The sequence below is a fragment of the Flectobacillus longus genome (assembly GCF_030056705.1).
GTDB classification, from domain to species: domain Bacteria; phylum Bacteroidota; class Bacteroidia; order Cytophagales; family Spirosomataceae; genus Flectobacillus; species Flectobacillus longus.
In genome coordinates this window covers 1-57,671 of sequence record NZ_JASHIC010000027.1, presented here as the reverse complement: position 1 = coordinate 57,671, position 57,671 = coordinate 1, and the positions used below count along the sequence as shown (strand labels likewise).

At 37.0% G+C, this 57,671-nt stretch carries 44 protein-coding genes (1 of these 44 running past the window's edge); 22 read left to right on the top strand and 22 right to left on the bottom strand.

Going from position 1 to position 57,671, the window contains the following annotated elements:
- Positions 1–384: the 5' portion of a GNAT family N-acetyltransferase gene (locus QM491_RS19460; RefSeq protein WP_283329204.1), read on the bottom strand. It extends 99 nt beyond the left edge of the window; the window shows 384 of its 483 coding nt (coding positions 1–384); it begins with the start codon at positions 382–384; its stop codon lies beyond the left edge, outside the window.
- A 447-nt stretch (positions 385–831) separates the two neighbouring features.
- Positions 832–1,860: a sensor histidine kinase gene (locus QM491_RS19455; protein WP_283329203.1), complete on the bottom strand. Its 1,029-nt coding sequence runs from the start codon at positions 1,858–1,860 to the stop codon at positions 832–834.
- A gap of 126 nt (positions 1,861–1,986) precedes the next feature.
- Between QM491_RS19455 and purB the strand changes: the two genes are divergently transcribed.
- From purB to trpB, 7 genes are all read left to right on the top strand, one after another.
- On the top strand, positions 1,987–3,333 hold the full coding sequence (purB, locus tag QM491_RS19450; protein ID WP_283329202.1) for an adenylosuccinate lyase: 1,347 nt from the start codon (positions 1,987–1,989) through the stop codon (positions 3,331–3,333).
- Between the two features lie 383 nt (positions 3,334–3,716).
- Positions 3,717–5,123, top strand: coding sequence for an anthranilate synthase component I family protein (locus QM491_RS19445; protein WP_166552348.1), 1,407 nt, complete (start codon positions 3,717–3,719; stop codon positions 5,121–5,123).
- A gap of 36 nt (positions 5,124–5,159) precedes the next feature.
- Positions 5,160–5,726: an anthranilate synthase component II gene (locus QM491_RS19440; protein WP_095166181.1), complete on the top strand. Its 567-nt coding sequence runs from the start codon at positions 5,160–5,162 to the stop codon at positions 5,724–5,726.
- A 66-nt stretch (positions 5,727–5,792) separates the two neighbouring features.
- A complete protein-coding gene (trpD, locus tag QM491_RS19435; protein ID WP_283329201.1) occupies positions 5,793–6,779 on the top strand; it encodes an anthranilate phosphoribosyltransferase in 987 nt (328 codons plus the stop codon).
- A gap of 20 nt (positions 6,780–6,799) precedes the next feature.
- The gene (trpC, locus tag QM491_RS19430; RefSeq protein WP_283329200.1) at positions 6,800–7,591 is read left to right on the top strand and encodes an indole-3-glycerol phosphate synthase TrpC; all 792 of its coding nucleotides are present in this window, start codon (positions 6,800–6,802) and stop codon (positions 7,589–7,591) included.
- Positions 7,592–7,693: 102 nt separating this feature from the next.
- Positions 7,694–8,335, top strand: a complete 642-nt coding sequence (locus QM491_RS19425; protein WP_283329199.1) for a phosphoribosylanthranilate isomerase — start codon at positions 7,694–7,696, stop codon at positions 8,333–8,335.
- 50 nt (positions 8,336–8,385) lie between these two features.
- The gene (gene trpB / locus QM491_RS19420) at positions 8,386–9,573 is read left to right on the top strand and encodes a tryptophan synthase subunit beta (RefSeq protein WP_283329198.1); all 1,188 of its coding nucleotides are present in this window, start codon (positions 8,386–8,388) and stop codon (positions 9,571–9,573) included.
- A 329-nt stretch (positions 9,574–9,902) separates the two neighbouring features.
- Here the strand turns inward: trpB and QM491_RS19415 are convergent, their stop codons facing one another.
- Positions 9,903–11,183 carry a DUF349 domain-containing protein gene (locus QM491_RS19415; protein ID WP_283329197.1) on the bottom strand — a complete coding sequence of 427 codons (1,281 nt, stop codon included), beginning with the start codon at positions 11,181–11,183 and terminating at the stop codon, positions 9,903–9,905.
- Positions 11,184–11,781: 598 nt separating this feature from the next.
- On the opposite strand from QM491_RS19415, the gene ettA reads away from it, so the two are divergent.
- Positions 11,782–13,449: an energy-dependent translational throttle protein EttA gene (gene ettA / locus QM491_RS19410; RefSeq protein WP_166578714.1), complete on the top strand. Its 1,668-nt coding sequence runs from the start codon at positions 11,782–11,784 to the stop codon at positions 13,447–13,449.
- A gap of 217 nt (positions 13,450–13,666) precedes the next feature.
- Here the strand turns inward: ettA and QM491_RS19405 are convergent, their stop codons facing one another.
- Entirely contained in the window at positions 13,667–14,734 is a 1,068-nt protein-coding gene (locus QM491_RS19405) for a PorP/SprF family type IX secretion system membrane protein (protein ID WP_283329196.1), read from the bottom strand.
- A gap of 441 nt (positions 14,735–15,175) precedes the next feature.
- Between QM491_RS19405 and QM491_RS19400 the strand changes: the two genes are divergently transcribed.
- Positions 15,176–19,402 carry a T9SS type B sorting domain-containing protein gene (locus QM491_RS19400; protein ID WP_283329195.1) on the top strand — a complete coding sequence of 1,409 codons (4,227 nt, stop codon included), beginning with the start codon at positions 15,176–15,178 and terminating at the stop codon, positions 19,400–19,402.
- 158 nt (positions 19,403–19,560) lie between these two features.
- On the opposite strand, the gene trpA is transcribed toward QM491_RS19400, so the two are convergent.
- Both trpA and QM491_RS19390 read right to left on the bottom strand, forming a co-directional pair.
- A complete protein-coding gene (gene trpA, locus QM491_RS19395; RefSeq protein ID WP_283329194.1) occupies positions 19,561–20,337 on the bottom strand; it encodes a tryptophan synthase subunit alpha in 777 nt (258 codons plus the stop codon).
- Between the two features lie 69 nt (positions 20,338–20,406).
- Positions 20,407–21,768, bottom strand: coding sequence for a UDP-N-acetylmuramate--L-alanine ligase (locus tag QM491_RS19390; RefSeq protein WP_283329193.1), 1,362 nt, complete (start codon positions 21,766–21,768; stop codon positions 20,407–20,409).
- Positions 21,769–22,164: 396 nt separating this feature from the next.
- Here QM491_RS19390 and QM491_RS19385 point away from each other — a divergent pair, with 396 nt between their 5' ends.
- From QM491_RS19385 to QM491_RS19375, 3 genes are all read left to right on the top strand, one after another.
- Positions 22,165–23,646 carry a type III PLP-dependent enzyme domain-containing protein gene (locus tag QM491_RS19385; RefSeq protein ID WP_283329192.1) on the top strand — a complete coding sequence of 494 codons (1,482 nt, stop codon included), beginning with the start codon at positions 22,165–22,167 and terminating at the stop codon, positions 23,644–23,646.
- Between the two features lie 117 nt (positions 23,647–23,763).
- Complete coding sequence (locus tag QM491_RS19380) at positions 23,764–23,895, top strand: hypothetical protein (protein WP_255406884.1); 132 nt, start codon at positions 23,764–23,766, stop codon at positions 23,893–23,895.
- 280 nt (positions 23,896–24,175) lie between these two features.
- On the top strand, positions 24,176–24,562 hold the full coding sequence (locus QM491_RS19375) for a MerC domain-containing protein (protein WP_283329191.1): 387 nt from the start codon (positions 24,176–24,178) through the stop codon (positions 24,560–24,562).
- A gap of 307 nt (positions 24,563–24,869) precedes the next feature.
- Here the strand turns inward: QM491_RS19375 and QM491_RS19370 are convergent, their stop codons facing one another.
- From QM491_RS19370 to QM491_RS19355, 4 genes are all read right to left on the bottom strand, one after another.
- Complete coding sequence (locus QM491_RS19370; RefSeq protein WP_283329190.1) at positions 24,870–25,259, bottom strand: hypothetical protein; 390 nt, start codon at positions 25,257–25,259, stop codon at positions 24,870–24,872.
- 43 nt (positions 25,260–25,302) lie between these two features.
- Entirely contained in the window at positions 25,303–25,809 is a 507-nt protein-coding gene (locus QM491_RS19365) for a hypothetical protein (RefSeq protein ID WP_283329189.1), read from the bottom strand.
- 113 nt (positions 25,810–25,922) lie between these two features.
- Positions 25,923–26,582 carry a hypothetical protein gene (locus QM491_RS19360; RefSeq protein WP_283329188.1) on the bottom strand — a complete coding sequence of 220 codons (660 nt, stop codon included), beginning with the start codon at positions 26,580–26,582 and terminating at the stop codon, positions 25,923–25,925.
- Between the two features lie 49 nt (positions 26,583–26,631).
- A complete protein-coding gene (locus QM491_RS19355; RefSeq protein WP_310589595.1) occupies positions 26,632–27,177 on the bottom strand; it encodes an RNA polymerase sigma factor in 546 nt (181 codons plus the stop codon).
- A gap of 269 nt (positions 27,178–27,446) precedes the next feature.
- On the opposite strand from QM491_RS19355, the gene gatB reads away from it, so the two are divergent.
- The 4 genes from gatB (at position 27,447) to QM491_RS19335 (ending at position 34,222) form a co-directional block, all read left to right on the top strand.
- On the top strand, positions 27,447–28,904 hold the full coding sequence (gene gatB / locus QM491_RS19350; protein WP_283329187.1) for an Asp-tRNA(Asn)/Glu-tRNA(Gln) amidotransferase subunit GatB: 1,458 nt from the start codon (positions 27,447–27,449) through the stop codon (positions 28,902–28,904).
- 202 nt (positions 28,905–29,106) lie between these two features.
- Positions 29,107–30,261: a TlpA disulfide reductase family protein gene (locus tag QM491_RS19345; RefSeq protein WP_283329186.1), complete on the top strand. Its 1,155-nt coding sequence runs from the start codon at positions 29,107–29,109 to the stop codon at positions 30,259–30,261.
- A 162-nt stretch (positions 30,262–30,423) separates the two neighbouring features.
- On the top strand, positions 30,424–31,224 hold the full coding sequence (proC, locus tag QM491_RS19340) for a pyrroline-5-carboxylate reductase (RefSeq protein ID WP_095166149.1): 801 nt from the start codon (positions 30,424–30,426) through the stop codon (positions 31,222–31,224).
- A 586-nt stretch (positions 31,225–31,810) separates the two neighbouring features.
- On the top strand, positions 31,811–34,222 hold the full coding sequence (locus QM491_RS19335) for a ribonuclease R family protein (protein ID WP_283329185.1): 2,412 nt from the start codon (positions 31,811–31,813) through the stop codon (positions 34,220–34,222).
- A gap of 193 nt (positions 34,223–34,415) precedes the next feature.
- Here the strand turns inward: QM491_RS19335 and QM491_RS19330 are convergent, their stop codons facing one another.
- Positions 34,416–34,928 (bottom strand): D-glycero-alpha-D-manno-heptose-1,7-bisphosphate 7-phosphatase, encoded by a 513-nt coding sequence (locus QM491_RS19330; protein ID WP_095166145.1) that lies wholly within the window; start codon positions 34,926–34,928, stop codon positions 34,416–34,418.
- Positions 34,929–35,165: 237 nt separating this feature from the next.
- The gene (locus tag QM491_RS19325; protein ID WP_283329184.1) at positions 35,166–35,603 is read right to left on the bottom strand and encodes a cytochrome B; all 438 of its coding nucleotides are present in this window, start codon (positions 35,601–35,603) and stop codon (positions 35,166–35,168) included.
- A 258-nt stretch (positions 35,604–35,861) separates the two neighbouring features.
- Here QM491_RS19325 and QM491_RS19320 point away from each other — a divergent pair, with 258 nt between their 5' ends.
- From QM491_RS19320 to QM491_RS19300, 5 genes are all read left to right on the top strand, one after another.
- Positions 35,862–37,529 carry an amidase gene (locus tag QM491_RS19320; RefSeq protein ID WP_283329183.1) on the top strand — a complete coding sequence of 556 codons (1,668 nt, stop codon included), beginning with the start codon at positions 35,862–35,864 and terminating at the stop codon, positions 37,527–37,529.
- A 159-nt stretch (positions 37,530–37,688) separates the two neighbouring features.
- Positions 37,689–38,531 (top strand): Cif family virulence factor, encoded by an 843-nt coding sequence (locus tag QM491_RS19315; RefSeq protein WP_283329182.1) that lies wholly within the window; start codon positions 37,689–37,691, stop codon positions 38,529–38,531.
- A gap of 80 nt (positions 38,532–38,611) precedes the next feature.
- Entirely contained in the window at positions 38,612–39,736 is a 1,125-nt protein-coding gene (gene nagA / locus QM491_RS19310) for an N-acetylglucosamine-6-phosphate deacetylase (protein WP_283329181.1), read from the top strand.
- A gap of 79 nt (positions 39,737–39,815) precedes the next feature.
- Positions 39,816–40,961, top strand: coding sequence for a methionine aminotransferase (locus QM491_RS19305; protein WP_283329180.1), 1,146 nt, complete (start codon positions 39,816–39,818; stop codon positions 40,959–40,961).
- A 16-nt stretch (positions 40,962–40,977) separates the two neighbouring features.
- Positions 40,978–41,367: a hypothetical protein gene (locus tag QM491_RS19300; protein WP_283329179.1), complete on the top strand. Its 390-nt coding sequence runs from the start codon at positions 40,978–40,980 to the stop codon at positions 41,365–41,367.
- A gap of 245 nt (positions 41,368–41,612) precedes the next feature.
- Here the strand turns inward: QM491_RS19300 and QM491_RS19295 are convergent, their stop codons facing one another.
- From QM491_RS19295 to QM491_RS19255, 9 genes are all read right to left on the bottom strand, one after another.
- The gene (locus tag QM491_RS19295; RefSeq protein WP_283329178.1) at positions 41,613–42,116 is read right to left on the bottom strand and encodes an energy transducer TonB; all 504 of its coding nucleotides are present in this window, start codon (positions 42,114–42,116) and stop codon (positions 41,613–41,615) included.
- A 332-nt stretch (positions 42,117–42,448) separates the two neighbouring features.
- Complete coding sequence (locus QM491_RS19290) at positions 42,449–42,793, bottom strand: phage holin family protein (RefSeq protein WP_283329177.1); 345 nt, start codon at positions 42,791–42,793, stop codon at positions 42,449–42,451.
- 49 nt (positions 42,794–42,842) lie between these two features.
- A complete protein-coding gene (hisIE, locus tag QM491_RS19285) occupies positions 42,843–43,442 on the bottom strand; it encodes a bifunctional phosphoribosyl-AMP cyclohydrolase/phosphoribosyl-ATP diphosphatase HisIE (protein WP_283329176.1) in 600 nt (199 codons plus the stop codon).
- Between the two features lie 93 nt (positions 43,443–43,535).
- Entirely contained in the window at positions 43,536–44,291 is a 756-nt protein-coding gene (gene hisF / locus QM491_RS19280; RefSeq protein ID WP_283329175.1) for an imidazole glycerol phosphate synthase subunit HisF, read from the bottom strand.
- Positions 44,292–44,326: 35 nt separating this feature from the next.
- The gene (gene hisA, locus QM491_RS19275; RefSeq protein ID WP_283329174.1) at positions 44,327–45,049 is read right to left on the bottom strand and encodes a 1-(5-phosphoribosyl)-5-[(5-phosphoribosylamino)methylideneamino]imidazole-4-carboxamide isomerase; all 723 of its coding nucleotides are present in this window, start codon (positions 45,047–45,049) and stop codon (positions 44,327–44,329) included.
- Positions 45,050–45,117: 68 nt separating this feature from the next.
- Entirely contained in the window at positions 45,118–45,702 is a 585-nt protein-coding gene (hisH, locus tag QM491_RS19270) for an imidazole glycerol phosphate synthase subunit HisH (protein WP_283329173.1), read from the bottom strand.
- A gap of 298 nt (positions 45,703–46,000) precedes the next feature.
- The gene (locus QM491_RS19265) at positions 46,001–46,909 is read right to left on the bottom strand and encodes a DUF72 domain-containing protein (protein WP_283329172.1); all 909 of its coding nucleotides are present in this window, start codon (positions 46,907–46,909) and stop codon (positions 46,001–46,003) included.
- Between the two features lie 170 nt (positions 46,910–47,079).
- Entirely contained in the window at positions 47,080–49,656 is a 2,577-nt protein-coding gene (locus QM491_RS19260) for a zinc-dependent metalloprotease (protein WP_283329171.1), read from the bottom strand.
- 157 nt (positions 49,657–49,813) lie between these two features.
- Positions 49,814–51,913, bottom strand: a complete 2,100-nt coding sequence (locus tag QM491_RS19255; protein ID WP_283329170.1) for a ComEC/Rec2 family competence protein — start codon at positions 51,911–51,913, stop codon at positions 49,814–49,816.
- A 156-nt stretch (positions 51,914–52,069) separates the two neighbouring features.
- Here QM491_RS19255 and QM491_RS19250 point away from each other — a divergent pair, with 156 nt between their 5' ends.
- Positions 52,070–55,942, top strand: coding sequence for an SNF2-related protein (locus tag QM491_RS19250; RefSeq protein ID WP_283329169.1), 3,873 nt, complete (start codon positions 52,070–52,072; stop codon positions 55,940–55,942).
- Positions 55,943–55,977: 35 nt separating this feature from the next.
- On the opposite strand, the gene QM491_RS19245 is transcribed toward QM491_RS19250, so the two are convergent.
- Complete coding sequence (locus QM491_RS19245; protein WP_283329168.1) at positions 55,978–57,261, bottom strand: hypothetical protein; 1,284 nt, start codon at positions 57,259–57,261, stop codon at positions 55,978–55,980.
- Positions 57,262–57,671 lie beyond the last annotated feature (410 nt).

The window sequence follows — 57,671 nt, the reverse complement described above, 5'->3', positions numbered from 1 at the left end:
AAAACGGATAGCAGCTTGTAAACGCTCTATTGTGCCAAGATAAAGGTGTTGCATTTGTGCCTCTTGCGCTTTTGTAGTAAGCGTATCAAGCAGTTTTTGTGCAATGCCTAATTCTTTTCCTCTAAATTCCTTCTTCACAAACATTTTACGGATAGCACCAATTGGTCCGCCACAGTCAATGAGGGCAATGGAACCTACTACCTCATCGCCTTGAACAGCCACCCAAAAATTACCATTTCCGTGTTGATAAAAATTGGGAATTTCTAACAAATCGGGTTGGTCTTGGATAGTGATTGGCACCTGAAATTCCACTTGTTGAATAGTCAGAATCAAATTTACAATTTGCTCTGTGTCTTGCGATTGAAAAGTTCTAATTTGAATCATGAGATAAGTATAAATGCTGAATTATGAGTTGCGAATTGTGAGTATAAAATAAGATTGAATCATTTAGCTTTCGGTTATCAGCTATGGGCACTCGGTAAAATGTTTCTTTGGTTTCCTAGAAAAGAAAAGATATTAAACCTTTTATAGAGCATAATACATAAAGCACAGTAATACAATTTTACTTAGCACTTCAAAATAAGTAATCACTTACGTAACTATTTACGAAATTAAAAAAATGGATAAATAGTTCAACATTTTTACCTAATTTTTTTGATAAACTTGAATAAAAAAGCGCCGTAGAGGCGAAAGAACATCAACTATCGTGAAGTATTTCGCACCTACGGCGCTATAAAAGAAATATAAGACAATATTTAATAACTTGTATTTTAGGCAAGGGCAAAGGACAACTCATCACTCACAACTCAAAACTCATCACTCAAAGCTCTCTCATTCTTTCGATAACTTAAATGAAAAAGAGGTGCCTTTATCGGGTTTGGATGCTACCGTAATTTTGGTTTTATGTGCATTCAAAATATGCTTCACAATAGCCAACCCTAATCCAGAAGAACCATCTGAGCGACTGCGGGCTTTATCGACACGGTAAAAACGTTCGAAAATTCGGCTTAAGTGCTCTGGAGCAATACCTGGTCCATTATCTTTTACCGAAATACGCCAATCTTTCTTTTCATCTTCAAATAATACCAATACTTTTCCGTCTTCATTTCCGTATTTAATCGCATTTTCAACCAAATTGGTAATCACTTGACCAATACGCTGTGCGTCGGCTTTTACCCAAACTTGACTTTCAGGAGATTTTATTTGAAGGGTCACATTTTTGGTTTCTGCCTTACTTTCTAATTGTTCAAAAACTTCTTTCGTAATTTGTTTGACATCTACACGCTCACGATTCATGCGAATATCCCCTGTTTCCATTTGAGAAAGTGTGAGTAAATCTTTTACCAAAATATCGAGCCCATCCAAACTTTTGGCGGCTTTGGTCAAGAACTTCACTCGTACACGCTCGTCGTCCATAGCTCCATCTAATAGCGTATGAACAAAACCTTGTGCTGCAAAAATGGGCGTTTTAAGTTCGTGCGATACATTGGCCAAAAATTCACGACGATATTTTTCAAGTCTTTTTAACTCATTGACTTCTTGTTCCTTTTTAGAAACATAGACAAACAATTCATCATTCAGCTTTTTAAGCGGATTGGCATTCTTGTAGAGTTTTTTACGAGAGACACCAAAATCCTTCATTTTAAGACGATTAATCGAATCATACATCTTGTTGATTTCTTGAAATACCAAGTAATCGAGTGTAAAATAGATTAGCAATCCTGCGATGATAAATGAAGCGATAAAACAGATAAAGAGAATGTTGGCGTTGGCCTCGGGCAAAAAAGAGAGAAAAGAAGTCGTAAAAATGGCAATTACTATCGAAAGTAGCGTGGCCAACAACTTGGGATTTAATAACATAACTTCAACTTTAAGGAATAATTCATCAAAGTTTGGGCTTTTTTTCGAAACTCTTGGTGTTTGTTGTGTTAAATCTCAGGATATGCAAGCAAAAACTTTGTACCTTTGCACTTTGAAAGCATAATTATGGAACTGAATCAATTATCTGCCATTTCTCCAGTAGATGGACGCTACCGCAAGCAAGTAGAAAGTCTTGCTCCTTATTTCTCAGAATTCGGACTAATCAAGTACCGTGTCCTTATCGAAATCGAGTATTTTATTGCGCTCTGCGAAATTCCATTGCCACAACTCGAAGGTGTCAGCAAAGACCTTTTTGGAGCCTTGCGTGACATTTATCGTAATTTTTCTGAAGAAGATGCTCTTTGGATCAAAGAAACCGAAAAAGTAACTAACCACGATGTAAAGGCGGTTGAATACTTTATCAAACATAAACTAAGCAACTTTGGTATTGAACAATACCTTGAGTTTATCCACTTTGGTTTAACGTCACAAGATGTGAACAATACTGCTATTCCTCTTTCTTTGAAAGATGCGATGGACACTGTAGTTATACCAAAACTTCAAGAGGTTATCGAAAAAATCAAAGCCTTGGGTGAAGAGTGGAAAGATGTAGCTTTGTTGGCACATACTCACGGACAGCCAGCCTCTCCTACTCGCTTAGGCAAAGAGTTTTGGGTATTTGCCGAACGTCTTGAGCGCCAAATGGACTTATTGAAAACGATTCCTTACTCGGCTAAATTTGGTGGTGCAACAGGTAACTTCAATGCTCACAATGTAGCATATCCTGAAACTAGCTGGATTGATTTCGGTAACAACTTCGTAGGTTCTTTGGGTTTGTCTCGTAGCAAATACACTACACAAATCGAGCATTACGATAACTTGGCGGCTTTGATGGACAATCTAAAGCGTCTTAACAATATTGTATTAGACCTTGACCGTGATGTTTGGACATACGTATCAATGGGTTATTTCAAGCAAAAAATCAAGGCAGGTGAAGTGGGTTCGTCGGCGATGCCACACAAAGTAAATCCAATTGATTTTGAAAACTCAGAAGGTAACGTAGGTATTGCAAATGCTTTGTATGAGTTTTTGGCCGCAAAACTACCAGTTTCTCGTTTACAACGCGACCTTACCGACTCTACGGTATTGCGTAATTTGGGCGTGCCAGTAGCACATCAAATTATTGCATTAACAGCATTATTGAGAGGTTTGAACAAATTGGAACTGAACCAAGATGCTATCAACACCGACCTTGAAGATAACTGGGCAGTTGTAGCAGAGGCGATTCAAACGATTTTACGTCGTGAAGGTTATCCACAACCTTATGAGGCATTGAAAGCCTTGACTCGTAAAAACGAAAAAATTACGTCAAAAACGATTGCGAACTTTATAGATTCACTTGAAATTAGTGATAAAGTGAAATATGAATTAAAACGTATTTCTCCATTCAATTACCTTGGAATCTTGGAGTAAGATATTGGTCTTCAGCTATTGGCAATAAGTTTTCAGCAACAAAAGCTGTTTTTCTAAAGTGCTCAAAAGTAAGATTAAAGCTTTTATTCTACCATTTTTGTATTTTTTTGAAAAACTTTTTTTGAAAAACAAAAATTCGAATTAAGTTTGCAAAAAATAAAAAAATTAGATTTTCTAAAAATGACAACAAATTTCAAAAATACAGCATGGTGGTGGCAACTGACGAACCTCGGTTGAGCAGTACCTTATTGTGTTTTCGGAAAAAATATATCATTCGAAAAGACCTACTGTTCAACCAGTAGGTCTTTTTTTGTGTCCAATTGATTTTGCCAAAAGTTAACCATTGATTCTAACAGGTAGAAAACCTACCACACCCTAACATCATGAAATTTACCGTTCAGACCGTTCAGAAAAAGAAGTTAGCCGACACGATTACTCCAGTGGGGGTATTTCTCAAACTCAGAAACAAGTTTAAGAATACCGTAATTCTAGAAAGTGCTGATTATCATGGCAAAGAGCATGGCTATAGCCATATTGCTTGTGATCCAGTGGCGAGTTTTATCATCGACAACGATGTGGTAACTCAAACTTTCCCCGATGGTACCGTCGAAACATTTACCTTAGCTCGTCGCAAAGATGCTGTACAAGCTCTGTTGAATTTTGCTGAAAGATTTGAATGGAACAGACAACCTGATTATGCGCCAATGGCCAACGGGATGTTTGGACATATTTCTTATGATGCCGTAGAATATTTTGAGGATATTGAGATTCAAGAAAAGAACGAGAATACCGAAATTCCACAGATTATCTATTATGTATATCGTTATGTAATTGCGATTAATCACTTCAAAGATGAGCTTTCATTGTATGCCCACGAATACAATGATACAACAGCACCATCTTTAGAGTCGCTCGAAATGTTGCTTGATTTGCCTCACTATGCGACAAAATCATTTACGGTAACTGGCGATGAAATTACAAATGTTACCGACGACGAAATGCGTGAGGTAATCAAAATTTGTATTCAGCACTGTTTGCGTGGAGATGTATTCCAAATTGTGCCTTCACGTCGTTTTAGCCGTACTTTTGAAGGTGACGATTTCCAAGTATATCGTGCATTGCGTTCAATAAATCCATCGCCTTATATGTTCTATTTTGATTATGAAAATTACCGTATTTTCGGAGCATCACCTGAAAAACAAATTCAAATCAAAAATGGACTCGCTGAAATTCACCCAATTGCAGGCACATTCCGTCGTACGGGTGACGACGAAAAAGATGCCGAATTGGCTCGTCAGCTCCACGCCGACCCTAAAGAATCTGCCGAACACGTTATGTTAGTTGACTTAGCACGCAACGACTTATCGCGTAGTTCGGATATTGTTAAAGTTGAAACTTTCAAGGAAGTTCAATTCTTCTCGCATGTAATCCACTTGGTATCTAAGGTCACAGGTCACATGACAGCTGGTACAAACCCATTGCAATTGGTAGCAGATACGTTCCCTGCTGGAACGTTATCAGGCGCACCAAAACACAATGCTATGACCATCATCAATCGCCTCGAAACTACCAACCGTCATATCTACGGTGGGGCTATTGGGTACATGGATTTCCAAGGTAATTTTAACCATGCTATTGCTATTCGTACATTCTTGAGCAAAAACAACACACTTTATTACCAAGCAGGAATGGGTGTAGTGGCAAAATCTGTTATCGAAAGCGAAATGCAGGAAGTACACAACAAATTAGCAGCCTTGCGCAAAGCATTGGAAGTAGCCGAACAAATCTAGTATTCAACTGACTTTTAGGTCAAATCGCATAAAAACATGAAAATCTTAGTACTCGACAATTACGACTCTTTTGTATATAATCTTGTATATATCCTCAAAGATTTAGGAAACGACGTGGACGTTTTCAGAAATGATAAAATTGCTTTAGAAGAAGTAAAAAAATATGATAAAATCCTTCTATCTCCAGGACCAGGTATTCCTGAAGAAGCAGGCATTTTACTAGATGTTATCAAAGAATATGCACCAAGCAAAAGCATTTTTGGCGTTTGCCTTGGTCACCAAGCTATTGGCGAAGCTTTTGGAGCTAAGCTTCTCAACATGGGCGATGTACTACATGGGGTAACTACAAAATGTATCATTACTCAGCCCAATGAAGTACTTTTTCAAGGTGTGCCAAAAGAAGTAGACGTATGTCGCTATCACTCATGGACGGTTGTTCCTGAAACAATGCCTGAAGACTTAATTATTACGGCTGTAGATGAAAAAGGTTTTGTGATGGCCGAAGCTCATACCAAATATGATATTCGTGGGGTGCAATTTCACCCAGAGGCATATCTTACTCAGTTTGGAGTCAAAATGGTTGAAAACTGGGTAAAAAGCTAATTACTTTTTATTTCCCTACAATATTCAAGTGTTTTCAACTTAGCATCTAGAGCAAACATTTCAACTATGAAGTCTTTTTTAAATAAACGTATTGCTGGTAATCAATTAACGCAAGAAGAGGCCTATGCAGCCCTTTCGATTATAGGTAGAGGAGATGCAAATCCTTCTCAAATAGCGGCATTTCTAACAACTTATATGATTCAGGCTATTACGCCTGAAGAATTGGAAGGTTTTAGAGACGCTATGCTTGATTTGGCGGTAACTATCGACCTATCAGCATACGACCCAATGGATTTGTGTGGTACTGGTGGTGATGGTAAAGATACTTTCAATATTTCTACCACAGCTTCATTTATTGTAGCAGGTGCTGGTCAAGCCATTGCCAAACATGGTAATCATGGAGTTTCATCTTCGGTTGGTTCTTCTACAGTATTAGAATACTTAGGTGTAAGATTCTCAAATGATGAAGAATATTTACGTCGTAAAATCGAACAAGCAGGTATTTGTTTCTTACATGCACCGCTATTTCATCCAGCCATGAGATTTGTAGGTCCAATTCGTAAAGAGCTTGGCATGAAAACTTTTTTCAATATGCTTGGTCCTATCTTGAATCCTGCAAAAGTGCAGAAACAAATTACGGGTGTATATAATGAAGAAGTGTTGAAACTGTATGGAGCTATTTTTCAGAAAACAGGAAAAAACTTCGGTGTATTATATGGATTAGACGGTTATGACGAAATCTCATTGACTGGAGACTTTGTTTTAATTACACAAAAAGGAATTGAAACTATTTCTCCAAAACAATTAGGCTTCTCAAAATGTAATCCAGAAGAGTTACATGGTGGACATACTGTTGAAGAGTCTGCTAAAATCTTGACCTCGGTACTAAGCAATGAAGGAACCCAAGCACAAACAGAAGTAGTTTTGGCAAATGCCGCTACTGCATTGTATTGTGCAAGTGACAGCCTCAGTTTAGAGGATGCTGTTGCCAAAGCCAAAGAATCATTAGAAAGTGGAAAAGCTTTTGAATCCTTCAAAAAATTTATTGCTTAATGCCCTAAAACCTTTAAGAAATGACAATTTTAGATAAAATAATAGAAAATAAAGCTCGCGAAGTAGCCGAAAGGAAAGCCCTTGTAGCAATCGAAGAGCTTACTAAGAAAGGATATTTCGCTAAAACTACGAATTCTCTTAAAACCAGCTTATTGAATCCTGCTTCTACTGGAATCATCGCTGAATTTAAAAGAAAATCTCCTTCAAAAGGTATTATCAATGCTGATGTAACAGTTGAGGAAGTAACTACGGGATATGTCCAAGCTGGAGCAGCTTGCTTGTCAGTTTTGACAGATATGGATTTCTTTGGTGGTTCGGACGCAGATATCTTGTCAGCCCGCAAAGCTAATCCTACTATTCCTATTTTACGTAAGGATTTTATCATTGATGAATACCAAATCTTTGAAGCCAAAGCTTTAGGCGCAGATGTCATTTTATTAATTGCAGCCAACCTTACTCCTACTCGTATTTACGAATTAGGGAAAGTCGTAAAAGATTTAGGCATGGAAACCCTCTTGGAGGTTCATGACCAAGAAGAACTTGATCGTAGTCTCTGTGAGTATATCGATGTAGTGGGTGTGAACAACCGTAATCTTAAAAACTTTGCGGAACAAAACGTAAATGCTTCGCTAGAATTGGCAGAAAAGATTCCTAGTCATTGTATCAAAATTTCGGAAAGTTGCATATCACAACCCGAAACCATCAAGCAATTACGTGATGTTGGATACAGAGGTTTTTTAATTGGTGAAACATTTATGAAAACTCCTTCTCCTGCCGAAACCTTAAAAAGCCTAATTGCTCAGATTCAGTAAATTAAATGGCTTTTTCGTCATCCTTTTTCCACAAAAATATCATGTTTTTTCAGTATTTTTGTTTTTTAAGAACGTCAAAATCCTAACAACTATCGTCAAGATATGAGACTAAAAATATGTGGAATGCGTGATGCCGAAAACATCCGTGAAGTATTAGCCTTACAACCTGACTACATGGGTTTTATTTTTTATCATCAATCAAGCCGATTTGTCGGAACTGAGCTAGATGAAGATTTACTAAAATCCTTTCCTAAGTCAACCAAAAAAGTAGGTGTTTTTGTCAATGCTTCGCAAGCCTATATTTTGGATACAGTCAAAAAATACAGTTTGGATTATGTTCAGCTACACGGAGAAGAACTTCCAGATTTTTGTAAAAATTTAAAGTTTAAAGGTGTTAACATCATCAAAGCTTTTTCGGTAGATAGTACTTTTAATTTTGCTAAACTACATAATTACAAACCTCATTGTGATTTCTTCTTGTTTGATACCAAAGTAGGTGAACAAGTTGGCGGTACAGGACAGGCGTTCGATTGGTCTTTATTGAGTCGTTATGATAACGAAAAACCATTTTTCTTGGCAGGTGGTGTAGGTTTGGCAAATGCTGCTCAAACCCTAGATTTAAAACAGTTACGAATTCATGCAATCGACGTGAACAGTAAGTTTGAACTTGAACCTGGGCTAAAGGATATTGATAAACTAAGTGAATTAATCAAAATCTTAAAACCAGAAGAAGTTGAAATGTAAAAGAGGTGACAAAGCCAAAGACAATCATATCTTAAAATTATTTGTGTCAAATGACTACAGCTCAACAATATAATGTAAACGAAAAAGGATACTACGGCGAATTTGGAGGGGCTTTTATCCCTGAAATGTTATATCCTAATGTAGAAGAACTCAAAAATAATTATTTGAGTATTATCAACGACCCTGCTTTCAAAGCTGAATTTGACGCTTTATTGAAAGACTATGTAGGTCGTCCAACGCCGTTGTTTTTAGCAGAACGTCTTTCTGAAAAATATAATACTACCATTTACTTAAAGCGTGAAGACTTGTGTCATACAGGCGCACACAAAGTAAATAATACCATCGGGCAAGCTTTATTGGCAAAGCGTTTGGGTAAAAGACGTATCGTAGCCGAAACTGGTGCTGGTCAACATGGTGTGGCTACCGCTACTGTATGTGCATTGATGGGCTTGGAGTGTATTGTGTACATGGGCGAAATCGATATTGAGCGCCAAGCACCAAACGTGGCACGTATGAAAATGCTTGGAGCTGAAGTTCGTGCAGCTAAAAGTGGTTCAAAAACCCTAAAAGATGCTACTAACGACGCCATGCGTCACTGGATTAACAACCCTGTAGATACGCACTATATTATTGGATCGGTAGTAGGGCCACACCCATATCCTGATATGGTGGCACGCTTCCAATCTATTATTTCAGAAGAAATCAAATGGCAGTTACAAGAAAAAACAGGAACGACTAATCCAGACTATGTGATTGCTTGTGTAGGTGGTGGCTCAAATGCAGCAGGTGCTTTTTATCATTTCTTAGATGACGCCCAAACGCAATTAGTTGCAGCAGAAGCAGGTGGTCATGGTATTAGTTCTGGTTTTTCGGCTGCTACAACTTTTTTGGGTAAACCAGGCGTGTTACATGGTAGTCGTAGTATCTTGATGCAAACCGAAGATGGTCAGGTTGTAGAACCTCACTCTATTTCGGCAGGTTTGGATTACCCTGGCATTGGCCCTATGCACGCACATTTATTTGATACCAAGCGTGCTAAATTCTTTGCTATTACAGACGAAGCTGCCTTGAAAGCTGGTTTTCAATTGTCAAAACTAGAAGGCATTATTCCTGCATTGGAATCAGCTCATGCACTTGCAGCTTTAGAAGAATTAGGAGCTCAGCCAAACGAGACCGTTGTAGTAAACCTATCTGGACGTGGCGATAAAGACTTAGCAACTTATATGAAGCATTTGTAGAGTTAGATGAATTGTGAATTAGTAGTGTACGAAGAATTATAAAAAATGTTTATTTCGGATTTCGGAAGTATCAGCTTCTATATTTTGTAAAAAATAAAAGTAAATTTCTATATTTCCGAAATCAGAAATCCCAAATCTGAAATAGTTGAAAATCCTTTGTACACTACTAATTGTGAACTCACCCGCAATAGGCTAAATAATGAAAGGGTTTCTTATAAATTATTTCCGAAAGCCCATAGCTGACCGCCGAAAGCCTGACATTGATATAAAAGAAAAATCCCTTTGGCTCTCACCAAAGGGATTTTTCTTTATTGCTTCTTTATCGAATCTTACTGACCCAACAAAGTTTCTAGTTCTTTCTTGAACTCTACCAAGAGCGTTTCTTTCATTGAAATCTTACGCTTTTGAGTATTGATTTTATTGATAACCAATTTGTCATTCATTTGACCAGAGTACTGCGATTCAGAAATAAACGAGTCTAATTCGTTTTTCTCTTTTTTCGTCATATAATCCATTTGGTTAATCATAATCTTCAACTGCTCGATACGTGGTTTTTCGTGCAAAGCAGGGTGACGGTACGAGATAACACGCAACAAGTAGTTCATTTCGAAAATCTTATCGCAAATGTTACGGAAACGTTCTGCCAAGTTTCTATCCACACTTTTTGCCAAAGTCGAAAGCTCTTTCCATTTTACAAGATATGCTTTTGCTTTTTCTGCTGTTTGTGGAATATTTGGTTGATCTGGGAAGTTACGTTCCAACTCGGTAGTCATGTCCATCATTTGTTGAGCACGAGGATCGATTCTTGGTTTCGATACAATTCCCTTCACATTGTTATAACGCTCAAAGAAGAAATCAGAAGAACGCTTGAACTGCTTCCAAAGCATAGATTGCTTTTTAGGCGGTACCTGAGAGATGGTTTTCCATTCACGTTGTAAATCTTTTACTTTTTGGAAACCAGCATCTACATCTTGTTCGTAGCGCAATGCACGAGCACTATCAACGATTCGTTGTAACTGAGCTAGTTTTTCGTCGATGATACGGTTTTTCTCAGCATAGTATTCACGACGACGAACAAAGAAATTGTCCACAATACCATTGAACTCAGTTTCAATGCCATCTTGTAATGCCTTATCAACAGGACCAGTTTTCAGCCATTTGGTTTTGATTTCCATGATGACATCAGTAGCTCTAGCCCAATCATCGATAGCACCAGCTTGATTAGCTTCTTCAATCAAAGCTCTCTTGATTTCAAGATTTTTGATTTGATTGTTTAGAATTAGCTCACGCAACTGCAATTCTAACTCATCTAACTTGTGAAGTAGAGGTACGAAATTACCCAAACCATCAAACTCTACGAGGTTTTTACGTAGTTGGAGTAATTTAGTTAGGTAAGAGCCTTTGTTTTGAGCTTCATCTACTTGAGCGAAAAGCAAATTTACTTTGTTTTCTGCGATAGCAAAGCGATTAACAAAATACTGAAGAGCTTCTTCTTCGGTGTTACGAACAACACCAATCAGGCGGTCTGGGTATTCCAAATATCCTTTTAAATAGACCTTACCATCTTTACAATAGCCATACTCGGCAGGGTTTTTTACTGTATTTTCCATTGGTTTACGTTGCGTGGTTAGAGTTTTTGGCAATGCTCATAGCTCTAACGGGATTCATGGTTTAGGTTAAATATTAGCTGTTTTGATTTTAAAAACGTCATTTATTGTATTTAACAAAACTATATATTAAATAAAATGAATGAGAAATCTAGTTAGTAACCTATTTGAGTTAATTAGACAAATTTATTGATTGTTAGTTGATTTTTACTGGTTATTAAGTTGATTTTTTTTTTGCAATATACTGAATTTCAATAAAAAATATAATTTTAAATATCGATTATCCATTATTCGGACAAAATTTAACATAGACCTGTTAAAATCGCTATTAATTACCAATGGAAATAAAAACTAAGACTTATACACTGAATCCCCACTCTGCTTTTAGTATCTTTGACAAATTTATTTCTTAGTTTTTTAATTATTAAAATCTATAAGATAAGAACCTACTTTGCTTGATTCAAAGTCAACAAATATGAGACTTTACTCATCCTTTTTTATAAAAGTATTGACCTTCAAGCATTTTATTCAAAAGCTACGTAGAGCTTCAGATATTCATTTTACTAATATAAATAGACCTTTAGAATAAAACAAAAAAACAATGAGTCAAGAAACCATTATTTTTTCAATGGAGCGGGTTTCCAAAACTGTTCCACCACAAAAAACGATTCTTAAAAATATCTATCTCTCGTTTTTCTACGGTGCCAAAATTGGGGTGCTTGGTCTAAACGGTGCTGGTAAATCGTCTTTGTTGCGGGTAATTGCGGGTATCGACAAAAGCTACACTGGTGACGTAGTGTTTTCGCCCGGTTATACTGTAGGAATGCTGGAACAAGAGCCCAAATTAGACCCTACCAAAACAGTTAAAGAAATTGTAGAAGAAGGTGTCGCTGAAATTGTTGGACTATTAAAAGAGTTTGACGAAATCAACGAAGCCTTTGGTGACCCAGATGCCGACTTCGATAAATTATTGGCACGCCAAGGAGAAGTGCAAGAAAAATTGGATCACTTCAATGCTTGGGAATTGGATACTCGTCTCGAAAAAGCCATGGATGCGCTTCGTTGTCCTCCGTCAGAGGCTTTAGTAGGCAATCTTTCTGGTGGTGAAAAACGCCGTGTGGCGCTTTGCCGTTTGTTGTTGCAAGAACCAGACGTATTATTGCTCGATGAACCTACCAATCACCTCGATGCCGAATCGGTATTGTGGTTGGAAGAACACCTTCGTCAGTATAAAGGAACAGTAATTGCTGTAACCCACGACCGTTATTTCTTAGACAACGTAGCTGGTTGGATTTTGGAACTTGACCGTGGCGAAGGTATCCCATGGAAAGGAAATTATTCTTCATGGTTAGAGCAAAAGCAAAACCGCTTGGCTATGGAAGAGAAAACCGAATCTAAGCGTCAGAAAACTCTACAACGTGAATTAGAATGGGTACGTATGGCTCCAAAAGCACGTCAGGCCAAATCTAAAGCTCGTTTGGGTGCTTATGAAAAACTCCTTTCGGAAGAAAATAAACAAAAAGAAGATAAGCTAGAATTATTTATCCCACCAGGACCACGCTTGGGTAATAAGGTTATCGAAGTAAATAATGTATCAAAAGCTTATGGCGATAAATTATTATTCGAAAATCTTAGTTTCTCGTTGCCTCCAGCAGGTATCGTGGGTATTATTGGACCAAACGGTGCTGGTAAGTCGACATTATTCAAGCTTATCTCAGGTCAAGAAACACCTGATTCAGGTACATTCGAAGTCGGAGATACAGTTAAAATGACTTATGTAGACCAAGAACACCATCTTTTAGATGCAGGAAAATCTGTTTTTGAAACTATTTCGGGGGGTACAGAGCAAATTATGTTAGGCAACAAGCAAGTTAATGCTCGTGCTTATGTAAGTAAATTCAACTTTGCAGGTGCTGATCAAGAAAAGAAAATTGCCAACCTTTCGGGTGGTGAGCGCAACCGCGTTCACTTGGCAATGATGTTAAAAGAGGGTGCGAACTTGGTACTTTTAGATGAACCTACCAACGACCTCGACGTAAATACCTTACGTGCGTTGGAAGAAGCTCTTGAAAACTTTGGTGGTTGTGCTGTAGTCATTTCCCACGACCGTTGGTTCCTTGACCGTGTGGCTACGCATATCTTGGCATTCGAAGGCGATTCTCAAGTATATTGGTTTGAAGGTAACTTCTCTGACTATGAGGAAAATCGTCGTAAGCGTTTGGGTGCTGATGCCACGCCTAAGCGTATCAGATACAAAAAGTTACAATAGTATTCAGATTCATCCTAAATCGAGTGAATGAGTGATTATTCTAAAATTTGTATTCTAGCAATAGAGATGCAATACTTTGCGTCTTAAGCCGAGTCAGACATAGCATAGTAGTATCAAAAAAGCGGTCGAAAATTGTTTTTCGACCGCTTTTTTGATGAACCTTTGACGAATAATCTTAATTCCAAAACTCGGGATGACTCGTGTTTGGTAAATATCTTTAAAATTTCGGACAACGAAGCTCTGCTTTGCGTGGGCGGTATTTGGGTTTTGCATCAAACAAATCCGAAAATACATAAGAGAGAGATAATTCATGTGCCCCTCCTGTCGATGACCCCAAACTCGAAATAGTCATATCATAGCTGTAACCAATCGAAAAGTTATCTTGACGATACCCTATCAAAATAACCGCAGCATCATTGCTTAAGTAAGTTGTGTTATCTTTTTTGTATGTTTTTAGGGGAATACCTCTATACCAAGCCCCAAGCACAAGTGGCGAATAAGTCAAGTACATACCCACATCCAACTGGTCAAATGCCCCTTGGTGTTTGTAGTGTACCACAGGAGTTAAGCTTTTTTCTTTTTCAATTTCACTTCCTAAGTTATTACCAATTTCATAATCAGCAAGAGGAATTCTATAACCAGCTTGTACGCCTATTTTCATGGGTAATTTGGCATCTGCGTTACCAAAAGACTGATTAGGTTGATTAATATGATGCACCGATAGACCAGCCCAGAATCTTTCTGAATAGACGATTCCTCCTGAAGAAAAATCCCAATACTGAATCGTTGGAGCAAATCCACCAGTCACAATTGGGTCACTGGTATTATAGCTGGATGGATAACCGCCACCATTGAGATAAGACTGAATTTGATCTGCAAAAATGTAATCTCCAAAGTTGATACTACGACTCACATACGACCCCTGCACGCCAAGATTAGCCGACAAACCTTCACTCAGTTTGAGATGGTATGTATAAATAGCTCCAATATCTGTAGTCTTTAAATTTGAAAATTGTCTATCATTTGTAACCAACAACCCTATCCCACTGTTAATTCTTTCGAGGTACATGTCGGCAGAAAGCGACGAAGTAACAAAGTTTGCACTAAGTGAAGGCCATTGATTACGATGATTAAAATTTACACGAGGAGCCATCGCTGACCCTGCAAAGGCTGGGTTAAGGTATAAAGGAGCTGCATAAAACTGCGAATACTGAGGGTCTTGCCCCAACGCAACTAGCACCGTTCCCAGTAATATTCCTATGCCTAAAATGGTTTTTCTTAACATATTATAGATAAAAGTTACTTCTCATATTTTTAGGTAAACCTCTAAATTTTATTAAATCAGTTTTATTTCAGTATAAAACTAATTTGATAAGTATTTTGAAAAATACTCAAATAGGTTTTTACAACATGATTTTATTTGAACGTAAAAAGCTACTAAAATCACATTTTCATATTAAGTTTTAACAAAAAAAGGGCTTTTTGAAGGTAAAAAAGTGTTTTAGAGTTTACTTTAAAATTAATATCCTACTTATTCGTTAAATTATATAAAATTGTATTCAAAACAACTGTAGAACATAAAGTTATATAGTTTGTTTATTGAATAAAATGTTTTTTTTTCTACAAATCTAATGCTATATCTGCGTATATATACAACCCTTTAGTTGAGTTGTCGGTCTATTAGAGTAAATTGTAAGATGGGCATCACGACTTAGATAACGAACAAATGTTGAATTTTGGTAAATCATATCCGTATTTTTTACATACCCTTTTGGGACTATTTCTATTACTGGGAATAAGCGTAGTTGGTATGGGACAAACTACGAGTAATCCAGATTATATTGCCGTTAAAAACCTTTGCTTATCCGAATGCTCTGACACGACTGCAGCTACTCAATTTCGTGATTTACACACCACAAAAGCAACTAGTGTTTTATGGGATTTTGGCGACCCGACCAGTGGAAACAAAAATACCTCTACTCGACTAAATTCTGCTCACTTGTATGCTACAGCAGGTACTTATACGGTAACACTAACAAGGAATGAAACATCAGGACCAGTAAAATACACCAAAGTTATTACGATAAATCAACCCCCACGCCCTTTTTATCTGGGCAATGATCCTTCGCAACAAGATACTACCATTTGTAAAGGCGATAAACTTAAGCTTGACCCATATCGGACAGGTGGTGCCGAACCTCAGTTTAAGTATATATGGTTTCCGAAGGGAGATACAACACAAACTGTATTGGCTGACTCAACCACATGTTATTCTGTACAAGTGACAGACACCTTGACGGGGTGTTCGACTGAAAATAAGCTAAATGTAAAACTCTGTGTACCACCACCGCCACAACCTCCTAAAGAATATTGGTATTTTGGGCAAGGCGCTGGTATTTTGTTTCAAAATGGTGAGCCCACTGCCGATGAAAATGGCAAAACAAACTCACTAGAAGGTGTTGCTGGAATTACTGATACCAAAGGAAATACTATTTTTTATTCAGATGGAAAAAATGTGTATCGAACAGATGGTACGTTGATGCCTTCTGTGGCCTCCTCTATTCCACTAGCAGGAAGCTCTACCGCCACCCAAGGGGTCGTCATTGTGCCTGTTCCTTCTTGTAAAGGATGTCAATCAACATATTATGTATTTACAACAACAGATATAAATGGTACAAAAAAACTTACCTATTCTATTGTTGATATGCGTAGAGATGGAGGTTTGGGGAAAGTTATTGAGAAAAATATCCCTTTAGATAGCAATAGCACTACCGAAAGTGTGACATCTGTTTATGTACCAAAAGATTCTACTTATTGGGTAGTTAGCCATGACTATGGTGATAATACCTATCGTATGTATCGTGTTACGAAAAATGGGGTTTCTATTTCCAAAACAATTAGTATTGGTGCCAAAATAGACTCTGTGGGTAAAGCGCAAGGGTATTTGAAGTTTTCGCAAGATGGTACCAAAATGGCTTATGTAGTTCCTGGGCCGAATCGAAATTACGTAGAAGTATATGATTTTGCAGATTCAACAGGAGCTATTTCTAACAAAAAAGTCATTGATTTAGGCAAAGCCCCTCCAACACTGTACGGTGTTGAGTTCTCGCCAGATGGTAATAGCCTTTATACCAGTCTTACTGCAGGTGTGACAACTCTTCCACCTGCGGATACAACTATAAAGTCTCAGCTTTTTCAGTTTGATTTAACCTCCAAGGATTCTGCTACGATTGGTTTATCTCGAAAACTAATAGACAGTACAAGTACCCAAAATTTTGGTGCAGTTAAAATAGGTCCTGATGGCAAAATTTATATGGCTATTCAAGGAAGTACGCATTTGGCTGTGATTGGACAACCCAACATTATTTTACAAACAGGTAGTAAAATAGACACATTAGAATACAAGCGGCTTGGATTTGACTTAGCAGGTAAATTGAGTCAATTAGGGTTACCCAACAATACTTCTGTAACTCCCGACCAAAATCAGCAATCTGGTATTTCGGTAGGAGATACTTGCTTGGGCTCGCCTACCCAATTTCAAGCAAATCACCTTTGTGGCGAAAAGCTCAAGAATACTAAAACCCTTTGGAAAGTCTACAAAGGACCTGCTCCTCAGCAAGGTCAACCCGAAACATCATTGCCTGTCGCAACTTTAGGAGGCACAGGGTCAGAACAAGATTTACAAGTAAGCACCACCTTGTCTGAAGCTGGACTATACCACGTAACAGTTACGATGGCTAATCGCTGTAAGTCTGATACTACTTTGCCAGCACAAGAATTTACCATAAAGCCTATGCCTAATCCTAATTTGGGCAACGACATACAGTTATGTGCAGCAAGTACTACCTTAGATTCGAAAAACACTGTACCAAATAGTCATTATTTTTGGCAAAAAGATGGTAGTTTATTAGCTGATACTCTATCCACACTCAATGTTACTCAATCTGGAACTTATAAAGTTTTTGTTGAGAGCAATGGTTGTGTCAAAGAGGATGAGGTAAAGGTAATATTAGCTCAATCTCCTCCATTTGCAGTAGCTGATACTACTATTTGCCAAAATAGCTCAATTGTATTAAATGCAGCATTGCCAACTCTCAGTAACTCCACCACTTATTTGTGGAGCACAGGAGCCACAACGCCATCTATTACGGTATCGGCAACAGGGACATATACTGTCACCATCAAAACATTAATAGGCACAACACAATGTACTGTTAGTGATGATATGCAGGTTACAGCTAGACCCAAAGCTACTTTTACACCTAATAATACATTTCCGACAGCTTGTAACTCGCAAGATGGAACTATTACATTAACTAATTTTTCTCCAACAGATAACTATAGTTTCATTTGGAAGAAAAATGGCACAATTATCCCAAGCCTGACAGGTAGCAGTTTGTCGGGTTTAAGTGCAGGTAATTATCAAGTAAGCATTAGTAGCCCTAATACCTGTTATCAAAACACTGATTTTTATTTAATTCCTATCAATCAACCACAAGCAGTTATTACAGTTCAGCCTACACAAGTAACCTGCTTAACAGATGGAACTATTTCAGTTTTGCTTGGTGTTACCAATAAATTTATCCCTGCCAAATACACCCTCATGCAAAAAATAAACGATGTATATAACATCGTCAGAAATGGAGATATGAGTAGTATTTTTGTAAAAGATAATGAATATAAAATTATCAATCTAGTAGAGGGAACTTATCAAATAGTACTCGAAACAATCGATGGTTGTCAATATACTAAATCGCCTATCACCCTTACTAAAGTCGCTAGTACTCAGCTAAGCATAGAGCCTCCTATCACAAAATGTGAAGGAGAGACTGTTACACTGTCTTTGAATCAAACGCCTACAGGCACAGTACTTTGGAGCACAGGTGCTACTACACCAACTATTAATGTACAGTATGCGGGGACTTACAGTGTTACTGTTACATCATTAGATGGCAAATGTAATAACTCAGCTCGTACAACAGTATCTTTCAAAGCAAGCCCTAGAGTGAGCGTTACAGGACCATCTTTCTTGTGTATAGGAGCTACACCTGTGCAACTTCGTGCCACGCCTGCGGGTGGCACATGGAGTGGATCGAGCAATATCAGTGCAACAGGGTTATATACTCCTGCGGCTTTTATCAAAACTGAAACTATTACTTATAGTTATACCCAAAACACTTGTATAGGTAGAGGTAGTGTTAATATTTCGACCGTATCCAAACCGTATGTAGATTTAGGAGAAGATATTGTTTTTTGTAAAAATACCTCTGTAATAATCGGTATTCCTACAGACCCGAACTGGACATTTAGATGGAATACGGGCGAATCAACCCCTCAAATTACGCCTACAAGGTCAGGAAATTATGCTTTGTTAGTTTCAAATGGCGCTTGTAATGCTAACGATGATATTAATGTAAATATTCTTCCGATACCATTTAGTAGTCTAAAGTCTGAAGTGCCTTTGTGTATTGCTGATGGAAAAGAGCTTGAATTAGACCCTGGCAATGCAGGGAATACTTGGCAATACGAGTGGACGCCAACAGGTGCAACCTCCCAAAAAATTAAAGTATCTTCTGCTGGTAGTTACACGGTTAAAATAACAAATCTAGAAGGTTGTAGCATCAAAGCTAGCACTCTAGTGTATGACTTGTGTCTTCCAGATATTATGGTACCCAATATATTTACCCCAAATAATGACGGTTATAATAACACTTTCAAGATTTTTCCAAGACATATTTTAAAAGAAGGTTTTTCACTAAAAATCTACAACCGTTGGGGCGAATTAGTATTTGTATCTTATGACTGGGAAGATGAATGGGATGGTAAATTTAGAGGTGTCTTAGCCCCTCCTAATAGTTATGCTTGGGAAATAACCTATCGCCCAGAATATCCTGAGCCAAATGTAGGCACACCTTTACAAGTAAAACGTGGTGCTGTAACGGTGGCATGGTAGCAATGAGTGAATGAGTAAATTGTGAATGAGTGAATATTTACTTGTCCAGCATTTTATCATCAAAAAAGCGATTGGAAATTAATTTCCAATCGCTTTTTTGATAGATATCTTATTTTTAAATTACTGAATTAGGGAGCATTCACTCATTCATTCACAACTTATTCTCCTTTTACAGATTTTACAAAAGCATTAATATCAGCTGATAAATCTTTTGCTTCTGTCACAACTTTGATAAACGCACTACCAATAATCGCTCCAGCTGCATGTGACGATGCTTTTGTGAAAGTAGCATTATCAGAAATACCAAAGCCAATCAAACGTGGGTTTTTCAAGCTCATGGCATTTATACGACTAAAGTATGCTTCTTGTTCATCAGAAATACCAGATTTTGCGCCTGTAATACTTGCCGAAGATACCATATAAATAAAGCCTTCTGAAATAGCATCGATATGACTAATACGAGTTTCTGAAGTTTGAGGTGTAATCAAAAAGATATTTAGGATTCCATATTTCTCAAAAATCACTTTATAATTCTCTTCGAAAACATCGGCAGGCAAGTCTGGCAAGATCAAACCATCCACTCCTACTTCTTGGCATTTTTTACAAAATTCTTCTATACCAAATTGTAAAACTGGATTGATATAACCCATCAACAAAATAGGCACTTTGATAGCAGGACGAATACCAGCAAGTTGTTCAAACAACAACTTTACGCTCATTCCATTATCCAAAGCTACTTGGTTTGCATGTTGGATAGTTTCACCATCAGCAATTGGATCTGAATAAGGCATCCCGATTTCTACTAAATCAGCCCCACTTTCATCCAAAGCTTTTAAAATAGTTGTTGTATCATTGAGTTGTGGATAACCCGCTGTAAAATAAATATTTAGTACGTTATTTTTTTTCTGTTCAAAAAGTTGAGTAATACGATTCATGATTGTATAAAAGTTCAATAAGTACAGCAAGCGAACATACTGTTCATCTTCCCAAACTGCACTGTAATTTTACGAAAGTATTTGACTAGATAATTCTTTGAAATCAAGACCATCAAAGGTCCCCGACGACATCATCAGTAAGTTTGAGCCGCGCCATCGCTTACTCAAAAGGAATGTCTTCAGAGACTGGTTATCAGTAAATACTTCGAGATTGCTGTTCGCAAAATTTGCTTTGACTTCTTCTACACTAAGCGCTGGCATCTTTTTGTGTTCAAGGGTTTTAGGACTGAAATATACAACTGCGGTATCAGCTCCGTCCAACTTGTGAGCGTACTCTTTCAAGAAGTTTTTGTTCAAACTACTAAAAGTGTGTAACTCCAAGCAAGCCACTAAATGACGGTTAGGAAACTGTCCTTTGAGCGCTTTGGTTGTCGCTTCCACCTTAGATGGTGCATGAGCAAAATCACGATAAAACACGGTTTCATCGTTTTGTCCTACTAGCTCTAAGCGCTTGGCAGCTCCTTTAAACGAAGCAATTGCTTCATAAAACTGCTCGTCTTCGATACCAATCTGGCTTAGTATCAAACGTGCGCCGTTGAGGTTTTTGAGATTATGTTCTCCAAATACCTCGATTGCTAGTTCTTTTTTATCAGGTAATAGTAAAAAAGTCTTTCCATTTCTCACCACAGCTGGATGAGCTTTGTAAGCGTATTTCTGAATATCTGCGTAGTCTTTATTGCCTAAAGTATTTACCAACGAATCTGTTTCGTCATAAATCAAACTACCTGATTTTGGTATATCTTGCGCAAGCAGTTCAAACTGATGCACATAGTCATCAAACTGTGGAAATACATTTATATGATCCCAAGCAATACCCGAAATCAAGGCTACGTGTGGATGATAATGCAAAAATTTAGGACGGCGATCGATTGGTGATGATAAGTATTCATCGCCTTCAATCACAATCACAGGAGCATCCGAAAGTTTGGCCATAGTCTCAAAACCTTCGATACGAGCCCCTACCAAATAATCAAATTTGCGATTATGGAATTTTAATACGTGTAAAACCATCGATGTAATCGTAGTTTTTCCGTGACTTCCAGCAATCACCACTCTTTGCTTATTTTGGCTATTTTGATAAATAAATTCAGGATATGAGTAAATTTTCACTCCTAATTCTTGAGCTTTCAACAATTCAGGATTGTCCACTCTGGCGTGCATACCCAAAATTACACAGTCCAAATCTTCTGAAATCTTCTCAGGGAACCAACCAGTTTCGGTAGGCAATAAGCCACAAGCTGCTAATAAGCTACGTGAAGGCTCATATATTTCGTCGTCCGAACCCGTAACTAAATAACCATTATTATGCAGATCGATAGCCAAATTATGCATCGCTGCCCCCCCAATAGCGATAAAGTGAACTTTTTTCATAAAATTTAACTCGAACTTTCCAGTTCAAAACATTGTTCGTTAAAAAGATTGTGGTTTTGGATTTGCTATGACTTTTCCAAGAAACTAACTAACTGATAATGAATCATTTTCAAGAAAATTCACATATTACTCACTTGAATTATTTATCGATACAACTCTTTGATAATCAAATAATTTGACAGAATAATTTTATCAAATTGTGAAATAAAAATAAATCCAAATTAGATTCTTGCAAAGGTCATACTTTTATTGCACTTTTGCACGTTTTTTATGAGTAAACTCCGCAAGTCGATTTTCGTTAGTAAAATTTCTTGCGGTTTTCGTTTCTTAGGACGAATACTCACAAACTTAAATAATTTCGAACATAAAAACTCGCTTTATGCTTTTCGCAGTAGGATGAAAAATTACATTGACCTCATTGACCAGACGATTGAGTTTCCAACTCTTGAGTTTAACATTGACGAAAACAACGAATTAATGTTCAACAACGTACCGTTGATGGACATCATAAAACAATACGGGACTCCCCTGAAAATCACGTATTTACCAAAAATTGGTGAGCATATCGAAAATGCTAAGCGCATGTTTAAGAATGCTATTAAGAAGTACAATTACAAGGGAAATTATACGTATTGTTACTGTACAAAGTCTTCGCATTTTAGATTTGTGGTCGAAGAGGTTCTGAGTCATAATGTTCACCTCGAAACATCCTCTTCTTACGATATTCCTATTATTCGCAAGCTATATGATGAAGGTAAGATTTCAAAATCTACTTACATTCTTTGCAATGGCTACAAGTTGCCTTTATATACTCAATACATCAGTGAGTTAATTAATGAGGGCTTTAATTGTATTCCTATTTTGGACAATCTCAAAGAAATTGATTTTTATGACAAATCAGTTACTGCCGAGACTGTCAATTTAGGTATCCGTATTGCCACTGACGAAGAACCAGATTTTGCTTTCTATACTTCACGTTTGGGGCTTCGTTATTCTGATGTGATGGATTTGTATAAAAACAAAATTCAGAACAGCAGCAAATACAAGCTCAAAATGTTGCACTTCTTTATCAATACTGGTATTAAAGACAGTGCTTACTATTGGTCTGAATTGAGCCGCTTTATTTACAAATATTGTGAAATGAAAAAAATCTGCCCAGATTTGGATTCTATCGACTTGGGTGGTGGCTTACCGATTCAAACTTCATTGCAATTTAATTACGATTACCAAGCAATGATTGATGAAATCGTGGAGTCTATTTCATGGATTTGTAACAAAAACAACGTACCCGTTCCAAATATCTTTACAGAGTTTGGTTCATATACTGTTGGCGAAAGTGGTGCTGTTTTATACGAAATCATTGACCAAAAACTCCAAAATGATAAGGAATTATGGTACATGATTGATGGTTCGTTTATTACTCAATTGCCTGACTCTTGGGGTATGAACCAAAAGTATATCATGCTTCCTGTAAACAACTGGGGCTCGCCATACCAAAAAGTAAACTTAGGTGGTTTGACTTGCGACTCTATGGACTTTTATAACACCGAGGCGCATAGCTCAGATTTATACTTACCAATTTTTGAAGAAGGTCAAGAGCGTCAGTATGTTGGATTTTTCCATACAGGTGCCTACCAAGAATCACTAGGTGGCTATGGCGGTATTCAACACTGCTTGATTCCTGCTCCAAAACACGTCTTGGTTGACCGTCTTGAAGATGGTACTATCACGACACAGTTGTTTGCATCGGCGCAAGAAAGCTATGGTATGCTTAACATTTTAGGTTATGGTTCTACCGAAAAGGCCGAGTCACAACCTACAGTATTGAGCCAAGAAGAAGTAAAACACGCTGAAAATCTGTCTCTTATCGAACAATAATTTTGTGGATATTAGAGTTTAAGCTTGAGAGATATTTGTATTTTTGTAGTATTATGCCTCTCAATGGCCAGATCTATCAAATACATCATTGGTATCAACTTTATAAAATTATATCTCATGAAAAGAGCTTCAGTTATTTTGGTTTTGTTGGCAGTAGTAGCAATGGCAACTTCTTGTGGCAGAAAAAACAACTGCCCTGCTTACGGTACTACGAGCATCGACAAGCCAGCTTACAAAGGTCGTAATTAATCATTAGGACGTTTTTAAAACCTCTGTTTCTATTCAATATAGAAATAGAGGTTTTTATTTTGAATAGAAACAGGAAAGATTAGATTAATCATACTCTCCTTTTGTGAGTACCTATGAATAAAGTCTCATTACTTATTCTACAGAAAGACATATTAATTCACCTTGTATCTTTCCTTTTAACATTAATAGTAAAAAATACTTACGAAAGGGAACAAAATATCCTCCGATAGATGTTTGCAATATTGTTGCATTGTATTAATTTTGCAACAGTATTACAATTATGCATCACTCACATTCACATAACGAAACTCCCATCGAGAAAGTAGGATTCTATCTTTCAGTCATTTGTGCGATTCATTGCATTGCTACTCCTGTGGTGATGACAGTGCTGCCTTATTTGGGAAGTAGCCTTTTTCATAATCATTCTTGGGAAATTTGGTTTATCGGAGCAAGTGTTGCTTTGGCTGGCGCTTTATTAATTGCTGACTATCGCAAACACCATTCTATTATTCCTTTAATGCTATTGGTAGGAAGTTTAATAGTAAAAGGTATCGAAATCGTATGGACTGGCGAGCAATACGAATTTTTGACAGGCTTCGTTGGTGCGATTTTGATCGCTTCTGCTTATTATGTCAATTGGAAGGCAAAAGCAAGTTGTTCGTGTTAGAAGTTAGTTGTGTGAGTTTTGATTGAGCGAATGAGTGATTATATTAAGATTTATATTCTCGTAGTAGAGACGCAACGCTTTACTTATTAAGTCGAGTCAGATATAGCATACTAATAGCAAAAAAGCGGTCGAAAATTATTTTTCGACCGCTTTTTTAATGAAGAATTATAAAACCATTCTAGTTACAAAATTCATCCTGAATTTTGTTTAATACTACTAAATACCACTTGATTTTGCACGCAGTGATTACGCCTCTACCGCTAGAATACAAATTTTAGAAATCACTCAATTAGAGATAAAGCTTCTATTATTTTGTTACACATAACCCATTCACACAGTCTACTGTTGGAATAGCAATCATGGCACAATCTGATATTCGGCTATATTTGATATTAAGTTGACGTTCGTATTCTGTATAATTATTGATTTTTTGAGTCAAAATTTTCTCATCTACCTTTCCAACCGAGTACACAATAAATTGCGTTGGACCACCGCAAGCCTTCGAGCCCATCGACATTACACGGCATTCGTCGCCAGCACATGCTTTGTTTTTAGCATAATCTTTAATCTCAGCTCCCATTTGGGTTAATTTTTGATAATCCATCTCCTCGTCTGACAAGCCATTCTCACCTATTCCTCCTTTGGAGCAACTCCATAATAGGCATCCAGATAGAGCTAGCATCATTAGTTTTTTCATAGTGCACATTTGTTTGTAGTTTATTATAGCTTTGAGGCTTGTACTAACGTTTAATTGTTCCCACTTCAACAATCAATTTTTGATGAGTATCAATCATATCATCCAATCGCCAAGCTTTTAGAGATTTGCTTGTTTTAACTTGCACATATAACATTCCTCCATCTGCACAGCCAGGGCAGCCTATCGTCTGAATTGCTTGACCATCATCTTTGAGAGTACTCAAATGATTCTTTATTTTCTGAACGATTTGTTCGGCTTTAGCTTTTTCTGTAGCACTTAGTTTATACCCTTGAAAACGATAATTTTCAGCATTTTTACAATAGCCATTCGTTGTATCAGCGTACAGCTGATCGCCTGCATACAAATACAGCCCAGAAGTGCGACATCCCCAGCCTAAGCCAACATTTCCAAAAACAATATATTCACTCAAATCATTTTTGGTCAAATCGATCGTTTGATTTTTAAGTACTTCCGAGTCTACTATGCTACTTGAACTAGAAGCACAACCAAAAACGCTTAGTATAATTGATAAAAAGAGTAGATTTTTCATATAGATAAAGAAAGATAAGTTAAGAGTATTAAATTCTGAATGTGACGTTTTAAGGGCAACCTAGTTTAGACAAGGACAACCCAAAACTCATCATTCAAAACTCTAAATTTATTTTAGGGTCGTTGATATACTCCTGCGCCGACTGTGATTTTAACATTTTTCAAAAAGCCTTTTTTCTGCGTTTTTACAGGAACAAGTGGTTGAGGCTCAAAATATGGCGTCTGAATAGAGGGTACTGACTGTTCTATTACTTTATGATGCACTTGCAATTCACTACTTACGACAGGAATTTCTTTAGTAGTGGTTGGTGATATAAAATTAATAGAATCAACTACCGACTTTTTCACAAGCTCTTCTACCAATATCGGTTGTGATTCGACTGGAGCTTCTTCTTCTATAATTCTTGGACTTTCAGATACTATATTTTTCTCAGCTACGATATTACTTTCTTCATGTATTTTTTCTGGAGTGCGAACAGGCTTTATCACTGTTTGTCGATGAACGCTAGGTTGTTCGGGCAAATCTTTAGCGCTATCATCTTCAGGTTTCAAAAACCATGCACCTACCAACACCACTACTGCTAGTCCAGCAGAATAAAGCCCAAGGCTACCTTTGGCCATTCCACCACTCGCTTCTGGTGCGGACGACGAAGGAGCAGACTGCTCCAAGGATGCTTCTATGCCATCCCATACCCAGTCGGATGGGGTCATAGAGGCATCATCGAAGGCGTCTCGCCATTGGTCCTCAAAAGAATTGTGTGATGAATTATCCATTATAGTGATTTTATCAGTAAATATTTTATCATATTATTTCATTTGTGCTTTATCCTACCTTATCGTACGAAAGTTGTGTTTGCAATAACTGTCTAGCACGCGAATATTGCGACTTTGATGTTCCTTCCGAAATGCCTAGCATTTCGGCAATTTCATGATGCTGATACCCTTCAATAGCGTACAGGTTAAATACCGTTTGGCAACCTTTGGGTAATTTATGAATCATAGCTAATAGCTCTTGAAAGTGAATACCTTCGATACTCGTACCTTTATCCGAAAAATGATTTTCAAATTCGGCTACATCCGACATATCTTGCCAAGGTTGTTGTGAACGAATATGTTTGATAGCCGTATTCACAACAATTCTTTTGATCCATGCTCCAATCGTACTTTCCCCTCTAAAGCTAGCCAAGTTTTGAAATATCTTAATAAAAGCTTCTTGAAGAATATCCTCAGCTTCGGCCTTGCTTTGTGCGTAGCGTGAGCATACCACCAACATACGCGAAGCATAAGCCTGATAGAGCTTTCGCTGCGCAATGCGGTCGTTTTGCAAACAAGCGTTTATGAGGTCTTTTTCAAGTTCCAATGTATTCAATGTGTTTATAAGCTTACGGACAATACACACAACGCCTTAGGGCATTATGAAAATATATTTTAACATTTTATTATAAAGAGTTTTTCTTTAATTAAAAGGTTGGAATAAGATGATTTATTTTTTGAAAACCATCAAATTTCCAATCACTTAGCGTTGCTGGTTATACCGAGCCATGCTTTTTACTATCTTTGTAGACGATTGTTCCACAAGGCAGAAACTTTTTTACAAAAATACAGAAGATTCTTGCCTCAAACTGAAATTAATATTCTGTGAACCAAGAAATTAGAAACAAATATGAAGTTGTTATTGGCCTAGAGGTACACGCTCAACTTCAAACAGAAAGTAAAATTTTTGCAGCAGACTCTGCGTCGTTCGGAGCTGCGCCCAATACCCATATTTCTCCCATTACCCTTGGACACCCAGGGACTTTGCCAAAACTTAATCGCAAAGCTGTCGAGTATGCCATAAAAATGGGCTTTGCTGCGGGTTCAAAAATATCTGAATATCAATATTTTGATCGCAAAAACTATTTTTATCCTGACCTTCCAAAAGGTTATCAGATTACTCAAGACAAAACTCCAATTTGTATTGGTGGTGGCGTAAAAGTAAAATTATCTACAGGTGAAAAAGTCGTACGATTCCACCATATTCACTTGGAAGAAGATGCAGGAAAGTCTCTTCATGCCGAAGGTTTGAGCGATAGCCTTATTGACTATAACCGTGCTGGTACACCTTTGATCGAAATGGTAACAGAACCAGAAATCAAGTCATCGGAAGAAGCGGCACAATTCATGACCGAGGTTCGTAAGCTTGTCAGATACTTGCATATCTGCGATGGTAATATGGAAGAAGGTTCATTGCGTTGCGATGTTAATATATCTGTAATGCCAGTCGGAAGTAAAGTTTTTGGTACAAAAGTTGAAATCAAAAACATGAACTCGATTCGCTTTATTCAAAAAGCAATTGATTATGAGGTAGTTCGTCAGATTGAGGCAGTAGAAGCAGGTGTAAAAATCATTCAAGAAACACGTAACTTTGATCCTTCTACTGGACGTACCTCGGGTATGCGTGAAAAGGAGTCGATGAATGATTATCGTTACTTTCCAGAGCCAGACTTAGTTCCTTTGCATATTTCTGAAGAGTTATTAATCCAAGTAAAAACTCAAATGCCTGCTTTACCTTGGGAGCTTTTTGAGAAATTTACTAAAACTTATGGTTTGCCCGACTACGACGCAGGTGTATTAACAGATAGCCGTGAAGTAGCCGAATATTTTGACGCAACTTGTCAGTTTACCAAAAACTACAAAGCCGCTTCAAACTGGATTATGGGTACCATAAAATCATATCTCAATGACAATCATTTGGAAATTGAACAGTTAACCATTACTCCTGAAAAGTTAGCACAACTGATTAACCTTGTAGATGAAGGGAAAGTGAGTACCTCAACCGCCTCACAACAGATTTTCCCTGTGATGGTAACAGATACGTCGGCTAGTCCACTTCAGATTGCTGAAGCAAAGAATTTGATTCAACAAAGCAATACCGACACGCTTCAGTCGTTAATTGATGAGGTTTTGGCAGCCAATCCAGCCAAAGTAAAAGAGTATAAAAACGGCAAAAAAGGACTTTTGGGCATGTTTATGGGCGATATTATGAAAAAATCAAAAGGTTCGGCCGATCCAAAAGTTACTACCGCACTTTTACAAAAAACACTCGACTCGCTTTAATAAGAGCGCATAGGGAAAAGGCTGTCGAACAAACCAAGTATTCGATGTCATTCAATGCAAATGATTCTGGAATCACTTGCTGAAAGCCTATCGCCAACAGCTCAATTATTCTGAAGGCATTTATTAGACATTCATTACGATTCTATTTTTGTAAAACGTCTAATAAATGCCTTTTATCCTTTTATCAGTTACCGCTTTATTTATGAAAAAATCAATCTTGAGTATCCTTAGTGTTTTGCTTGGATTCTCGATGGTAGCACAAACCACAGCCACAAAAAAAGCTCAAATCACAGGAAAAGTTCAAAATGTAGTTCCTGACAAAAAAGTCTATCTTCAAATGATTAATGGTCGTGGTACGGCTGTTAATATCGACTCTGCCAATGTAGATGCCGCTCATAATTTCAAGTTCAATTCGCCCATTGCTGAGGGTGGTGGCTATTATTTGATTAACTTTTTCAACATGCCTTTGAGTCAGAAATTACTCTTGATTCTTGAAGGAGGCGAAAAAGTAGAAGTTGTTGCTGATGGCATGGATACACCTCAAGTAAGAGGTAAATTCCAAATCAAAGGGGAATCGAAGAATATCCAGTATTTCAACCAAATCATCAAAATTAACCAAGAATTACAAACCAAGGTTGAAGGTTGGAATAAACAAGTAACCATTGCAACGGAGAAAAAGGACGACGCAACATTGCAGAAAATCCAGAATGAGTTTCAAAATGCCCAACAAATCACTGTAGGCAAAATCAAAGCGATGATTCCTGATATGGGTTCTGAGTTGGTGGCACTTTGGACAGCAGGCAATTTCCTAAACCCAGAAACAGATATGGATTTATTGGAAAAGGTAGCTGATACATTCAAGAAGGAAAAAGCTAATTCTCCTAACCCACATATCAAATCTTTTTTGGAGCAAATCAAAAGAATGAAAGGTGTTGCTATCGGTTCTGAAGCTCCAGAGATTTCCTTAAAAACACCTTCTGATAGTTTGGTTACGCTTTCATCAATGCGTGGCAAATATGTATTGATTGATTTTTGGGCAAGCTGGTGTGGACCTTGTCGTCGTGAAAACCCTAACGTTGTAAGAATTTACAACCGTTTTCATGCTAAAGGCTTTGATATTTTGGGCGTGAGCCTCGACCAAGAAAAAACAGCTTGGGTTCGTGCCATTGAAAAAGATGGATTGGTTTGGCAACAAGTATCCGACCTTCAATATTGGAATAGCATTGCCGCAGCAGCCTATGGCGTGAGCGCTATTCCTGCGCAATTTTTAATAGATAAAGAAGGAAAAGTAATTGCCAAATACACAGGTAGCTCAGCAGAATTAGAGAAAAAGCTAGAAGAAATCTTCAAAGATTAATTTTAGTAACATATACTTCGCCCATAAGGCAACCATCAACCTGACAATATTTTATCAATACTGTCAGGTTTTTTGTTGTAATTTTGTTTCACAAAACTGAAATTCAGCTGATAACCAAATTCATAATCATTTTAATTAATTTTTGACCAAAAACAAACCATCATGAAAGTAGCTATTGTTGGAGCGGGGAATATGGGAATGGCATTTGCCAAATCTTTTATTCAATATGATTTAGTAAAAAAAGAAAACCTATTCTTAATCGAAAAAAATGCTGCCAGAGCCGAAGCGCTTCAGTCAGAAAAAGCAGGTGTTGTGGTAGATACGATTTCTCCTAAAGTCGGAGAATACGATTTAATCATCCTTTCGGTTAAGCCTCAAGACTATCCAACAGTTTCTGAAGAACTTAAAAAAGTAATCCAGCCCAACCAAATTATTTTGAGTATCATGGCTGGTATTTCTATCGATAAAATACAAGAATCGCTCAATCACCGAATTATTGTAAGAGCTATGCCAAACACTCCTGCATTGTTGGGAATGGGGATGACTGCTTTTGCTGCCTCTGGTGACATTACGTTGAGCCAATTAAAGAAGGTTGAAAACTTGATTAACTCTACAGGTCGTGCGGTGTTCTTAGAAGAAGAATCTTTGCTCGATGCTGTAACAGCTTTATCGGGTAGCGGTCCTGCTTATTTCTTCTATTTGGTAAAAGCTATGATTGAAGCAGGTAAAGAAATGGGCTTTGAGGACTCAATGGCGGCATTATTGGTAAAACAAACGATGTTGGGATCATTTCACCTTATCAACAATGCAGAAAAGAGCCTCGACGAACTTATTAAGGCTGTAGCATCAAAAGGTGGTACTACCGAAGCTGCGCTCAAGCGATTTGAGGAAGGCTTATTAGCTCAAAATTTAAAAGAAGGTATCTTTGCTGCACAAAAACGCGCAACAGAACTTTCGAAATAATATGCTTTAGGCTATAAGCCGTAGGCATTAGGACTGTACGAAGGATTTGAAATGATTGCTGATTTCGGAAATATTAAAACATACCTTAGTTTTTTGTAAAATATGATACAAAGAAGTGGCTTACACTTCCAAAATCCAATATCCCAAATCCAAAATAGTTTAAAATCCTTCGTACTCTACTAATATAGAACTATTCTTTATTGGCATCATACTAAACCAAATACACCTAAATATTGTCATATATACAAGAATAATAGTAAATTAGGACTATTCGTGTAATGTATCGAGCGAATATAGTAAGGAAGTAACTTTGTGATTAATTATTTGTAAACTAACAATTCATAAAATATTAAATCGTGACCTCGGATTATTTCACCACCGAAGTTAACATTCTCAAATCTACAATCTACTTATTGGTATCATTTTAGCTCTTACATTCACACTGGCAATCAGCAAAAGACTTGGGGTAAAACATATTGTAGCGTATTATCTTAAAATACTTCGTAGCTGAAAGCAACAAGCACATTATTTCTCATTTTATAACGGAAAATATCCTTTTACTTAATAAAAAGGTAATTATACATCAATGACTAAACAGAAAAATAGCAAAGAAGAAAGATTTCGAGTATCTATAAAAAAAGAAATCTTATCATTTTTCGAACTCAACGACGACAAAAGCTTGTCGCTCAATCAAGTTCACAAAGCCTTTGCCGTTCGTGACCGCAGTACAAAAGAACTTTTTGCTACCCTAGTTGAAGAACTAACTAAAGACAAAAAACTGATTCGTCAAAAAGACGGCAATTATATCATAGACCGTGTCACTGAGTTTGTGACAGGGAAAATCGACCATGTCAATGCAAGATTTGCCTTTGTGGTAGTAGATGGTCGTGAAGATGACGTTTGGATTTCAAGCCAAGACCTCAATGGAGCTATCGATGGCGATATTGTCAAAGTATTGGTTTCAGCAAAACGTAAAAAAGGCTCTGACCGTGCAGAAGGCGAAGTGGTAGAAATCTTAGAGCATGGTCGCTCCGAAATCGTGGGAACTATCGAGTTACTCCCTAATTATGCTTTCGTCTCACCTGACTCTAAGCGTTTATATCAAGACATTTTTGTGCCTAGAGAAGCACTCAAAGATGTAAAACATGGCGATAAAGTGATTGTAAAAATCACAAAATGGCCTCTTGGCGAACGCAAAATGGAAGGTATTATTCAGGAAGTATTGGGTAAGGCTGGCGAAAATAATACCGAAATGCACGCAATTTTGGCAGAGTTCGGTTTACCATACCATTTCCCTGAAGGTGTTGAACAAGATGCTGAAGATATTTCAGAACAAATCTCTGAAGCTGAAATTTCCAAGCGTAGAGATATGCGTGGAATCACTACTTTTACAATTGACCCTGTAGACGCTAAAGACTTTGATGATGCCTTGAGCTTTGAACAACTCGAAAATGGTAATTATCAAATCGGTATCCACATCGCCGATGTAACGCATTATGTTCAGCCAAACACTATTTTGGAGCAAGAGGCTTTTAAACGTGCTACATCTGTGTATTTGGTAGACAGAGTAGTGCCAATGCTTCCCGAAAAACTATCGAATGGCTTGTGTTCATTACGTCCCAACGAGGACAAATTAACTTTTTCAGCCATTTTTGAAATTACATCAAAAGGTAAAATCAAAAACGAATGGTTTGGTCGCACAGTAATTCACTCTGATAAGCGTTTTACCTACGAAGAGGCACAGGAAGTATTAGATCTGAATAATCCTCCTGCCGAAGCGCCAGTTACTATCAACGAAACTACAGACGTTGCGACACCCGCTGAAGAAGTAAAGCCCAAACGTGGTCGTAAGAAAAAAGTAGAAGAACCTACTACGCCAGACGTTCCGTTTTTACATGAATTGACTGTTCTCAACAACCTTGCACACATCATGCGTGCCGAGCGTTTTGCTAACGGTGCTGTAAATTTTGAAACAGTTGAAGTAAAATTCAAATTGGATGAAAATGGTAAACCTTTAGGTATCTACCAAAAAATCCGTAAAGATGCTCATAAACTTATCGAAGAATTCATGCTTTTGGCCAACAAACGTGTGGCTGAGTATGTGTATAAACTTCGTAAGAAAGAGCCTCGCAATACCATGGTGTATCGTATCCACGAAGCACCAGACCCTGAAAAACTTCGTACGTTTTCTACCTTTGCCAAGAAGTTTGGTTATTCGGTAGCAACAGAAGCCGCACAAATCAGTAGTTCTTTCAATCAACTGATGGAAGGTATTGAAGGAAAGCCAGAGCAAAATATTTTGGAGAGTTTGGCGGTACGTACCATGTCCAAAGCCAAATATAGTACAGACCCTATTGGTCACTTTGGTTTGGCATTTCCGTTCTACTCACATTTTACGTCACCAATTCGTCGTTATCCAGACATGATGGCGCATCGTATGCTACAGCACTATCTCGACGGAGGTGATCCACTCGAAAGAGCCGCATGGGAAGTACGATGCAAACATTCTTCTGAAATGGAAAAACTTGCCAGTGAAGCCGAACGCGCTTCAATCAAGTACAAGCAAGTGGAATACATGAGTATGATGGAAGAAGAACGTGTATGGGATGGTATCATTTCGGGCGTAACCGAGTTCGGTATTTTTGTAGAAATTACCGAAACAGCTTCAGAAGGTATCGTTCGTATGGTCGATTTGAAAGATGATTTCTATGATTTTGACAGAGACAACTTCCGTATTGTAGGTCAGCGCAACGGCAAAGTATATACTTTTGGCGATAAAGTTCAGGTACGAGTAAAAGAATGTAATTTAGCTCGTAGAACGATGGATTTATTGCTAGCAGGCGCTAATGAAAGCCGTGGTGGTGGTAAAAATGACAAAGAACGCTTTAATTCTCGTCACAAATCTAAATCAGACTCAAGAGGTAGAGATAGCAGAAAAAGAGACTACAAAGGCGGTAAAGACAACAAACAGGGCAATGACCGTAAAAAACGTAAATAAGGTTGTAGCATTCTAAGCAATATAAATCATCTTAAAATTTCATCAAAAAAGCGGTCGGAAATAACTTTTCCGACCGCTTTTTTGATACTATAATGATAGAGATTTAGACGCAAAGCATTACGTATCTATATTGAATACAAATTTTAAATAATCACTCAATTGATTCTTTTTGTTAGAATATATTTTTCAAGTACTAAGCTGGAACAATAATCTGGCTTGCTTCCAACAAAGTATTTGTCGTAATTTCGGAAAATGACTCTTCAGGTTTTTCGGTTAAATGTATCGTTTTTACCCCCGCACGATGTCCCGCTTTAATATCTCGGTGCGCATCGCCAATCATCCAAGATTGGTCTGGATCAATTTTGTATTTGGCAATAGCCTTTTCTATCATTAATGAGCCAGGCTTGCGAGTAAGAGATGCCGAGTTGAAATTCTCATGATGAGGGCAAAAATACAAATCATCCAATAGGTGTCCACATTGCTCTTGAAAGTAATTATGACACATCCAAACATCATCGCGCGTGTAAATACCCTTCGCAATACCTGACTGGTTTGTAATAACAATCAACAAGTAGCCCGCAGCCTTCAATCGCTCCAATGCTTCCACTGTTCCTTCAGGAATAATCAAATCTTCGATGCGATAAACGTAGTCCACTCTATCTACGTTTAAAACACCATCTCTATCTAAAAAAATACACTTATTCATATCCTTACAAAGTTAAGCAGTTTTATATAAAAATGGTCAATTGATGTGTTTTCAAAATGAAAGATGAAGCTCCAATAGGTTTTTATATAATTTATCGAATATTTTTTTTAATAAAAATTACAAATAATAACTACTTTTCAAACTTTTATTCCCGATAAATCTCCAAATTTGATTGAAAGGTAAAAAAAAGGCTCATCAGAAATATCTGATAAGCCTTTTTAGGAAGCATATTACTTACTAAGCTACTTTATTCCAAGGAATACCAAGTAAAATCAATAACAAGCCTAATCCAAAGAAAATCAAGGCATTATTGAATTTTTTAGCATCGTTGGTTTCACGCTTGTTTTTTGAATGACCCACCGTAATCAATACCAAAGCAATAATCATAGTGAATACGTGCTCAACAGCAATTTTACGATAAAAAGCATTGCCCATTACTTCTTTCATACCCATTTCGAATGCTTTTGCTCCGAAAGGACTCACAAAGTAAAGAACTACGCCTAGTAACAATTGAGTGTGGCATGAAATCATAAAGAAAAGACCCAATTTACGATCACCATCTGAAAACTGCGCTTTAGAAGTTTTGCCCATAATGGCACTAATCGTTGTGGCCAAACCCAACATTAACACAAGCCAACGAAGGTAAGAGTGAGAAGTTACTAGAATCTCGTACATAATAATATGTTTTTTGTTTGTTAAATATTCAAAGTGGCGCTATCAAATAGATTTGCTGTGCCAAAGATAATCAACAAAAAAATCGGACTATAGGTTATTCTCGAAAATTCTCAATTATTTGTTATTTCATTTCGCTTTCAATCTTTGATGTTGAGCTAAATTTCTCTTTCATCAAACAATTCTTTCTCATTTTGGCTTAACTTTAAAGTAGAACAAAACCTTCTCATTTTGAAAATTTAACAAACTAATATCAACTCTATGAAAAAAAGTTACTTCTTGCCAATAGCCTGCATAGGCTGTCTATTTTTAGGAGCTTTTATTAGCCAAAAACTTGAAAATCAACCTATCACCACCAATGTCATACATCACGCTCAATCACTATTAGGATTAGAGTTTTCGGAAGCCGAAGCTGATTCCATGATTTTTGATGTGACTGATAATAGGCGGAATTTTGAAGAAATTCGAAAAATATCTATCAATAATGAGGTTGCCCCAGCTATTGCCTTTAATCCTTTACCTATAGGATTTACTTTTGACAAAACTCCCTCAAAGTTTATCCCCTCAACGAACCCTAGCGTTAAACTTCCTATAAATAAAAGTGATTTGGCTTTTATGAGTGTTCGCGAATTGGCTGAATTGATTCGGACAAAACAAATTAGCTCGTTGGAACTAACTCAGTTTTTCTTGGAAAGACTAAAAACCTATGACAAACAATTGGCGTGTGTGATTACACTTACAGAGGATTTGGCCATTCAACAAGCCCAAAAAGCTGACTCAGAAATAGCCAAAGGAAAATATAAAGGGTTATTACATGGTATTCCCTATGGTGCTAAAGATCTATTAGCTAAAAAGGGGTACAAAACCACCTGGGGCTCTGTACCATTCAAAGACCAAGTGTTGGACTATGATGCTACTGTAATTACTCGTTTAGAAGAAGCTGGCGCTGTGCTTTGTGCCAAACTAACACTCGGAGAGCTAGCTTGGGGAGATGTTTGGTTTGGAGGAACAACCAAAAACCCTTGGAATCTCAAACGAGGGTCATCAGGCTCGTCGGCAGGTTCGGCATCCTCTGTTTCGGCAGGACTATTACCATTTGCCATTGGCTCTGAAACTTTAGGCTCTATTGTATCGCCTTCTTCCGAATGTGGAACTACTGGACTTCGCCCAAGTTTTGGTCGTGTACCTCGTACAGGCGCAATGGCTTTGAGCTGGTCGATGGACAAACTGGGTCCTATTTGTAGAACGGTCGAAGATTGTGCGATTGTCTTTAATGCTATCAAAGGAACCGACGGAAAAGACCTCAGCACGATTGATGCTTCGTTTAGCTTTAATGGTAATAGAAAAGATTTGAAAGGTATCCGAATCGCTTATTTGAAAAAAGATTTTGACCGAAATTACCCTACCAAGACCCATGATTCGCTATCCTTGGTAACTTTACGCAAATTAGGTGCTGAGTTAATACCGCTTGAACTTCCTAACTATCCTGTAGGAGATATGACTATTATCCTCAGTGCCGAAGCAGCCACAGCATTTGATGAGCTAACACGCAATGGAAAAGATGATGCTATGGTCAGACAAATCAAGAATGCTTGGCCAAATTCATTCCGTGCGTCTCGTTTTATTCCTGCGGTAGAATACCTACAAGCCAATCGCCTCCGTACCAAGCTTATTCAAGATATGGAGACTAAACTCAAAGATATAGACGTTTATATTTCACCAGCTTTTGGCAATGCCAATTTGACACTCACTAATTTGTCGGGGCATCCATGTGTCGTACTACCCAATGGATTCCGTTCTGAAGGACGCCCAACAAGTATCACTTTTATGGGAAAATTGTTTGGTGAAGGTAAACTATTAGAAGTTGCCAAAATTTATCAAGACGCTACCGATTTTCACAAAAAGCACCCAGACTGGCTCAAGAAATAACTATTTTCATTGTAACTTCAACTATTGAGTGAATGAGTAATTGAGCGAATGAGTGATTATTTTTTAATCTATAATTTACAAAGCATTGCGTCTGAGGGGATAGATATTTGTAAAAATCACTCAATCATAACCCACTCAATCACTCAATATTTATACGATATGCGATTTACTTTTTTTATCTGCTTGTTATTTACGGCTTTTCGTTTTCAGGACATTTCTCAGAAAGAAGCTATTCGTCAGATGATTGCAACCGAAAATGCATTCTCACAAATGGCATTAGATAAAGACACACCAACTGCTTTTCTCCATTTTTTGGCACCAGATGGCGTAGTTTTTGACAAAGGAATGCCACAAAATGGCTTGGAAACATGGAAAAACAAAAAACATCAAGGCTTATTACAATGGCAACCTATCTATGCAGGAATGGCGCTTTCGGGCGATTTGGGCTATTCTATTGGTAATTGGCAAGCTTCGGCTAATGTACAAACGGCAGCCTCCGCAACTGGTACTTTTGTAACGCTTTGGCAAAAGCAAAACACAGGAGATTGGCGTGTTCGTGCCGATATTGGTGTTGCACATAAAGCCAATTCCAACCAAGTACTCAAAGAAAGATTTAGTACCTTCAAACCATCAAGTAACTCGGTGATTCAAGCAGAACGTTTTGTATTTATGAAGGATTTCTATTACTGGAAAAATGCTCAAACTTCATTGAACCCACACGAACCGCACCTTGCTGAAAGCGTCTTACTAATCAGAGATAACAACATACCAATAGAGGGAAAAGCCAATGCTGTTACTTTTTTACAAAAAAATTACCAGAAAAAACTCGTTTATACAGGTCTCAAGACTATTGTATCACAAGCTACCGACTTTGCCTGTGTTTATGGAAACATTTCAGGAAAAACTCAAGATAAAGACATCAAAGGCAGTTTTCTGAGAATATGGCAACAAGAATCAAAAAATACTTGGAAAATCGTGGTCGATGTAGAAACAATTCAATAAGAGTTTGTCTCTTCATCAACCTATTTCATACACACTACTACGAAAACTTACCTCACTCATTTACGTTAACCATTTAGCTTATGTACGCATTAAAAAACTGCAAAATTTATACTTCTTCAAAAATTCTTGAACAACATGCGATTATCATCAAGGATGAAAGCATTTTTCAAATTATCCCTGAAGAACAAATTGATAGCGAGCTATCAATTGTAGATATGAGAGGATATTCTATTGCTCCATCATTTATAGATATTCAAATCTATGGTGGTGGCGGTAGTTTATTCAATTCAAGCACAAGTATTCAGACAATTCAAAAAACCTATCAAGAAATACGGCGCTCGGGAACTAGTCACTTCCAAATTACCCTTTCCTCCACACCTCTCGACAAAATACTGGAGGCTATTCAAGTTGCTAAAGACTATTTGGCGCAAGGGGGAAAAGGCTTGGTTGGCTTACACTTGGAAGGACCTTATTTTAGTTTTCCTAAACGAGGTGCACACGTAGCCGAATTTATCAGAAAGCCCACCAATGAAGAACTCATTCAAGTGGTAGAGGCTTCCAAAGATATACCTACCTACATGACTATTGCTCCAGAGGAGTTTACCGATGAACAACTAAAATATCTTCTTGAAAGTCATATTATTATCTCTGCTGGGCATAGCTCTGCTACCTACCAACAAGCTACAGAAGCTTTTGACAAAGGTATCAAGCGAGTTACCCATCTTTTCAATGCCATGTCGCAGTTTCAGAGCCGCGAACCGGGACTTGTTGGTGCTACGTATGATAGTGATGTTTGGGCTAGTATTATTCCAGATGGTGTGCACGTAAGTTACCCGACGGTAAGTATTTCGAAAAAAATGATGGGCGAACGTCTGTTTATTATCACTGATGCCGTTACTGAGGATATTTCTGGCGATTATAAATTTATTCACGCTGGCGATCGCTATGTTGATACCAATGGTATTTTATCAGGCTCGGCACTTAGTATGATTCAGGGGGTTATTAATTGTTACTTAAAAGTAGGAATTCCTCTCGACGAGTCCTTACGTATGGCTTCTACGTATCCAGCTCAAGCTATCCAACAAGACCAAACCTTAGGCAGAATAGAAGAAGGGTTTCAAGCCAATATGGTTATCTTCAACGAAGACTTAGAGGTTCAGGGAATTATAGAGCAAGGATACCTTGAGTGGTTTCTTGAAATTTAAGACCTAATACTTGCCAATATGTTGGGATACTTGCCAATCCTTACCTTATTTTGCATGTTCACAATGGCTGATTTTTTACATGCAATTACAATCTAAGCAACCCCATATTGGTACTACCATTTTTACGGTCATGTCTAAACTAGCCAATGACCATGGCGCACTCAATCTGTCACAAGGTTTCCCAAATTTTGAGTGCTCACCCAAGCTGATTGAATTAGTTGAAAAATATTTGCGCAAAGGCATGAATCAATATGCTCCATTATCTGGGATTCAGCCTTTGCGTGAAATTATTGCACAAAAAACATCAGATCTTTACGGTATTTCCTATCATCCTGACCTAGAAGTCACGATTGTTTCGGGTGCAACTGAGGCATTATACGCAGCTATCACAGCTGTGGTACAAACAGGTGATGAAGTTATTTTACTTGAACCCAACTACGATTCTTACGAACCAGCCGTTCGCCTCAATGGTGGCATTCCTGTATATGTTACGCTTACTCCAGAAAATAATTATCAGATTGATTGGTCAGTAGTAAAGGCTAAAATCACAGATAAGACAAAACTCATTTTGCTCAATACACCTCATAATCCAACAGGAACGGTTATGAGCAAAGACGACCTAGAGCAATTAGCCTCTATCGTTAAGGATACCAATATTTTTATCGTTAGTGATGAAGTCTACGAGCATATCATCTTTGATGGTCATAGTCATTGGAGTCCTATTCGTCATCCCGAGCTTCAAAAACGCACTTTTGTATGTGGGTCATTCGGCAAAACCTTCCATGTTACTGGCTGGAAAGTGGGCTATTGCTTGGCTCCACAGCAGTTAAGTGAAGAATTTAGAAAAGTGCATCAATGGCTAACGTTTTCGACGGTAACACCTATTCAATATGCTTTGGCAGAGTTTCTTCAAGAGCCCGATAACTATTTGTCAATCTCGCAGTTTTATCAAGAAAAAAGAGACAAATTTATAGCATGTATTCAAGGAAGTCGATTTGAATGGATTCCAGCAAGCGGAAGTTTCTTCCAATGTGTCAACTATGCCAAAATTACTGACGAGAACGATTTGACATTAGCACAACGACTTACAAAGGAAATTGGCGTAGCGAGTATTCCTGTTTCCGCTTTTTACCATCAAAAAAACGATTATAAAACCTTAAGATTCTGTTTTGCTAAAGACAATCAAACTTTAGAAATAGCAGGTGAACGATTGAGTAAATTATAACAAAACATTTATCAACATGAAAAAAATTATCAGTGGGTTCATTGGGATATTTTTATTGATTAGCACTGTGGCTTGTACCAAACAACCTAACTTAGCAGGACTCGACTTGGAAACTTGGAAATCAGACAGAGGGGGTTGTCAAGGAAAAAGATTGGCCATGTTAGAAAAAGTAAAAAGCCTGAAAGGAGAAATAAAAGGTGTTAGTGCCAACGATATGGATGATTATTTAGGAAAACCAGACATTCAACAGTTGGCCGACCGTAATCAAAAATACTATATCTACTTTTTTGAACCGGGAACACATTGTCAAAATAAGACACAGAAGTCTAGTGCGCTATCTATGAGTATCCGATTTAGTGCTATGGGAATCGCCACAGAAGTTACCTTTCAACATGGTACTCCATAAACCAAATATGAGTCATCCCTAATTTAGTGATTTAGCGATTGAATGAATGAGTGATTAATTTAAAATTTTCTAGCATTAGAGACGCAATCATTGCATCTTAAGCCAAGTAAAATCTAGCATAGTAGTATCAAAAAAGCGGTCGGAAAATATTTTCCGACCGCTTTTTTGATGAAAACTTTGAGAATAACCCCAATCTTAAAATTAGGGATAACTCATGTTTGTTTTATATTTTATAGTAACGTTGCCTAGAAACGTACAGGCAACACATAATATGAAGCAACTTCTACGCCTCTAATCTTAGCAGGATTCCAAGCATTCATTTTTCGTACAACTCTAATAGCCTCTGCACTTATTTGAGTATCGCCATTACTTTCTACAATATGTACTTTGCTAATTTCGCCATAACGTTCAACTAAGAACTTTACCAAAACAACCTCGCCCTTTGAACCTTTAGGTCTAATAAGGTTTTGAGCGATAAATCTACGAACCGCTTCATCACCTCCAGGAAATGAAGGTGCAATATCAACCTCATGATAAATAGAATCTCTATCTACGGGAGCGGCACTAACTCCAATTTCATAGCCTCTAGTATCAGATATATGCTGAGATGACGTAGAGGCCCAATTAAGTGATTTTTCTATATTGGAACGCTCTTGAGGTTTTATGGAAGATGAAGCATACTTACTCTTTTGAGCTTGTATCTGAAATGTAAGTAACGAGATTAAAAATAAAAGAAGGATCTTTTTCATGTGTTAATAGACTAATTCAAATGTAACTACTCAATTAATTATCAATCGGACAAACCCTGTCAGGTTCGTGCTCTTGACATCATTGGCGGTTGTAGTCAAGGGTAACACAAAAGACATAACTATTTATCTTGCAATTTGTTGGCTAACATTTCAAAAAATATGCCAAAAAGAAAAGTGAGAGTATTATGGAGAGTACGAAGATATGAAGAATAATGAGAGATTTAAAATAATTTCCTTTATTTTACCATTAATCCATTATTTTCTTTTTTTGTAATAAATACGACACGTAAAAAAAGTAAACCTTAACTAAAATAAGGTTTACTCATTTTTTGTTAATCTAAAATCCATCCTAAAATTGTGGATACCACAGAGATACCAAAGCTAAACAATAAAGGAGGTAAGAATCCATGAACATTGAAGCCTGTAACAAAATGTGATACCAAATACACGAGTATTACATTGATTACTAAAAGAAATAATCCAAGGCTTAACAAAGTAATGGGAAAGCTAATAATTTTGAGAACAGGCTTGAGGAAGGTATTGACAAAACCCATCGCTAGAGCCACCTTCAAGGATATAACAAAGTTGTCATCCTGAATCACGATACCGTCGATGTATTTGGCAAATACAAACACTGCAATCGCAATCAACAAATACTTAATGATGAAATTGACCATTGTATGTACAAAAGGTTTGAAGATAGTTGAGTATATACAGAATAGCTATTTACTTGCTATGTCTTGTACGAAGTACGTCAATGATTTCGTCAAAATCAATACCTCGTTGTTCTAGCAATACCAAATAGTGAAACAATAAGTCGGCAGCCTCGCCTTTAAACAAATCATTGTTATTGTCCATGGCTTCAATAACCAATTCGACAGCCTCCTCTCCTACTTTCTGAGCAATTTTATTGGTACCTTTTTCAAATAAACTTGCTGTGTATGATTTTTCAGAAGGATTATTTTTGCGCTCACGAATAACAGCTTTCAAGTAATTCAACCAGCCTGCCTGTCCTGGTGCATTTACCTCGTTCCAACAAGTATCAGCCCCTGTATGACAAGTAGGTCCAGCTGGGTTAACTTTAATCAAAAGCGTATCTTCATCGCAATCTTTAAGGATTTCGACTACATGTAAAAAGTTGTCAGATGTTTCTCCTTTTGTCCAAAGACGTTGTTTTGAGCGACTGAAGAATGTAACCACACCTTCTTTTTCTGTTTTCTCCAAGGCCTCTTGATTCATATATCCCAACATCAATACTTTGTCGGATTTGGCATCTTGAATAACGGCAGGAATCAAGCCTCCTTGTTTTTCAAAATCTAATTGCATAGCTTTTAATTGATAAATGTGTGAATGATGAATTGCGAACGATAAGTTGTAAATGTCATTATTCACAATTCATCTTCTACAATTTTGATTTATTTATAATCTTACTGAAATTCCTTGTTGTTGGAGATACTGTTTTAGTTCTATAATATCTATTTCCTTAAAATGAAAGATACTTGCGGCTAATCCAGCATCGGCTTTTCCTGTAGTAAATACTTCTGTAAAATGTTCCATAGTTCCAGCACCACCCGAGGCAATAATTGGAATAGAAGAGTTTGCAGAAACAGTAGCGGTAAGCTCATTGGCAAAACCAGCTTTTGTACCATCAGTATCCATAGAAGTCAACAGAATTTCACCCGCTCCACGGTCTTCCACTTCTTTTGCCCATGCAATAGTACGCAATTCGGTTGGTTTACGTCCACCGTGTGTATGCACAATATGTTCTCCATCTACAAAACGAGTATCAATCGCTACGATGATACATTGAGATCCAAATTGTAATGCTAACTCATTAATCAATTCAGGACGACGAACGGCCGAGGAATTAATAGAAACTTTATCGGCACCTGCATTTAATAAAGCCGAAACATCGTCGATAGAAGAAATACCTCCACCTACCGTAAAAGGAATATTGACATGACGTGCCACGTTACGTACCAAATCAATCAAGGTTTTACGGTTATCTACTGTTGCGGTAATATCCAAAAATACCAATTCGTCGGCTCCTTGTTCTGCATAAATTGCGCCCAATTCAACAGGGTCGCCAGCATCACGGAGATTAACAAAGTTGGTTCCTTTTACAGTTCTACCGTCTTTTATATCCAAACAAGGAATAATTCTTTTCGTTAGCATTGATAAGAAGTTGTAAGTAAACTTGATATTGTTTTCTATTTATGAAAATCGGCTAATTGCTTTAACGTAATACGCCCTTCGTAAATAGCTTTTCCTACGATTACACCAAAGACATTCATTTCGTTTAACTGAATAATATCTTTCAATTCAGATACCCCACCACTTGCAATGATATGTAAGTCTGCAAAACGGTCTTGAAGTTTTTGGTATAAATCAAAACTTGGTCCTTGTAACAAACCATCTTTGGCAACATCTGTCGAAATCGTGTATTTTGCTCCTTTAGCAATATATTCTCCTACAAAATCATAAACCGATTTTTCTGTTGACTCTTCCCAACCAGAAATGGCAATTTTTTCATCTTTGGCATCAGCACCCAAAATGATTTTTTCACCACCATATTCTTGCAACCATTTTTCAAACAACTCAGGATTTTTTACTGCTACACTACCACCCGTTACTTGTTTTGCACCATAATCAAAAGCCAATTGAATCATTTCATCTGACTGTACTCCTCCTCCAAAATCGATATGTAAGCTGGTTTTGTTGGCGATTGTTTCAAGAACTTTATGGTTGATAATGCGTTTTTGTTTAGCACCATCTAAGTCAACCAAATGTAAACGCTGAATACCTGCATCTTCAAATGACTTGGCCACCTCTAAAGGGTTTTCATTATAAGTTTTTTTCAGAGAATAATCTCCTTGAGTAAGACGTACACACTTGCCATCGATAATATCAATTGCTGGAATAATCTGAATCATCGCAATATTGTTCTGTTTATGTTGAGCTGCAAGTCAAAGGCTTGAGCAAAATGATTTCTTTTATATAGTTACAGCTTTAGGAAGTTTTCCAAAATCAGCTGACCTTCTTTGCCACTAATTTCTGTGTGAAATTGTGCTGCATAGAAGTTGTCCTTTTGTAGCATTGCCGAAAATGGTTGTACATAATTACACTCAGCAACAGTATAAGGACTCAATTCGGCAAAATAACTATGTACAAAATACATATAACTATCCTCACGCAAACCTTGAGTCAATTCAGTTTTGAGATTGTAAATATTGTTCCAACCCACATGAGGAACTTTGAAATTTGTAGAATCGAATCTCTTCACATCTAAATCAAAAATTCCCATACAAGTAGTATGATTCTCTTCAGAATGGCGGCACATCAATTGCATACCTACGCAAGTTCCGAGTACTGGTTGTGTCAAAGAAGGGATTACTTTATCCAAGCCTTTTTCTCTTAAATAACTCATGGCTGTACTTGCCTCACCCACCCCAGGAAAAATCACTTTATCAGCAGTACGAATTTCTTGCTCATCGTCGGTCCAAAGATAAGATGCTCCTATACGGTCCATAGCGTACATGACACTCTGAACGTTACCAGCATTGTACTTAATAATTACAGTTTTCATTTACGGTAAATTTATGGTCAGGCTTATCGATTAGAGCCTTCAAAGTAATTTTTAGGATACTGCCAAAATACAAAAAGCCTGACTCGGTAAGGAATCAGGCTTTTTGTATATTTTGAATAATTCAATTCTTCAAAATGGCACAAACACGCATCAGCCCATTCCCGATTAGGAAATCAAGTGGTGATGATGATGTGTAATTGTGCTGTTCATGGCGCAAAGTTAGACGAAGAATATACAAACACCAAGTATTATCTATCTATTTTTGCATTTATCTGCGATTCAAGTATTTACAATATCCTTAAAACAAGCTCATTTGCTCTATTTTGGGTAAAAATTTCGGTGGGATAATCTCCAAATTACAATGTAAATTCAGTTCTTGAATCCAATAATTTGCCATTTCTGGTGCTATGGTATTTTCGCAGATATGGACAAAAATGTATAATTCTTCCAAGCCCTTATCCAACCACTGTTTGATTCTCTGTACCCATTCGTCTATTCGTTTATAATCAGAAGGATGCTCATTGCCAACCCAACGAATCATTGCGGTAGTGGTACTCAGACTTTGATGACAAACATCTCGTCGTCCCGCCACGTCGGTTATTACTGTTCCAACTTGATAGGATTTGAGCATCTGAAGGGTATTTTGCCAAATGGTTGGGTTTTTAAACCAATCCTCGTTTCTGAATTCGACCGAAAACTTTAATGACTGAGGTATAGATTGAATATATTTCTCCAAAATAGGTAGTTGTCTTGGACCAAATTGTGGGGCTAATTGCAAAAAACTAGAACCAAGCTTATCTCCTAGTGTCAAGATATTATCACAAAACAACTGACTCAGCTCTTGTGCATTTTGGAGTTGTTTATCATGCGAGATAACCTGAGGAAATTTTGGGCAAAATAAAAATCCATTTTCCGTTTCGGCCATCCAGCGCTGAATGGTTTCTTCATTGGGTATTTGATAATGTGTCACATTCAATTCAATCGTATTGAATTGTTTGGCATATAAAGAAAGGTAATCTTGATTCTTGGCATTAAACGGATATATTTTCCCATTCCAATCTTTATTTGCCCAAATGGGACATCCTATCCAGATTTTAGGTTTTGTTGATTTTGTTCCAGTCAATACCTCCAAGTTAAAGGCATTATCTTGTAAGAGGGTAAAATCGACACGCTCTACATCAAATTTTGAAAGTTTTCCAAAGTCCATTTCATTAATTGCTTTTCTCTATCCAATTCCACAATAAAGTTACCATATAAAGCAAAAATCCCACTATTGCTAGTGGGATTTTCGTTATTCATTGTACTCAATAGTTTAGACACAGAAGCAAAAAACAGCACTTATCTACTGAATATACTTCTGTGTCTTTAGGCTATTGATTATTTTGGGTCTAAACCTTTTTCGATTCTGAACAAAACATCTTGTAAGTGATACTTAGTCATTTTGTCTTGAATCAATGGCAAGCTTGCTTTTACTTCGTCTCTCAATGCCAACAAGTGTCCACGACTTACTGATACAATATCAGTTTTGCGAGGATCAACCGCTGGAGGAACAACTGTGCCTCTGAATGAGAAACCACCAGACATAGAAGCGCCAGAAGCGTTTGTCGTTGCAATCAATTTCTCAACATAGTTCTTCTGCAAGTTACGACGGAAGCTATCTGTTGCTTTTTTAGTTTTAAGCTCAGCAAAAACGTTTGATTTTACATCTGTCAACATTTCGTCGATACCGTAAGCTGTTGGATATTTTGATTGAGTTTCAACCAAACGCTGTAAACGGTCGATAGAGAAAATACTTGACAATGCAGCATCTTGAATTCTTGAGATAGCATCCAAACCTTGGTCAGGGCGAATACGAGAAAGGATTTTCTCTTCCAATAACCAAGTTGGTGTATCAAACACATATTTGTTCAACCAAGTGATCGCTTCTTTTTGAGTAGCTTTTGGCGTTGGCTCATATACAACACCTGTTTGGTCTGCTGACTTTGGTGTTTCAAAAATACCACCAACGTTTTTCACTACGTGACCGATATAACGACGATACTGCGTAACAATTTCGTTATATGATTCAGTCAACATATCATAATCTTGAGCTTCTTCTTTTGTCCAATCAATCAAGTTTGGTACAATACGCTTTAAATTTTTGATACCATATTCACTTGCCAACATGTTGTTGTCACCCAAACATTCGCTTTGAGAGCGAGGGTCATAAGGGTTCGTTTCAGTACCAAACCAAATTCTTGGATTCTTCGCAATTTCTTGAATAAACTCTTTACTCAATGTTTTTTGGTCGTCTTCTGGAGTAGCACCATCCAATGTTTGGTATCCCCATTTGATTGCCCAAATATCATATTCTCCAATTCTTGGATACAAATCTTTTACGCCATCTTCTGGCTGTGCCACGTAGTTAAAACGAGCATAGTCCATAATAGATGGAGTGTGACCGTGTTCTGCAATCCATTTTGGATCACGAAGTTTCTCAACAGGAACTGTGCTACTTGAACCGTAGTTGTGACGTAAGCCCAAAGTGTGACCAACCTCGTGGGATGATACAAAACGAATCAAATCACCCATCAACTCATCATCAAATTTGCTTTTACGAGCACGTGGGTCTACGGCAGCCGCTTGAGTCATATACCATTTTTTTAACAACTTCATTACGTTGTGATACCAACCAATATGACTCTCCAAAATTTCACCCGAACGTGGGTCATGAACGTTTGGACCGTAAGCATTCTCAATATCAGAAGCAAAATAACGAACCGCCGAATAACGAGCATCCTCAAGGCTAATCGTTGTGTCGTTATCTGCCAAGATTTCACCACGGATAGCGTTTTTCCATCCAGCAGCTTCAAACGCTTTTTGCCAATCATCGATACCAGCTTTCAAGTATTTTCTCCATTTTGCAGGAGTAGCTGGGTCGATATAGTAAATGATTGGTTTTTTAGGCTCGATTATTTCCCCTTTCTTTTGTTTTGCTGCATCTTCAGCATTTTTAGGCTCTAATCTCCAACGAACCGCAAAAGTTTGGTCTTCTGTTCTTTGTGAGTTTTCATCAAAAACAGTGTAACCATTTGCAAAGAAACCAACACGAGAGTCGAAGTTACGTTTCTTCATTGGTACCTTTGGCAACAAAATCATTGAAGTATTCACTTCCATTGTCATTACTCCTGTTGTAGCTACCGAAGGCAAAGAAACCGAAGGCATTGAACTAGGAGCACCAGGCGTAGAAGGCGCACCGTTATAAGTACGAACCGCTCTAATCTCAGTATTGATTGGATATGTCTTGATAGAAGTCAAATAAGTACGATCAGGAGCCAACGTAGTCAATTTATACGCAGACTTAATCATAGGTGGTAATGAAATAATTTGGTTTTCACTTTTGAAGAAATCCGAAATATCAATTACCGTATTTGTAGATTTTGAAACAGAATCCTTTTTGAAAGCTTTTACTTCAAATGCTTGAGCAATAGGGTCAACATTCGAATTACGAACAGCCTTGTAGATTGGTTGCGTTGAATCAGCAGAAACGTTGATATACTGAACACCACGCAAGAAAACCTTATTGTCTGGTCCTTTTTCGAAACGAATCACCTGACGATTGAGCATTTCACCACCATAAGCTGGCAAACCTACCGAACCTGGTACTGTAGCAGATTTAGAAACGCGCGTTACAGTCATAATTTCACGTCCCATCAAAGAATCAGGAATTTCGAAATAGTACTTATCTTCAACTTTATGAACTGTAAACAAGCCTTTAGAAGTTTTTGCTTTGTCAGTAATAACTTCCTTGTATGGTTTTGGTCCAGGTTTAGGAGCATCAGCTTTTGGGGCAGCCACAGCCGCTGGCGCAGCAGCAGAGGCTTTAGCATCTCCTTTTTTATCTTGCGCCTGTGCATTTAATGCAATGCCAAGCGACAACATAGCCAAGGAAACTTTAGTAGCATTTTTTAGCATGTTGAATGGTTGTGTTTGAGTTAATTTACTTGTTTTAGTATGTGTTTTAGAAATAATCCAATAACGAAAATAGATTTTAATACACGAATTTAAAAACAGCTTGTGATGAATGGTAACAGTTTTTCGACGTGGCGTAAGGTATCGTTGACCAATGCTTTTATTTTCCAAACAAAACTTTAGCCCCACTATATCTCAAATACTCTGCTTTAACTCCCAACTCTTCAGATTGTTTCAAAATCTTTTGTGCATAATATTCTGAACAAGAACCATCCAAAATCAAAGCTTTATACTTTAATCCTTCTAAGTCTTCTAGTTTTCTGATTGCTTTATTGCCTATAATAATCCAGTCAAATATGACATTCGAAGCTACTTTTCGTTTATTGAGCCGAAAAGGAATATACAGTAATTTGTATTGTTGATAAGTCAGCACTCGAATGGCATTTGTTTGCAGCAAACTTTCACACAAAGTATCCTTGACTCCTTTTTCAGAAAAATAATTACTCAGCCTAAAACCTATTTCTTTCTTATTTTTAATAAAACCACTGTCGCCAATTATCAACACATTTGCTCCATCAAGCACACTTATGGCGTGTCCCTTCGGAATACTGTGGATAACTAGTTGTTTCTGTTCACTAATCCTAAATTGCTCCTCTATTTGTATCCAAATCAAGATTATAAGCAATAAAACACTACTTTTTATCCACACGAATGACTTAGTTATCCACAATGAAGCAATAGTTATCAACAAAGCAAATATGAAGCATACTTCCAATTTTGAAAAGTGTAAAAATTGTATCATTGAATGAGGTAATTTTTCCGTCATTTTAGCTGAAAAATTTAATAAGTCTGTCAGAGATTCTAAAAACCTTGCTAAGTATTCAAGTACAAAATATATCTTAAACAACTGTAAAACAGGATATATAACGATAAACAACAAGCCTACACAAAGCACCAAGGTAGAAAAGAATATAACAAAAGGATTTGCTAATAAGAAGTATAAAGGAAATTGATGAAAGTAATACACCGTCAGTGGAAAAGTAGCTAATTGGGCAGCAACAGACACACAGGTCAACTCCCAAAACCAATACAATATTCTTATATGAAAACCTTTGTGGACATCAGTTATCCACAATTTAACTAGTAATGGTTGAAAAAATAGCATTCCCAAAACTGCTAGATAAGAAAGTTGAAAGCCAACCTGAAAAATGAAATTAGGATTCCACAAAAGCAATACAAATGCCGAAAAAGCAACCGTATTATAGGTATTCTGTTTTTTGTGAATAAACTCTGCTATAAGTACCATCGAGAACATCAACGTAGATCGTAATACAGGAGATGATAGTCCTGTTAAAAAAGCATAAAACCAAAGCAAGCTTAAGACTACAAGCACAAAGGTTGTTTGTCCCCATCGGCTTTTTCTTTTCTTAATAAAGCCTAATAAAATAATCAGTACTTGATAAATAATCCCAACGTGCATCCCCGACACCGAAAGTACATGTATAGCACCTGCCGCCGAATAGGCTTGCATTAAAGGCGAATCCAACTCGTCTCTTACACCCAAGACCATAGCATTGACTACCCCATAAACAGATTTTTTTGGAATAGATTTGACAACAGCTCTATCTGCATAGCGATTCAACAGCATAGCGTAATAATAAATACTTTTATGTTCTGTTTCGCCTGTATATAAGAAGTCGCCTTTTCTGACATATTGTTGGTCAAAGATTTCCTGTAGCTCCATGTATCTCCGAAAATCAAATTCGTAAGGATTTTTTGGAGCTTCTATCTTTTGTAAGTGATTAATCAACCAGTATTTTTCTCCTAACTCTGGTTTTCTTTCTGCTTTCTTATCGATATACAATAAAGTTTTGCCATGGCTTGAATATATTGTATCATTTTTAATTACTTCTCTCACTTCAGCAATTGCCTTCCAAGTGTTTGCTTTTTCCTCTACCATTTCCACAATCTCCACTAAATGAATTGCTTTTGCATCAGTAAAATCGGAATAATGATTTTTGAAAAGAGTTTCTTTTTTTAGTTCAACAATCAAAATTCCCACTCCAACAATCATCAGTAAGCCCAACAATCCTGTTAGATTCTTTGAAAATTTTATGGAAGCAAAAATATATAAGACAAAAAGACATACCAGACTAACAAAAAGCCCAAGATAATACCCCTCAAAATAAGGAGCTAATAAAATACCAGCAATAAGGCATATCACATACCTCAAAAAAGGGAAGCGTGCAAAAGGTGTCATAACTATAATAATGATTCGGTGTAAAATCTCTAAGGTCGTCCAAACTCATTGGGTATCAATAAGATTTGAATATTTTCTGGATTTTTCGAAATTTTCCAGAATTACCATATCTAATATCCGTATCTTTGCGGATTAATCAAAATACACGCACGATAAATGTCTTCAGTGATTAGCGATAAATTAGATAAGTTCTTAAAAGGGAATTCGTTACCTAAAGTTCATAATAAAGGAGTACAGTTATTTCAAACCAAAGCTTGTAGGCTCGAAAGCATTCAATTGGAAGGCGATGGAGAAGCTAAATATCAAGTAAAAAGCGAATCTGGCCCCAAACTCTATCAAGTTGACATCAAAAATTGGAATGGTCCGATTATACGAACCAAATGTAACTGTGAATATGACTGGGGAGGTATCTGTAAGCACCGTGTAGCTGCTCTTTTATCTTTGAAAGAATATATCAAAACGAATCCTACTTCGTCAAAAGTCTCTACAACTGCCCCAAAACCAAAGTTTATTACAGCTCAACATATTCTTAAAATTGGCTCGTTTGACGATTGGTCTCTAAAGCAATTGGCGCAGGAAGAAGATTGGAAAAAACGTAACGATAATCTCTTTCAGGTCAACATTACCCATGCACTCAATGGGGTTGCCGAAGTGGATGTATCTATCAAAAAAGAAACTTTTCATGTAAAGGTTGAACGTTTACGTTTTAACCAAGAAATTTTCACGTCTTGTACTTGTCATACTTCTATCGACTCACAGCTTTGTGTTCATAAACTTCAAGCTATTTTAGCCATTCGAGAAAAATATGGTACGTATAATCCATTTGATAAAATGCGTGATTATACTTCCGAAAAGAATAAGCTTCTGCAAGAATATGGCTTTAGCTTAGAAGATGATTTAAAAGGGAAATTCGATTTTAAAATCAATCAAGATGGCTCTGTTACCTTAGTCAAGCTAGACAAAAGCATTCAAAAAATTAGCTCCTATCAAAACTGGCGTATTATCAACAATAAGATTTTCCGTCCAGAAGAGTATGCTTTTCAGATTAATAACGATGATACTAGCCTTCAAGAAACTCGTGAGATTATTTATGTAGTGCATTTTAAAGATGCCAAATATCTCAACGATGTCCAATTTGAGGTACATTCTTGTAAAATTAACGGACAAGGCAAAATGTCAGGCTTTAAATCATTTGACACTGCTCAGTTCAAAGACTTTCCTCAATTGTCTGACGAAGATCTACAGATAATTCATACTATCAATAGCATCAATGCAGATGGCATTCAATCTTTTGCTAAAAGAAAAGAAATTCGCCTCAATTACTTCCATGATTACCTTGATCGAGAGCAAGTTTCGGCTGATACTTTACCGATTATTGAGGAATATCTGAGCAAACAACTAGATAAGGTTTTTCACTTGCTAAAAGGTAGAAAGGTCTTTCTTGCCAGTTCACCATATTTCAATTCTCATCACGAATTAACACCTATTACATTGTCGAGCGAGAGAATTATACCATTCTTTACTCTTCGTCAAGATTCAGAATTTATTATCTTAGAAGGATATACTCGTATTCTCAAAAAACGTATTAGACTAGCTTCATTAATTAATCTAAATAGTTTTTGGATACGTGAGCATGGAGAACAATTACATAAAGTAGCATCACCCGAAATTGCCAATCTTTTACATTATCTCGAGAATCAAGGAGTTATTAAGGTAAAAAGAGAGGATTTTGAAGGTTTTGTACATGACTTTATTATTCCTCTAAGCCAGAAATTCGATTTAGAAATAAATCTACAAGAACATATTCAAAAAGAAGCGCTACAATTTATTGAAGCCAAACTGGTGCTTAAGGAAGAGGAAAATAACCTCATTTTTGTCCCAAGATTTGTTTACTCTCAAATATTACCCGAAGAGCCTGTTACTGAAATCATAACCCCAAAACGTGGTTCTAAAAAAGCTATTGAGCCTAAAAAAGAACCAATCCAATACGAGTTTACTTATGATCATAAATCTAGTCGCCTAGACTATCTTAATGGCGATATTCTTATACAAGAACGAAACGCAGTTTTAGAAAAGGAAATCTTCGAAAAGATTCAGTTATTGCACTATGAATTCCAGTCACAAGGGCAGTATTCTTTTTTTCATTTAAGCTTCAACGATGTACTCAAAAACGATTGGTTATTTACCTTTTTTGAAGAAATGAAAAAAGAAGGTATCAAAGTTTTTGGTACTCAAGAATTAAAAAAATTCAAATACAATCCTAATAAGGCTAGCTTCTTTGTAAAAACTAGTTCGGGCATTGATTGGTTTGATATGAAAATTGAAATCGTATTTGGTGACCAAACAGTTTCTCTCAAAGAAATCCAAAAGGCTGTTTTGAAGAAACAAAATTATGTAGAACTAAAAGATGGTACATTAGGAATTTTGCCTGAAGAATGGCTGATGAAATATGAGCATATTTTTAAGCTAGGTAAAATCAAAGGTGAAAATTTACAGGTATCTAAGCTTCATTTCTCATTACTCGACGAACTAGGTGCAGATATTGATAATTTTGCTATTCAGCAGGAATTATTTGAAAAAAAGCAAAAATTGCTCAATTTCAAGCAACTTCCAAATGTGGCTGTTCCTCACAATGTAAAAGCGACTTTACGTGACTATCAGCTTGAAGGATACAAATGGCTTTCCTTTCTTGACGAATTCAAATGGGGAGGTATTCTAGCAGACGATATGGGTCTTGGTAAGACTTTGCAGATGTTGACTTTTTTGCAAGAACAACAAAATCGACATAAGGATACTACGAATCTTGTTATTTTACCTACTACTCTAATCTTCAACTGGCAAGCTGAAGCAAGTAAGTTTTGCCCAGATTTGAAGCTTTTTGTGCATCGTGGCGGTACTCGCCAAAAAAACAATCATCATTGGCATGAGTACGACATTATTCTCACAACTTACGGAATGGTACGTTCTGATATTGAACTATTCAAGTCTTTTCCGTTCAATTATGTTGTTCTTGATGAATCACAGGCCATCAAAAACCCTGATTCATTGATTTCAAAGGCTGTAAAACAACTTAATGCCACCAACCGCTTGGTTATGACAGGTACACCTGTTGAAAATAATACATTTGATTTATTTTCTCAAATGGAGTTTATTAACCCTGGTTTATTAGGGAGCCAAGAGTTTTTCAAATCTGAATTTGCCACACCAATCGACAAAGGACAGGATAAAATACAAGCAGCACACTTACGTAAAATTGTTTATCCATTCGTTTTAAAAAGAACTAAAGAAGAAGTAGCTAAGGATTTACCAGAAAAAACAGAAAGTATTATTTTCTGTGAAATGGACAAAAAACAAAGAAAAGTTTATGATTCTTACAGAGAAGACTACCGTCAGAAATTAGTAGAGAAAATGGCTGCTGATGGTAAAGAAAAAGCTTCTTTTTTGATTCTTGAAGGTTTGCTAAAACTACGTCAAATTTGTGATAGTCCGGCTTTAATTAACACAGAAATTCCTCTTGAAAATAATTCGGCTAAATTAGACGAAATTGTACGTGAGATAGAAGAGAATGCTGGAAATCATAAAATTTTGATTTTCAGTCAATTTCTCAAAATGTTAGATTTAATTAGAGAACATCTTGAAAAGCATCATATTTCTTATGAATATCTCGATGGTAAAACACAGGACAGAGAAGATCGTGTAAATCGTTTTCAAGAAGACGAAAACTGTCGGGTATTCTTGATGAGTCTAAAAGCTGGTGGCGTGGGGATCAACCTCACAGAGGCCGATTATGTTTATTTGATTGATCCATGGTGGAATCCAGCTGTTGAGCAACAAGCCATCGACCGTACACACCGTATTGGACAAAAGAAAAATGTATTTGCCTATCGAATGATTTGTAAAGATACCATAGAAGAAAAGATTCTTTTATTACAAGAAAAGAAGAAAGACTTAGTAAAAGACCTCATTAGCACAGAAGAGGGTTTTCTGAAAAAACTTTCTCAAGACGACATCATCGATTTATTCTCTTAATACATGAAAAGCTGGTTTATCCAGCTTTTCTTATTTTATTCAATTAATATCTTTTGGGTCAACATATTGCTAGTATTCCACCATACTGAAACAATAGCTAAACCCTTATAGGTATCTTCTTTCAATCGAATAACATATTTTTTATCACTATTTTGTTGTAATTCGTAGGATACAGAAATTCCATTTACCGTATGAATCTCAATATAAGGTAGATCTTCTCTCGTCCAAATAAGCAACAAGGGTTGATTTTTTGAAAATAAGGATGGATATATACTAGTTTGCTGTCCTGAGTCTGTCCACTCCGTTTTCAGCGCTATAGGCTTAAAACAGGTTTTAGTTGAGTCATTATCAACTTGACAAAGTCTGTAATAATTTATACCTATTTCAGGCTGTTTATCTATTAGCTTATATAACTTCTCTGACTTTGTATTTCCTTGCGAAATTACCTTCCCAATTTCTTTAAAATCAAGCATATTACTACTTCTTTCAATAGAAAAATAATCATTGTTTAATTCCTCAATAGTAGTCCATTTCAATTGAACAATTTGATTAATTAGTATCTCACCTGTGAAGCTACTTAAAGTAATAGGAGTTGGCATGAGTTGATAGGAAAGGCTAAAATTATCAATCGCTGATGAGGTACGAGTCGGGTTAGAAGCATTTAATGGGTTTGTTGACGCCGATAATGTTACGATTCTAATCCATACTTTTTGATTTTGATTATTAACAGATGCAGGAAGAGTAGTGTTTATACGATTACTAAAAACCTGATTCATTCCGGTTGTATGACCTGTTGATATTGTTGAAAAAGCAGATGGGTTATCTCCTATACCATAATCGACTGACCATATTGTTTGTCTTTCACCATTTGTATCGTCTAAAGATTGTAGATCAAATGATAGTTGAAAGTTTTGAAGTGCTTGTGTATTCGCTATGCACAATACAAAAGCAGCCCCTGGGTCACCTAATGTAGAACTTTGTCTTACACCTAAGGCTCTGTCAGGCTCACTTGCTTGCTGTACATAATTCCCTATTAATGAGCTTTTGAAAGAAGCAAAATTTTTGAATTTTGCAGTAGTATTTTTCCAATAGGTTCCATTAGCCCCTATAACTGTAGGTGTTGGTGTTGCTACAAAATCACTAGTAACATCATTCCCTAAACTATGTGAGTTTGCACCAGTTCGAATGGACCATCCTTGAGGTAAACCAGAAGCTAATTGATTAAAACCTTGGCTATAGTTAGTCCCAGATAATGTAATTTGAGCTACTAATGTATAATTAAAGGTGCAATACACTAGCATGTAGAGTAGATATTTCATAAAATGGAGAAAAACTATTTATAAATACAATTATACTTTAATTTAGCAAAGTATAATTGTATAATCAAGAGTTTAAGAATAAATTAAAGATTATTTTATTCTTAAAAAAAATTTGTATATCTAGAAAGCTTTCAAACGTCATTACTGTACTTCAAATATAATTCATTTTATATAGGAAGTCTTCTATCTATCATTAAAGATAGGCAAGGTAATAGCAATATTTCGTAGGCATTTTATATTCTATGTTGATTTCGGAGTATGTTTTCAATATTCTCAACGATACTGACCTTATAAAACGCAAAAAGCCACTCTTTTGGAGTGGCTTATCTACTTTGTAATATTTTGGAGCTTTTTTACTTTCCCGCATTTGATTGCAGTATCATCAACGGTACTGGGCTTAACTGCTCTGT

Coding starts and splice junctions, on each gene's coding strand:
- QM491_RS19405 (WP_283329196.1), bottom strand. CDS start 14,734: ATGTTAAGAAAAACCATTTTAGGCATAGGAATATTACTGGGAACGGTG.
- QM491_RS19375 (WP_283329191.1), top strand. CDS start 24,176: ATGCATCACTCACATTCACATAACGAAACTCCCATCGAGAAAGTAGGA.
- QM491_RS19345 (WP_283329186.1), top strand. CDS start 29,107: ATGAAAAAATCAATCTTGAGTATCCTTAGTGTTTTGCTTGGATTCTCG.
- QM491_RS19385 (WP_283329192.1), top strand. CDS start 22,165: ATGAAAAATTACATTGACCTCATTGACCAGACGATTGAGTTTCCAACT.
- QM491_RS19365 (WP_283329189.1), bottom strand. CDS start 25,809: ATGAAAAATCTACTCTTTTTATCAATTATACTAAGCGTTTTTGGTTGT.
- QM491_RS19330 (WP_095166145.1), bottom strand. CDS start 34,928: ATGAATAAGTGTATTTTTTTAGATAGAGATGGTGTTTTAAACGTAGAT.
- QM491_RS19400 (WP_283329195.1), top strand. CDS start 15,176: ATGTTGAATTTTGGTAAATCATATCCGTATTTTTTACATACCCTTTTG.
- QM491_RS19360 (WP_283329188.1), bottom strand. CDS start 26,582: ATGGATAATTCATCACACAATTCTTTTGAGGACCAATGGCGAGACGCC.
- QM491_RS19415 (WP_283329197.1), bottom strand. CDS start 11,183: ATGGAAAATACAGTAAAAAACCCTGCCGAGTATGGCTATTGTAAAGAT.
- proC (WP_095166149.1), top strand. CDS start 30,424: ATGAAAGTAGCTATTGTTGGAGCGGGGAATATGGGAATGGCATTTGCC.
- QM491_RS19290 (WP_283329177.1), bottom strand. CDS start 42,793: ATGGTCAATTTCATCATTAAGTATTTGTTGATTGCGATTGCAGTGTTT.
- QM491_RS19260 (WP_283329171.1), bottom strand. CDS start 49,656: ATGCTAAAAAATGCTACTAAAGTTTCCTTGGCTATGTTGTCGCTTGGC.
- hisIE (WP_283329176.1), bottom strand. CDS start 43,442: ATGCAATTAGATTTTGAAAAACAAGGAGGCTTGATTCCTGCCGTTATT.
- QM491_RS19250 (WP_283329169.1), top strand. CDS start 52,070: ATGTCTTCAGTGATTAGCGATAAATTAGATAAGTTCTTAAAAGGGAAT.
- QM491_RS19455 (WP_283329203.1), bottom strand. CDS start 1,860: ATGTTATTAAATCCCAAGTTGTTGGCCACGCTACTTTCGATAGTAATT.
- QM491_RS19440 (WP_095166181.1), top strand. CDS start 5,160: ATGAAAATCTTAGTACTCGACAATTACGACTCTTTTGTATATAATCTT.
- QM491_RS19255 (WP_283329170.1), bottom strand. CDS start 51,913: ATGACACCTTTTGCACGCTTCCCTTTTTTGAGGTATGTGATATGCCTT.
- QM491_RS19295 (WP_283329178.1), bottom strand. CDS start 42,116: ATGAAAAAGATCCTTCTTTTATTTTTAATCTCGTTACTTACATTTCAG.
- QM491_RS19265 (WP_283329172.1), bottom strand. CDS start 46,909: ATGGACTTTGGAAAACTTTCAAAATTTGATGTAGAGCGTGTCGATTTT.
- QM491_RS19305 (WP_283329180.1), top strand. CDS start 39,816: ATGCAATTACAATCTAAGCAACCCCATATTGGTACTACCATTTTTACG.
- QM491_RS19315 (WP_283329182.1), top strand. CDS start 37,689: ATGCGATTTACTTTTTTTATCTGCTTGTTATTTACGGCTTTTCGTTTT.
- trpC (WP_283329200.1), top strand. CDS start 6,800: ATGACAATTTTAGATAAAATAATAGAAAATAAAGCTCGCGAAGTAGCC.
- QM491_RS19245 (WP_283329168.1), bottom strand. CDS start 57,261: ATGAAATATCTACTCTACATGCTAGTGTATTGCACCTTTAATTATACA.
- trpD (WP_283329201.1), top strand. CDS start 5,793: ATGAAGTCTTTTTTAAATAAACGTATTGCTGGTAATCAATTAACGCAA.
- trpB (WP_283329198.1), top strand. CDS start 8,386: ATGACTACAGCTCAACAATATAATGTAAACGAAAAAGGATACTACGGC.
- trpA (WP_283329194.1), bottom strand. CDS start 20,337: ATGAATCGTATTACTCAACTTTTTGAACAGAAAAAAAATAACGTACTA.
- QM491_RS19335 (WP_283329185.1), top strand. CDS start 31,811: ATGACTAAACAGAAAAATAGCAAAGAAGAAAGATTTCGAGTATCTATA.
- hisF (WP_283329175.1), bottom strand. CDS start 44,291: ATGCTAACGAAAAGAATTATTCCTTGTTTGGATATAAAAGACGGTAGA.
- hisA (WP_283329174.1), bottom strand. CDS start 45,049: ATGATTCAGATTATTCCAGCAATTGATATTATCGATGGCAAGTGTGTA.
- QM491_RS19300 (WP_283329179.1), top strand. CDS start 40,978: ATGAAAAAAATTATCAGTGGGTTCATTGGGATATTTTTATTGATTAGC.
- QM491_RS19425 (WP_283329199.1), top strand. CDS start 7,694: ATGAGACTAAAAATATGTGGAATGCGTGATGCCGAAAACATCCGTGAA.
- purB (WP_283329202.1), top strand. CDS start 1,987: ATGGAACTGAATCAATTATCTGCCATTTCTCCAGTAGATGGACGCTAC.
- QM491_RS19390 (WP_283329193.1), bottom strand. CDS start 21,768: ATGAAAAAAGTTCACTTTATCGCTATTGGGGGGGCAGCGATGCATAAT.
- nagA (WP_283329181.1), top strand. CDS start 38,612: ATGTACGCATTAAAAAACTGCAAAATTTATACTTCTTCAAAAATTCTT.
- ettA (WP_166578714.1), top strand. CDS start 11,782: ATGAGTCAAGAAACCATTATTTTTTCAATGGAGCGGGTTTCCAAAACT.
- QM491_RS19320 (WP_283329183.1), top strand. CDS start 35,862: ATGAAAAAAAGTTACTTCTTGCCAATAGCCTGCATAGGCTGTCTATTT.
- QM491_RS19445 (WP_166552348.1), top strand. CDS start 3,717: ATGAAATTTACCGTTCAGACCGTTCAGAAAAAGAAGTTAGCCGACACG.
- QM491_RS19370 (WP_283329190.1), bottom strand. CDS start 25,259: ATGAAAAAACTAATGATGCTAGCTCTATCTGGATGCCTATTATGGAGT.
- hisH (WP_283329173.1), bottom strand. CDS start 45,702: ATGAAAACTGTAATTATTAAGTACAATGCTGGTAACGTTCAGAGTGTC.
- QM491_RS19325 (WP_283329184.1), bottom strand. CDS start 35,603: ATGTACGAGATTCTAGTAACTTCTCACTCTTACCTTCGTTGGCTTGTG.
- QM491_RS19380 (WP_255406884.1), top strand. CDS start 23,764: ATGAAAAGAGCTTCAGTTATTTTGGTTTTGTTGGCAGTAGTAGCAATG.